The sequence below is a fragment of the Sphingorhabdus sp. genome, from assembly GCF_044374345.1.
GTDB lineage: Bacteria > Pseudomonadota > Alphaproteobacteria > Sphingomonadales > Sphingomonadaceae > Sphingorhabdus_B.
Genome location: NZ_JBILOS010000004.1, coordinates 1 through 48,210, shown reverse-complemented (window position 1 = coordinate 48,210; position 48,210 = coordinate 1). Strand labels below are relative to the sequence as shown.

The 48,210-nt window shown below is 55.3% G+C and carries 43 protein-coding genes, 1 tRNA gene and 1 pseudogene; 21 read left to right on the top strand and 24 right to left on the bottom strand.

Annotated features, from left to right (window positions below; all coding sequences use genetic code 11):
- Nucleotides 1-409: 409 nt before the first annotated feature.
- Nucleotides 410-2,149: a hypothetical protein gene (locus ACIQ5B_RS01015; protein WP_397597383.1), complete on the top strand. Its 1,740-nt coding sequence runs from the start codon at nucleotides 410-412 to the stop codon at nucleotides 2,147-2,149.
- The gene (locus ACIQ5B_RS01010; protein WP_397597382.1) at nucleotides 2,146-2,460 is read left to right on the top strand and encodes a hypothetical protein; all 315 of its coding nucleotides are present in this window, start codon (nucleotides 2,146-2,148) and stop codon (nucleotides 2,458-2,460) included. Before ACIQ5B_RS01015 ends, ACIQ5B_RS01010 begins: the two co-directional genes overlap by 4 nt.
- Here the strand turns inward: ACIQ5B_RS01010 and ACIQ5B_RS01005 are convergent.
- From ACIQ5B_RS01005 to ACIQ5B_RS00970, 8 genes are all read right to left on the bottom strand, one after another.
- On the bottom strand, nucleotides 2,440-3,270 hold the full coding sequence (locus ACIQ5B_RS01005; protein ID WP_397597381.1) for a surface-adhesin E family protein: 831 nt from the start codon (nucleotides 3,268-3,270) through the stop codon (nucleotides 2,440-2,442). The genes ACIQ5B_RS01010 and ACIQ5B_RS01005 overlap by 21 nt on opposite strands.
- A gap of 24 nt (nucleotides 3,271-3,294) precedes the next feature.
- Nucleotides 3,295-3,669 (bottom strand): hypothetical protein, encoded by a 375-nt coding sequence (locus ACIQ5B_RS01000; RefSeq protein WP_397597380.1) that lies wholly within the window; start codon nucleotides 3,667-3,669, stop codon nucleotides 3,295-3,297.
- A 474-nt stretch (nucleotides 3,670-4,143) separates the two neighbouring features.
- The gene (locus tag ACIQ5B_RS00995; RefSeq protein ID WP_397597379.1) at nucleotides 4,144-4,482 is read right to left on the bottom strand and encodes a hypothetical protein; all 339 of its coding nucleotides are present in this window, start codon (nucleotides 4,480-4,482) and stop codon (nucleotides 4,144-4,146) included.
- Nucleotides 4,483-4,648: 166 nt separating this feature from the next.
- Nucleotides 4,649-5,110, bottom strand: coding sequence for a hypothetical protein (locus tag ACIQ5B_RS00990; RefSeq protein ID WP_397597378.1), 462 nt, complete (start codon nucleotides 5,108-5,110; stop codon nucleotides 4,649-4,651).
- A gap of 553 nt (nucleotides 5,111-5,663) precedes the next feature.
- Nucleotides 5,664-8,012, bottom strand: a complete 2,349-nt coding sequence (locus ACIQ5B_RS00985) for an AAA family ATPase (protein WP_397597377.1) — start codon at nucleotides 8,010-8,012, stop codon at nucleotides 5,664-5,666.
- Nucleotides 8,013-8,108: 96 nt separating this feature from the next.
- Nucleotides 8,109-8,306, bottom strand: a complete 198-nt coding sequence (locus ACIQ5B_RS00980; RefSeq protein WP_397597376.1) for a helix-turn-helix transcriptional regulator — start codon at nucleotides 8,304-8,306, stop codon at nucleotides 8,109-8,111.
- 39 nt (nucleotides 8,307-8,345) lie between these two features.
- Entirely contained in the window at nucleotides 8,346-8,843 is a 498-nt protein-coding gene (locus ACIQ5B_RS00975; protein ID WP_397597375.1) for a hypothetical protein, read from the bottom strand.
- The gene (locus ACIQ5B_RS00970; protein WP_397597374.1) at nucleotides 8,840-10,198 is read right to left on the bottom strand and encodes a tyrosine-type recombinase/integrase; all 1,359 of its coding nucleotides are present in this window, start codon (nucleotides 10,196-10,198) and stop codon (nucleotides 8,840-8,842) included. Before ACIQ5B_RS00970 ends, ACIQ5B_RS00975 begins: the two co-directional genes overlap by 4 nt.
- Before the next feature lie 827 nt (nucleotides 10,199-11,025).
- Here ACIQ5B_RS00970 and ACIQ5B_RS00965 point away from each other — a divergent pair.
- Nucleotides 11,026-16,341 carry a beta strand repeat-containing protein gene (locus tag ACIQ5B_RS00965; protein WP_397597373.1) on the top strand — a complete coding sequence of 1,772 codons (5,316 nt, stop codon included), beginning with the start codon at nucleotides 11,026-11,028 and terminating at the stop codon, nucleotides 16,339-16,341.
- Nucleotides 16,338-17,423, top strand: a complete 1,086-nt coding sequence (locus tag ACIQ5B_RS00960) for a TIGR03032 family protein (RefSeq protein WP_397597372.1) — start codon at nucleotides 16,338-16,340, stop codon at nucleotides 17,421-17,423. The genes ACIQ5B_RS00965 and ACIQ5B_RS00960 overlap by 4 nt, the downstream gene beginning before the upstream one ends.
- Nucleotides 17,424-18,623: 1,200 nt before the next feature.
- Here ACIQ5B_RS00960 and ACIQ5B_RS00955 read toward each other — a convergent pair.
- The 5 genes and pseudogenes from ACIQ5B_RS00955 to ACIQ5B_RS00935 all read right to left on the bottom strand — a co-directional run.
- Nucleotides 18,624-19,169 (bottom strand): annotated as a pseudogene (locus tag ACIQ5B_RS00955) (alpha/beta hydrolase family protein); the annotation flags it as partial.
- 237 nt (nucleotides 19,170-19,406) lie between these two features.
- Nucleotides 19,407-19,664 carry a hypothetical protein gene (locus ACIQ5B_RS00950; RefSeq protein ID WP_397597371.1) on the bottom strand — a complete coding sequence of 86 codons (258 nt, stop codon included), beginning with the start codon at nucleotides 19,662-19,664 and terminating at the stop codon, nucleotides 19,407-19,409.
- Nucleotides 19,665-19,735: 71 nt separating this feature from the next.
- Entirely contained in the window at nucleotides 19,736-20,149 is a 414-nt protein-coding gene (locus tag ACIQ5B_RS00945) for a holin family protein (RefSeq protein WP_397597370.1), read from the bottom strand.
- 18 nt (nucleotides 20,150-20,167) lie between these two features.
- Nucleotides 20,168-20,710 carry a glycoside hydrolase family 108 protein gene (locus ACIQ5B_RS00940; RefSeq protein ID WP_397597369.1) on the bottom strand — a complete coding sequence of 181 codons (543 nt, stop codon included), beginning with the start codon at nucleotides 20,708-20,710 and terminating at the stop codon, nucleotides 20,168-20,170.
- A gap of 124 nt (nucleotides 20,711-20,834) precedes the next feature.
- Nucleotides 20,835-20,911, bottom strand: a tRNA-Pro gene (locus tag ACIQ5B_RS00935).
- Nucleotides 20,912-21,087: 176 nt separating this feature from the next.
- Here ACIQ5B_RS00935 and yajC point away from each other — a divergent pair.
- From yajC to secF, 3 genes are all read left to right on the top strand, one after another.
- Nucleotides 21,088-21,414, top strand: a complete 327-nt coding sequence (gene yajC / locus ACIQ5B_RS00930; protein WP_397597368.1) for a preprotein translocase subunit YajC — start codon at nucleotides 21,088-21,090, stop codon at nucleotides 21,412-21,414.
- A gap of 68 nt (nucleotides 21,415-21,482) precedes the next feature.
- Nucleotides 21,483-23,081, top strand: a complete 1,599-nt coding sequence (gene secD, locus ACIQ5B_RS00925; RefSeq protein WP_397597367.1) for a protein translocase subunit SecD — start codon at nucleotides 21,483-21,485, stop codon at nucleotides 23,079-23,081.
- A 10-nt stretch (nucleotides 23,082-23,091) separates the two neighbouring features.
- Entirely contained in the window at nucleotides 23,092-24,072 is a 981-nt protein-coding gene (gene secF / locus ACIQ5B_RS00920) for a protein translocase subunit SecF (protein ID WP_397597366.1), read from the top strand.
- Nucleotides 24,073-24,161: 89 nt separating this feature from the next.
- On the opposite strand, the gene ACIQ5B_RS00915 is transcribed toward secF, so the two are convergent.
- On the bottom strand, nucleotides 24,162-24,725 hold the full coding sequence (locus ACIQ5B_RS00915) for a helix-turn-helix domain-containing protein (protein WP_395628480.1): 564 nt from the start codon (nucleotides 24,723-24,725) through the stop codon (nucleotides 24,162-24,164).
- A gap of 87 nt (nucleotides 24,726-24,812) precedes the next feature.
- On the opposite strand from ACIQ5B_RS00915, the gene ACIQ5B_RS00910 reads away from it, so the two are divergent.
- Nucleotides 24,813-25,328 carry a DUF6456 domain-containing protein gene (locus tag ACIQ5B_RS00910; RefSeq protein ID WP_397597365.1) on the top strand — a complete coding sequence of 172 codons (516 nt, stop codon included), beginning with the start codon at nucleotides 24,813-24,815 and terminating at the stop codon, nucleotides 25,326-25,328.
- Here the strand turns inward: ACIQ5B_RS00910 and ACIQ5B_RS00905 are convergent.
- Nucleotides 25,325-27,127: an ABC-F family ATP-binding cassette domain-containing protein gene (locus ACIQ5B_RS00905; RefSeq protein ID WP_397597384.1), complete on the bottom strand. Its 1,803-nt coding sequence runs from the start codon at nucleotides 27,125-27,127 to the stop codon at nucleotides 25,325-25,327. The two genes, ACIQ5B_RS00910 and ACIQ5B_RS00905, sit on opposite strands and share 4 nt — an antisense overlap.
- Nucleotides 27,128-27,208: 81 nt before the next feature.
- On the opposite strand from ACIQ5B_RS00905, the gene ACIQ5B_RS00900 reads away from it, so the two are divergent.
- The 5 genes from ACIQ5B_RS00900 (at nucleotide 27,209) to ACIQ5B_RS00880 (ending at nucleotide 31,298) form a co-directional block, all read left to right on the top strand.
- Nucleotides 27,209-28,057, top strand: a complete 849-nt coding sequence (locus tag ACIQ5B_RS00900; RefSeq protein WP_397597364.1) for a D-amino-acid transaminase — start codon at nucleotides 27,209-27,211, stop codon at nucleotides 28,055-28,057.
- 27 nt (nucleotides 28,058-28,084) lie between these two features.
- On the top strand, nucleotides 28,085-28,798 hold the full coding sequence (locus ACIQ5B_RS00895) for an SIMPL domain-containing protein (protein ID WP_397597363.1): 714 nt from the start codon (nucleotides 28,085-28,087) through the stop codon (nucleotides 28,796-28,798).
- Between the two features lie 71 nt (nucleotides 28,799-28,869).
- Complete coding sequence (locus ACIQ5B_RS00890; protein ID WP_397597362.1) at nucleotides 28,870-29,169, top strand: hypothetical protein; 300 nt, start codon at nucleotides 28,870-28,872, stop codon at nucleotides 29,167-29,169.
- Nucleotides 29,170-29,238: 69 nt separating this feature from the next.
- The gene (locus ACIQ5B_RS00885) at nucleotides 29,239-29,904 is read left to right on the top strand and encodes a response regulator transcription factor (RefSeq protein ID WP_183941419.1); all 666 of its coding nucleotides are present in this window, start codon (nucleotides 29,239-29,241) and stop codon (nucleotides 29,902-29,904) included.
- Between the two features lie 14 nt (nucleotides 29,905-29,918).
- Nucleotides 29,919-31,298: an ATP-binding protein gene (locus tag ACIQ5B_RS00880; protein ID WP_397597361.1), complete on the top strand. Its 1,380-nt coding sequence runs from the start codon at nucleotides 29,919-29,921 to the stop codon at nucleotides 31,296-31,298.
- Here ACIQ5B_RS00880 and ACIQ5B_RS00875 read toward each other — a convergent pair whose 3' ends face one another.
- A complete protein-coding gene (locus tag ACIQ5B_RS00875) occupies nucleotides 31,299-31,586 on the bottom strand; it encodes a chorismate mutase (RefSeq protein WP_183941418.1) in 288 nt (95 codons plus the stop codon).
- 96 nt (nucleotides 31,587-31,682) lie between these two features.
- Here ACIQ5B_RS00875 and ACIQ5B_RS00870 point away from each other — a divergent pair, with 96 nt between their 5' ends.
- The 3 genes from ACIQ5B_RS00870 to ACIQ5B_RS00860 all read left to right on the top strand — a co-directional run bounded on the left by ACIQ5B_RS00870 (nucleotide 31,683) and on the right by ACIQ5B_RS00860 (nucleotide 35,568).
- On the top strand, nucleotides 31,683-32,696 hold the full coding sequence (locus tag ACIQ5B_RS00870) for a polyprenyl synthetase family protein (RefSeq protein ID WP_397597360.1): 1,014 nt from the start codon (nucleotides 31,683-31,685) through the stop codon (nucleotides 32,694-32,696).
- Between the two features lie 65 nt (nucleotides 32,697-32,761).
- Nucleotides 32,762-35,233, top strand: coding sequence for an ATP-dependent helicase HrpB (gene hrpB / locus ACIQ5B_RS00865; protein WP_397597359.1), 2,472 nt, complete (start codon nucleotides 32,762-32,764; stop codon nucleotides 35,231-35,233).
- A gap of 56 nt (nucleotides 35,234-35,289) precedes the next feature.
- Nucleotides 35,290-35,568 carry an ETC complex I subunit gene (locus ACIQ5B_RS00860; RefSeq protein WP_324479731.1) on the top strand — a complete coding sequence of 93 codons (279 nt, stop codon included), beginning with the start codon at nucleotides 35,290-35,292 and terminating at the stop codon, nucleotides 35,566-35,568.
- On the opposite strand, the gene ACIQ5B_RS00855 is transcribed toward ACIQ5B_RS00860, so the two are convergent.
- From ACIQ5B_RS00855 to ACIQ5B_RS00840, 4 genes are read right to left on the bottom strand one after another with little or no spacing between them, the layout of a single operon-like run.
- Nucleotides 35,565-36,083: an NUDIX hydrolase gene (locus ACIQ5B_RS00855; protein ID WP_397597358.1), complete on the bottom strand. Its 519-nt coding sequence runs from the start codon at nucleotides 36,081-36,083 to the stop codon at nucleotides 35,565-35,567. The genes ACIQ5B_RS00860 and ACIQ5B_RS00855 overlap by 4 nt on opposite strands.
- Nucleotides 36,080-36,745 carry a TPM domain-containing protein gene (locus ACIQ5B_RS00850; RefSeq protein ID WP_397597357.1) on the bottom strand — a complete coding sequence of 222 codons (666 nt, stop codon included), beginning with the start codon at nucleotides 36,743-36,745 and terminating at the stop codon, nucleotides 36,080-36,082. Before ACIQ5B_RS00850 ends, ACIQ5B_RS00855 begins: the two co-directional genes overlap by 4 nt.
- Before the next feature lie 35 nt (nucleotides 36,746-36,780).
- Nucleotides 36,781-37,569: a TPM domain-containing protein gene (locus ACIQ5B_RS00845; RefSeq protein ID WP_397597356.1), complete on the bottom strand. Its 789-nt coding sequence runs from the start codon at nucleotides 37,567-37,569 to the stop codon at nucleotides 36,781-36,783.
- 20 nt (nucleotides 37,570-37,589) lie between these two features.
- A complete protein-coding gene (locus tag ACIQ5B_RS00840) occupies nucleotides 37,590-38,198 on the bottom strand; it encodes a LemA family protein (RefSeq protein WP_306062883.1) in 609 nt (202 codons plus the stop codon).
- A gap of 268 nt (nucleotides 38,199-38,466) precedes the next feature.
- On the opposite strand from ACIQ5B_RS00840, the gene ACIQ5B_RS00835 reads away from it, so the two are divergent.
- The 5 genes from ACIQ5B_RS00835 (at nucleotide 38,467) to ACIQ5B_RS00815 (ending at nucleotide 43,813) form a co-directional block, all read left to right on the top strand.
- Complete coding sequence (locus tag ACIQ5B_RS00835; RefSeq protein ID WP_397597355.1) at nucleotides 38,467-39,663, top strand: serine hydrolase domain-containing protein; 1,197 nt, start codon at nucleotides 38,467-38,469, stop codon at nucleotides 39,661-39,663.
- Between the two features lie 144 nt (nucleotides 39,664-39,807).
- Entirely contained in the window at nucleotides 39,808-40,917 is a 1,110-nt protein-coding gene (locus tag ACIQ5B_RS00830) for a PotD/PotF family extracellular solute-binding protein (RefSeq protein WP_395628466.1), read from the top strand.
- 3 nt (nucleotides 40,918-40,920) lie between these two features.
- A complete protein-coding gene (locus ACIQ5B_RS00825; RefSeq protein ID WP_397597354.1) occupies nucleotides 40,921-41,832 on the top strand; it encodes an ABC transporter permease in 912 nt (303 codons plus the stop codon).
- A gap of 2 nt (nucleotides 41,833-41,834) precedes the next feature.
- On the top strand, nucleotides 41,835-42,671 hold the full coding sequence (locus tag ACIQ5B_RS00820; RefSeq protein ID WP_397597353.1) for an ABC transporter permease: 837 nt from the start codon (nucleotides 41,835-41,837) through the stop codon (nucleotides 42,669-42,671).
- An 11-nt stretch (nucleotides 42,672-42,682) separates the two neighbouring features.
- The gene (locus ACIQ5B_RS00815; protein WP_397597352.1) at nucleotides 42,683-43,813 is read left to right on the top strand and encodes an ABC transporter ATP-binding protein; all 1,131 of its coding nucleotides are present in this window, start codon (nucleotides 42,683-42,685) and stop codon (nucleotides 43,811-43,813) included.
- Between the two features lie 27 nt (nucleotides 43,814-43,840).
- On the opposite strand, the gene ACIQ5B_RS00810 is transcribed toward ACIQ5B_RS00815, so the two are convergent.
- The 4 genes from ACIQ5B_RS00810 to ACIQ5B_RS00795 all read right to left on the bottom strand — a co-directional run.
- Nucleotides 43,841-44,641 carry an FKBP-type peptidyl-prolyl cis-trans isomerase gene (locus tag ACIQ5B_RS00810; protein WP_397597351.1) on the bottom strand — a complete coding sequence of 267 codons (801 nt, stop codon included), beginning with the start codon at nucleotides 44,639-44,641 and terminating at the stop codon, nucleotides 43,841-43,843.
- Nucleotides 44,642-44,809: 168 nt separating this feature from the next.
- Nucleotides 44,810-46,201 carry an aspartate aminotransferase family protein gene (locus tag ACIQ5B_RS00805; protein WP_397597350.1) on the bottom strand — a complete coding sequence of 464 codons (1,392 nt, stop codon included), beginning with the start codon at nucleotides 46,199-46,201 and terminating at the stop codon, nucleotides 44,810-44,812.
- A 103-nt stretch (nucleotides 46,202-46,304) separates the two neighbouring features.
- A complete protein-coding gene (locus ACIQ5B_RS00800; protein WP_397597349.1) occupies nucleotides 46,305-47,039 on the bottom strand; it encodes a gamma-glutamyl-gamma-aminobutyrate hydrolase family protein in 735 nt (244 codons plus the stop codon).
- 27 nt (nucleotides 47,040-47,066) lie between these two features.
- The coding region (locus ACIQ5B_RS00795) for an isovaleryl-CoA dehydrogenase (RefSeq protein ID WP_397597348.1) at nucleotides 47,067-48,210 on the bottom strand (1,144 nt) is incomplete at its 5' end.

Sequence of the window (48,210 nt, the reverse complement as noted above, 5' to 3'; positions counted from 1 at the left end):
CAGATTCCTAATCTGGGGGCCACTGGTTCGAATCCAGTTGGGTGCACCATATATTTCAATGACTTACGGAAAATGTGGCTCTGGGATTATGGAGTTCTTGATGTCTCAGGCATCAGATAGGCATCAGCCAATATGGTTTCGCTGGGCATTGGCATCGGGATGGAGTTGCTAGGACTGGGGGCTGGCTAGCCCTGCGGTAGGTTTGATGCGACTCAAAGCAGGCTTTTTGCCGTAATTGCGGGAACCCAAGGGGAGGGGGGCAGGGCCGAGCGCTGCGTGATGGTCACAGGCTACCTTCGCGCGAAATTTTTTTGAATTGCGAGACACTGCTTGGTTGATCGAATTGAAACAATCACAATTGTTCCTTCAAAGAAACATGATAGACATTTAGTCAGTTATAAGGGGCTTTATGAAAAATCCATTGCTTTTAGGCATGCTGGCACTGTTTCTGTTTCCAACATCCCTTGCGTCTGCACAGAGCGATAATCCTTATACTGCATATGATCGGAAAGACGTCTCTGCTCTTACAAGGATGGCCAAGGCTGGCGACCCAGTAGCTCAGTACAATCTAGGGGTGATGTACGGCAGGGGCGAAGGCGTTGAGCAAAACTACACAGAAGCAGTGAAGTGGTACGGCAAGGCTGCAGATCAGGGACTAGCCGAAGCTCAGTATAACCTCGGGTTCTCGTACAACAAAGGCGAAGGCGTAGAGCAGGACTATGTGCAGGCACTCAAGTGGTACGGAAAAGCTGTAAATCAGGGGCTAGCTGCAGCGCAGAACAACCTCGGTGTCATGTACAAAAAAGGCGAAGGCTTAAAGCAGGACTATGTGCAGGCACTCAAGTGGTATAATCTAAGTGCAGCGCAAGGGTATGAAACTGCTAAAACAAACCGAGATGGGCTTAAAGCTTTAATGACCAATGCCCAGATCGCAGAAGCAGATCGACTGTCTCTTAATTTGCAACCCGCCGTTCAGCCAACTCTAGCGGGTACTGTGCCACCGCCCCCAACTATCCGGACGGTTAGTGCTCCAGCCTCTGCATCGACTAAAATAACTTTGAGCTCCAACGGCAAAACGATCATCATATCAGGCAATATTGAAAGCGGTTCAGCAGACCGCTTTAGAATTTTGTTAGACGCGGTGCCTTCTGTTGAAAATGTAGCATTGGTATCGAGCGGCGGACTCCTAGATGAGGCAACCGAAATGTCTCAAGCAATCAAAGCTCGAGGGTTAGATACTTATGTTGACGAATACTGTATGTCCGCCTGCACAATGGTTTTCCTTGGCGGACGAGACCGGTCGGCGACCCCGCAGGCAAAAATAGGATTTCACAAGCCTTATTTGATGGCAGATAAACCGCTGGCGGATGCCGTTGCAGAAGCCGAAATGCGTCGCTTTTACGATGAGGCAAATGTACGCCCTTCATTTACAGATAAATCGATGAGTACGCCATCCAGCGAAATGTGGTACCCATCCTTTGATGAACTGTTAGCGTCAAATGTAGTAACAAAGCGCACTTTAGGCGGCCAAGTGTCTGCCTTTGCAAATTTTTATAAGAAGCGAGCAGACTATGAAAACGAGTTGTTAAAGAGTAATTTCGGTAGTCTGCTAAAAATAAAACATCCGGATATTTTTGCAAAAATCATCGATGCTGCTTGGGCTGCACAGCAGGATGGAAAAACAGATGGTGAAGTCGGAAATGCCATGAGAGCAAAGATAGCAGAAAATTTTTCAATCATTATTGGTGCGTCTGATGATAACATATTGGATCAATATGCTAAGCTGATATCAGCCCAATTAAATGCCGCTCGCGATATAAGTTTCGATACCTGCTCTCTTTACTTGCAGGGGCGATTAGACATAGCCAAAAACCTGCCTCAAGAATTGGTAACAAGAGAATTGGCGTTGCTAGAGGCTGCACTAAAATCAAATAAGAAAAAATCATTAATAAATGAAAAGCAAGTAGAAGACATTTTGCCAAAAATTTTTTCGGACATGACAGAATTGGAAATGCAGGCAATTTATGGATCAGCTAATTCCAGCAAAATAGATAAATGTAATTCTTTTTTAAAAATGTATTCTGCGATTGAAAAAATGCCAATGCCGGATAGGGTTCGCATGGCTCGATATCTTCTGCTGTCTGAATGAAGCAGATATCATATTGGCTAAATGTGCGTACGTTTAAGCAGCCAAACTACCTTGTTGCTTTCGGCTACATTGGGGATCATTGGCAAGGAAGATTACAACTAAGATTATCATTCTGGGTGAGTGGCTTGTTTGCCGCACTATTTGTTGCCGAGCTTTCTATCTTTGCAATCGATGAAATTTACCAAAGTGATCTGTCTGAGAAAGCGTGGTTAGTTTCCATGTTAATAGTGCTTGGATTGTCGATAGCTATTTCCGCTTGGGCTATCATCGGTATTTTGCTGCGCCGGTTATTATTTTATCAGGCAAACTAACTCCCGCCATGTGTCGGCGACAGTGTCTGGAATAATTGGTTCAAATTTTTCTGGCGAGCTGTCGCTGTAGTTTGGTGAGCCATCACTCCCATACTTTGTGTAACTCAAGCCACGTATCTCATTCGAAGAGCAATTGATTTCGTATTTGGCTATTGAGCTGCGTGTTTCACTTACCCACCACGTATCCACCCCTGAAACATATGGTTCCAGATTGGCCTGACCGGCCTCATCAAAGTCTGAGATTGTAATGGCACCACTACGGAACTTCATTTTGTCGTTTCTAGCTGGGTAACCGTTTAACCAAAAAGAACGAATTTGCCCCTTAACTTGGAAATCTCTTGGCAGCAGGTAATAAAAATCGGCCATACTAGCTTGCGAGGAATAACCTGCGTTAATTTGCTCCGGCTGCGCCGGATCTGGTGTAGCGGCGCATGCGCCTACTGCGGAGGACATGAAACGTTTTCCAGCCAGAGAGCTGTCCGAAAACACCTCTAGCCCCAATGTGAAGAATTTTTGACCCAGAAACTCTTTGTCAGGAGTGCGACCGACCAACTCGTAAAGGTCACCAAGCTGCTCTTTTTTTGGTAAGCCCAAGATTAGGCGAGCTCCACAAACATACCAATACTCGGCAGGGATATCTCTGTAAGAGCTGTCTATCTTCCTAAGGTTTCGCCACCCAGATTTAGATACCGTATATGTGATATTAAACGGGTCACCAGATGACTTTTGAGCCGCGACGGCTGAGCTATGAGCAAACGACGGTATCGTCACACTGGGCAGAAGCAAAGCAGCAATCAAGAGGTGTTTCATTTTCGTTTTGTCCGATATTTTTATCTATTCGCACATTATGTTTGGCTTTTCATAGCCCTCCATAATCCAAAGATTTCTTGCCGGGTCAAACCGTCCATACATGGTGTAAGCGCAGCTTCCGGTAATTGGCTGGCCACCTGTAATTTGGGTGTTTTGCGAATAGTTGATTGCATTGCCATAGCTATATGCATTGCCGGTCGTCGTCACATTCGTTGGCATCACATAGGACTGGCTTATGACCCATTGAAATGCTCTACGTCCATCTCCCATGTCGAAGGCATTTGCAGGTGCGCCACGTTTCACCATAACCTGTTGCAACGATTGGCCGACGTAACCCTTCATTTCAGCGGAGGCGCAACCAGCAAGAGCCAGTGTAACAATGATTATCAATTTTTTCATAAAACCTCCGTCAGCAATGACCCTCATACATTAGCCTCCTAAAAAAACACCCTTCTTGCAAGTTCTATATTCTGCGACCGGCCGCACCGTTTCCCCATAACGCGCCCTTGGGCCGTTATGCGTTGAAGTTTGAGCGTCGCCCTTGCATTTGGGCAAGTGCCTTTCATCACAATCCAATGTACGCGCCGTGCCACCAATGCGGGGCATAACGCTCGACATTGAGCAACCTGGCCATTCTTCCCGCCCAGAATGCGCTCAGCTTCTGCTGTCAAAGCTAATTGACAGTTCTGAAAAAAAGCTATCATCCAAACCAAAATTTGCTTCAATCTGGTCGGCATCTCCGCTTACAGCGGCCGCCTTGAGATTAATGACCGCGAGGTCGGGCGACCCAGCTTAGGCGCCTCTTCCAATTAGGAACACTCCAACGGCAACAAGAACCAGCTTTTCCATTTTTTAGAGCCGCATTTGCAAAAATCACCAACTGTTGAAAGTGCGGATATCGGAAGGGAACTCGCTTTCGAAGCGGCTTGGCATAGGACCTTTGGAATTCACACCCTGCTCGCACCAAAATCCCCGTTGCGGGTCTCTTTGAGTGCCGCCAGCCTTGCTAAGGGCATCCATGTTGGCGTTCAGAACCCGCGCTGTCATGGCACAGTTTCTCATGTTGCCGTTGACGACCATATTCCCATTAAACGTGGCTACAAGCACGCGCATCGGCAAAACTGAGGAGTTACGATACAGCGAAGCCGAACTATCAGGATTAGGTTGACAGGCAGTCAACAAGAGAGCGGCGGCTGGCAGGACTTTTTTCATAATTAGGACCTAACAAATATATCGCTACACGCAAGAGGCCTAAGCTCTGTTAGACCTCCAAGCCGTCAATGCCGATTGCTCTCACGGGGGGGCTGCGAAGTAATGCTCAGAATAGCAGATTTGGCACTGATGGCTTCTAAATCAATTGATGTGTCCTCAGCCCAATTCAAGCCAAGCCGATTACACGCTGTTCCGCTAACGCAAGCGCCGCCAACACACTGATCTGCGTGTGTTGGACCGAGACGTCGATCTGCTGGCCATATACCTTTGGGCGTAGCTTTGATGCGGTCCATTCGCGGGCATGAACGCGCAGTTTCAGTTGCTGGACCCATGCGGATAGGGCAGCGCCTTCAAGGTGTGCGGGCGGCTCGCTGTCGGCCAAGGCAATGATGTCATCAGCGAGACTATCGGCGCGGTCTTCAATTGCAGCGCGATAGGCTGATTGCAGTTCAGGGTTCTCTCGCAATTGAACCTTTGCCCAAGTGTATGAGGGCGCTGGGTCCAGCCGTTTTAAGGCTGTGGACAGTGCATCACCGCTGGCGATGTACCCAAGCACTTCAGGCCAAATCTTATCGGGATTGATAGTCTGTGGGCGGCCTGCGCTACGTTTTGCAATGGCTGTAATCATTCTGAACCTCGTGATAAAACTTTTATGATACATTATAACATAAATGCCCAGCTATCGCGCGCGCGAATTGAGCCTTCTTAATGTGCGGATTTACGATGGTGAGGGTGAGCCGAGGGCGGGATAAGATATTGCGATACTGGCTTGCCGGCGAGAAAAGCACTTAGGATACTCTCGCCAAGGGCAATTTCGTCATGAACAGCCCTTCCAAATGACTTTCTTCCAATGGGATGATTGCCGCGTCTAAAGAAGTATCCGTGGCATTGGTATTCCACCCAGCGAGACTGGGAAGTCTCAAGCAGGTTCACGGGCTGTGCGGGCCAACCATCTCCTTGCCTTACCCATGTTGGGGTATAGTTTCGACAATGCAGCACTTGGCTGCCGTCAGGGCAAACATATAAGCCATAGGGGATGTGACTGTTTCGTCCTTGGGCGGGCAGATATGCGGCAGGCCTATCGGTGATATACGGGGTCATAAATGCTGTTCTGCCTATTCTGAGTCTGTAGGTTTGAAGAAGTCCGGCGCGAAAAGTTTTGCGCCAGTGCCGAGATGTTTTCATCGTCCCGCCGCTCCGCTCCAGTTACAGTCTCCCCTAAAGGGGAGAGACTGGACTGGAGCAGTATCGGTATGTGGTTTTGCTTCAATTTGCGCCGGTGTGCTCCAGTAAGCTGCCCTGACCGGAGCAATAGCTGACACAGCCTGATTAGCTTGCGAGGACGAAGACACCGGCGTGTTACCAATTACGATGAATTTGCGAACCTTTCGTTTGTCATCTTGGCGGTCCTCTGTTTTAAAGTGACCATCCTTGATCCACTCACTCAATATCCATTCGATGCGCTTGCGGGATGGGCCACCTTTTGAATCCAACCCAAGCACGTTGCCAACAACGTGCCCGATCCAATCTGGGGATCGCCAGTCGTATCGAAAAACACCTGCCTTAGCGGCCTCCTGAGCCCGAATGATGTCATCAGTCGTGAACATATCGGCTGGTTCTGGGGGCATCCACGGCTCGGCTACGCCAACGCTATCACCGTTGCCCAGATCCACTGAAATCAGTTGGAACCAATTGGCCGCCTCGGGCGCAGCGCGGTTATGCTTGTCATCTTGAACGGAAATATACTGCCGCCTTTCATCCTTGTTGATGCCCAGTTGCGTTGCTTCATCGGCACTCATCCGGTTTAACACTAACGCAGATCTTGCAGCGCTGATGAGGGCTGAAGCGCCTCTTGCTGAGTTGGCGTTCACTTCCATCGATCCTGCCTTGTTGGTATGGTGTACCAGCACCACGACACAACCGGCGGTCTTCGCTACTCGCGCCCATGCCTTTGCTATCTTATCGATTTTGCTGTTCGAGTTTTCTTCAACCGCGTGAGAAGACACGAACGGATCGACAACCAGCACCTTAATCCCGCGCAAGGTTAACTCTGCTGTCAGCGCCTGATAAACCGGCTCAAGCAACTTCATGCCGTCGCGGTCTTCGATAGCCGTGCACAGGCCGGAACCATCCATAGCGCTATCAACAAATAGGTTACTTTTGATTTCCGCAGGGGTAATTCCATGATGCTTGGCCGCTGCTTGAAGTGACCTGGATAACTCGTCCAAATCGTCTTCCAAGTTCCACAGCCAGACTGCCTGAGGCCCGCCCCAGATAGTTTTCCCCATCAAGTTACGCCCGGTGGCTATCGATAACACAATGCCTGCCACTAACGTGGATTTGCCGACACCTCCGGGTGCAACGATACAGGCAATTGTATTAAACAAAAGCCAGCGCCCAAAGGCCCAAGGTCGGGCTGGCAAGTTTTCAGGATTTCGCCAAACATACGGCGTGGCCGAGATAGCCTCCGCCTGTTTTTGCGTTTCGGCAATTGTGGCCACTTCGGAAATGGACGCCAAAGCTGCTGCGCGGTCGCCATTATGCTCGAAATGGACAAACAAATCGAACGCATCACCAAACCTGTCGCCTGAATCCCCGGGTGCCCCGAGACCGGCTTCGGCGTCGGACCCCGAAAGGCTACTCCAAGAGCCACCGTCAGGCTCAAGATAGACCCTTGTGGCGAAGCTACCGGATGTTTGAAATGGCGAACGCCAGTCGCAGCTCCCAGCATATTTCTGTTCGTAACCGTGCTTGGCCAACACATCCTCAAGTGGGTTTTCGGCGTTGAAGCGCTCAATCGGGCTAAGCACACCCATAGCAGGACGCAGGGCCTTTTTGAGTAATCTTGCTGCGCGGTCTGCAGTTCTTTTTGCCTCGGCGGCCTCTGCCGCTTCAGCGAACCGCCGTATAGTCCCTGCAAGAGGCTGGCTCGACAGATCGACAGGTGAACCTTCGGCAAACGAGAATTTGTAGTGGATCGGTTCACCATCTTCACGACGGTTTTTTGGCATAACATTAGGAAGGTAAATCAGCTGCCCAGCTCGTTCCAGCGTTGTATCCGGCGCGATGTCATGAGAACGAAGCATGTCGAAGAGGGCTTGCTGTGCTTGCGTCCAGATGTCGAAGGGCACGGGATCGGCAAGGGGGGCAAGTATGCGCCATTTGTTGTTTTCATTGGTAGCGCTAGATGTGCTGTATATCACGGACGTCGTCTCGACACCAAAGATAGCGTCTACAGCAGCTTCGATATGCTCAAGGGCTACGTCTCCCTTATCGATATCTGCCGCTAGCATGGGGAATAAACCTTTTTCGCGCTGCACAGCATGAGTTCGTGCATCAGTCGATGAGTACGACGATGGGATTATGGCCGTGGCAGAGGATTTTTCTAACGCGGTAGGCTTATCTACTGCCGCGAAGATTTGGCCCAGCGTAATGGTATTGTACCCGCGCTGTGTGCCTTTTCGGGTCTCTTTGCTGTTTTTCAAAAGTACGACACGCCGTTCGCGCCAGTTGGATTTTGGGTTTTTCATTGTACGGACTTTCATTGAAAGCCAGCTCAGTTTGGTGTAGACGGGGCTTGCAAAACATTTCTATGCCCTCGGTTCCAAAAGAGCCGGGGGTGTTTTTTAAAGGCGGCTGGCGCTAGTCGAGTTGATCAAGCGGCTTTCGAGCCAAGTGTCGATGTCGCAGCGGCGATAGCGAACTGCGCCGCCTAGTTTGGCATATCTGGGACCATCCCCAGTGATCCGAAAACGCTCCAGCGTCGGCTTTCCGAGCCTTGTGTAGGCTGCGGCTTCAATTGTTGTGAAAACTTCAGGTTTCATCTTTGGCCATCTCCTTGTTGCAGTGGCCGTCACCAGTAATCACCGTTTGCGCGCGGGTCCTACCCATTTGGCGAGCAGGTTTTTCAACGCGCGCCTTGCTCGATCGTTTCCTACTTTCCTATTGATGTCTTGGTAACTACCCTGCGCGCGCAAAATGTCCCCAGCTTCCGCTGGTGTTGGAGGAACGAAGGTCTTGCCAGTCAGTGCTGAAACAAGTCGTTGAACAGCTAAAGCGCCGCTTAGTGCAACCTGCTCAGAGTAACCCGCTTCTGCCTTGCCTGTTAGCTTTAATGCTTTCAGGGCTCGCTCGGAGCGATCCGATGAAGTGTCTTCAATTACGTGTTTAACAACATTTTTGGCTATTTGCTGGGCCCATCGCGCAGTGTCCTCATCTGAGAGCAACCCCGTTGCGATCGCCCGCCATATCACATCTACTTTCCCCCTAGATGGCTTCCTTGAATTCCAATCAAAGTTACGCAATGCTTCCAAAGCATCTAAGGCTAGCCGTTCATCGTCAGGACAGTGTTGTGTGGTCATGCTCGTGCTCCCAACTCAATGACATTATTCGATATGGCACCGGAAATGAGGCGCTGCACATGAGTGGCCCACGCCGAAAGCGCAATTCGCTTTTCATCTTTCCAATCATGGCGCTGGTAGATTCCTGCAACACCAGAGCGTGCACCAGACACATGGTTGAGCACGGCTTCGGTAACTTCAAAGCGTACTCCTAAGCGTTGCAAGCCAGTGGCCAATGTTCGGCGAAGATCGTGGACGCGCCAAGCTTGAAGTGAGCCTGCTTCGGTAAAGGTCTTGGCTATCGCGTTGTCTAGTTCCGCCTTGGCCTTTGAGTAGGATTTGATCACGGTTTTGCCGTATGTTGTCAAAACCGGGCCAAACTTAGGCCATTGCTTGGGGTCCATTTCATCCAACTCTGTCTTCACCTTTAGCGCAAGCGCTAACCGGTCCAGTTCTTCAACCACAGTCCTGGCAAGGGGCACGATTTGCGCCATGCCATTTTTGGTTCGGTTGCCGGGGATGGTCCAAGTGGATGTGCCGCGATCTAGTTCGGCCCAAACCATGCCTGCCACTTCCTCTCGCCGTTGCCCGGTTAAAATCAACAGCTTGAAATAGGCCCGATAAGGATCACGCAATCTTTCCACGCCCTCCCATACTTTTACGAGTTCATCGTCGTGAAGTACCCGTTTGCGGGGTTCTGGGGCGCTTGGCTTAGCCATCAAGCGTACGGGATTGTCGGCGATCTCACCACGCTCCATCGCCCAGCGAAACAGAACGGATGAGTAGGCATAGACTGCTAGACGGCTGGCGCGATGTTTCATTGGAATTGCATCAATGATACCTTGCAGATCTCCCCGCGTGATGTGGGGCAGAGGCTTGCCCTTTAAAGCAGGCTCTAGCCGCATTTTTACGATATGGCGGGCTTGTTCTAAAGTGCGAGGGCGGCGACCCTTTTCTGCTTCGTAATGCTCGAGCCAGCGCTCTGCCACCTTTTCGAACACAAGCTCGCTTTCTAGCTTGGCCTTACTCTCTGCCTGGCGCTTGACCTCGTCCTTTGCGCCTATCGCGTCTAACTCGGCTTGTCGGGGGTCAATTCCCATTTCCACCATCGCAGCCAATTCCTTGGCGCGGTTTCGCGCCTGATCCGGGGTAAGGTTGCCGTGCTTGCCGATTGTGTATTTGCGCGGGGCTGTCTTGTCAGCCATGCCAGGACGAGCGAGGCGATACTGGTAAATATACACTTTGCCACCCGCCGGTGTCACTTTCAGGCCAAAGCCTTTGATGGTGTCCTTCCCGCCATCATCCCAAATGACATATTCCCGCAGCGCCACCTTGGCCGCGTCAACTGTGCGCTTCGTAATTGGAGCTTTGGCCATTGTGTTTGCCTGATACCTAGAGGAGATGTAGGCATCAGATAGGCATCAGATGGAATCATATCAAGGATGATTTGTGAATATTGGTGATTACAAAAATAACGTATTATAGAGGTTTAAAGAAAAAATGTGCAGCAGGTATGCGAGTTTTTCTCAAATTCCTAATCTGGGGGCCACTGGTTCGAATCCAGTTGGGTGCACCATATGCGTACCAATGCATGAACGGGGATTTGCCCCGTCAATATCGTACCGACAGCATTCTCTAGGCTGGCCGTCCCTTCGATAATCCGAATATTTTCATAACCCACTTTGATTCGGGATAAATAGACGCGCAGATAAACTTTGCGGGCGTGGAATGGCCGCGAGAAGAATGTGCCTCTTACGCGCCGTCGGTAATTGGGCCGACAATAATAATGTCATTTGCGCGCAATTGATAGCCTCGGCGTGATCGCCGTCGCGGCAATTGATGAGATCCTGGCAGGCCGGAAATTGGCCCAAATCAGCGACCTATCGGCATAAGCAGCGGACAGATGCAACCATATTGGATTTAACGTGAAATGTTAAAAATCCTAAAAAAAAGTTAATAATTCAAGTGCGAAATGTAAATTTATGCAAATTTCGGTGTGGACATTGCGGTCTGAATTATGCACTTGGATATGTTATAACCATAATGAAATAATAAAGGGTAGAGAATGCGCACCAAATCCGTCGGAGTAAAACTGTACGCGTCACCTGCGAATCGCAAAAATGATCAGATCGGCGGCAAGTTAGCCGGCGGGTCGTCATTGGCTGCTTTGGCAGCGGGGTTGGCGTTGGGGGGCGGGGTACTAATGGCAACGACCCCGGCTGCGTTCGGCTTAACCGGTGGTATTGTTGCGGTCGGCAACGGCCCCGGTGCATTAACGGTCACAGCGCCCACCGTTGTAACGGCAACCGCCGGGGATGGTATTAGTGCCGAAAACAATGCACCTGGCACTGACCTGACCATTACCGCCACCGATGTGTCGGGTAGCGATAACGGCATCGAGGCGGTTAACTACGGCACTGGCACATTGTCGGTGACCACGACCGGAACGGTGACTGGCACCGGCTATAATGGGATAAGGGTCCGAAACAGGGGGTTGGGTCTGGACATCAATGCTGTTGATGTCACGGGTGCCAGAGACGGTATCTCCGCCGACAACATTGGCACCGGCGCACTGTCGGTGACCGTGACCGGAACGGTTACCGGCCAAGGCGGCCATGGCATTTACGCCCGTAATGGGGGCTCCGGCCTTACGGTCTCCGCTCAATCGGTTTCAGGCAATAGCACGGGTATCGAGGCAATCAACAATGGCAGCGGTTCGATCTCGGTCACCGCAACCGGGCCAGTTACCGGCACTACCGATATGGGTATATATGCCTTTAACATTAACACCGGGGTGAATCTTGACGTCAGTGCTGCGGATGTGACCGGTGCCACAGATGGTATCGTCGTCACCCATCGTGGCACCGGCGCACTGTCGGTGACCGCGACCGGAACGGTTGCCGGCACAGGCGGTTATGGCGTTTACGCCCACAGTTATTCGGGCACCAACGTGACCATCGCCGCGGCTTCGGTTTCAGGCCGCGTTGGTATCAGTGCCCGCCACAACGGCACTGGTTCGCTCTCGGTGGCCTCCACCGGGCCAGTTGTCGGCACCGCCGGTCGAGGCATATACGCCTTCAACGGGAGTTACGCGACGAATCTGGATGTCAATGTTGCGGCTGTCACGGGTGCCACAGATGGTATCTTCGCCCGCAACTATGGCCGTGGCGTACTGTCGGTAACGTCCTCTGGAACGGTTACCGGAACAAGCGGCAATGGCATCGACACCCGCAACTCTTCTTCTGGCACCGGTCTTACGGTCTCGACTGCATCGGTGTCGGGCGCCGCAGACGGTATCTACGCAAACAACCTTGGCACCGGCGCATTGTCGGTGACCGCCACCGACGCGGTTACCGGCACAGGCGGTTATGGTGTCGCTGCCCTTAACTCGGGCACCGGCCTTTCAGTCTTTACTGCATCGGTGTCGGGCAATAGTGCGGGTATTTATGCACTCAACAATGGCAGCGGTTCGCTCTCGGTGACCGCCACCGGAACGGTTACCGGCAGAGGCGGAGATGGTATCTATGCCCGCAACTCGGGCACGAGCCTTACGATCACGGCTGCATCGGTCTCGGGTGGTGCCAATGGCATTAATGCGCAAAACAGTGGGTCAGGTGCGCTTTTGATAACATCGACGGGCAACGTGACCGGAACCACCAACGGCATAAGGGCCCGCAATTATTCTGCGGGTACCAGCCTGACCATCGCCGCGGCTGCGGTTTCAGGCGGCACGGGTATCGATGCCGGCAACTATGGCAGGGGTTCGCTTTCGGTAACCGCAACGGGGCCAGTTGCCGGCACCACTATGGGCGGCATATTCACCATGAATGATAGCACCGGAGAGAATCTGGACATCACTGTCGGTGACGTCACGGGTGCCACATACGGTATCGACGCAAACAACCGTGGTACCGGCGCATTGTCGGTGACCGCGACCGGAACGGTTACTGGTACAAGCGGTGATGGTGTTTTTGCCGCTAACATTGGTACCGATCTTACGATCTCCACTGCATCGGTGTCGGGCGATAGCAGAGGCATTTATGCCAGAAACGTTGGCACGGGCACCTTATCGGTCACAACGTCAGGTGCGATTAGCGGTGGGACCGGCGCAGCTATCCAGACGAGCTCAAATACTGGTAGTGCAGTCGCGATTACCCTGCTTTCGACGTCCAGTGTCCGTTCCACATCTGGTGCGGCTATCGTCGACGGCAGGGGTAACGCGGTTGTCACGATCAACAGTGGCGCTGTCGTTAATGGAAGCATTTCATTGGGCGCGGGCAATGACACCCTCAACATCGCGGCTGGCGCGTCACTGGCGGGCGTGACTGCGCTTGACGGTGGTTCCGGTTCCTTCGTGGATACACTCAATCTCAATGCTGGTGTGGCTGGCGCGATAAGTGATTGGGAAATCATGAATGTGAACGCCAGCGGTGGCAATTTTGCCATCAGCGGCGCGATCTCCGGCGCAGGCACGCTGACCAAGACCGGCGCAGGTGCCGTGACTCTGGCTGGCATCAATAGCTTTACAGGCGGCACGACCATTTCGTCGGGTAGCCTGATTGGTAACACGCAAAGCTTTGGCACTGGCAATATCGTCAACAACGCGTCGCTTGTGTTTGATCAGGCAACCGACGCAAGCTTTACCGGTGTGATATCGGGTACAGGTTCGCTGACCAAGACCGGCGCAGGCGCGGTGACGCTGGCTGGCGTTAACAGCTTGACGGGCGGCACGACCATTTCGCAGGGCACCCTGATTGGTAATACGCAAAGCTTTGGTACTGGCAATATCGTCAACAACGCATCTTTGGTGCTTAATCAGACAAGCGACTCAAGCTTTGGGCTGGTGATCTCGGGTACAGGTTCGCTGACCAAGACTGGCGCGGGTTCGTTGACCTTGACTGGCAACAACAGCTTCAGTGGCGGTACGACCATTTCGCAGGGCAGGCTGATTGGTAATACGCAAACCCTTGGCACTGGCAATATCGTCAACAACGCATCGCTTGTGTTTGATCAAGGCACTGCGGGCAGTTTTGGCGGCGGGATATCGGGTACAGGTTCGCTGACCAAGACCGGTAGCGGTACGCTCACCCTGACGGGCGTTAGCAGCTTCAGTGGCGGGACGACCATCTCGTCAGGCACCCTGATCGGTAGCAGCCAGAGCCTTGGTCGCGGCCCTATCGTCAACAACACATCGCTTGTGCTGAACCAGACCATTGCGGGCACGCTTTCCGGCGCAATCTCGGGCACAGGTTCGCTGACCAAGACCGGCGCAGGCGCGGTAACGCTGGCTGGCATCAACAGCTTCAGTGGCGGGACAACGATCTCGTCGGGTAGTCTGATTGGCAGCAGCCGAAGCTTCGGCACTGGCGCTATCGTCAACAACGCATCTTTGGTGATTGATGAGGCAACCGATACAAGCTTTGGGTCGCTGATCTCGGGTACAGGTTCGCTGACCAAGATTGGTGCAGGTGCGGTAAGGCTGACTGGGGCGAACAGCTTCAGTGGTGGCACGACCATTTCGGCAGGTAGCCTGATCGGTAACACGCAAAGCTTTGGCACAGGTAATATCGTCAACAACGCATCGCTTGTGTTTGATCAAGGCACTGCGGGCAGCTTTGGGACGCAGATATCAGGCACAGGTACGCTGACCAAGACCGGCGCAGGTGCGGTAACGCTTGCTGGCATCAACAGCTTCAGTGGCGGCACCACCATCACGTCGGGCACCCTGATTGGTAGCACGCAAAGCTTTGGTACTGGCAATATCGTCAACAACGCATCTTTGGTTTTTGATCAGACAAGCGACGCAAGCTTTGCCGGTGCAATCTCGGGCACAGGTTCACTGACCAAGACCGGCGCTGGCACGTTGACCCTGACGGGCGTTAACAGCTTCACGGGTACAACAACCGTAACGGGGGGCCGTCTCAATCTAGCGGGGTCGTTGGCAATATCTACGCTGACGCTGCAAAACGGATCGTCATTAGGCGCAAGCGGCACTGTTGGGTCGCTGGCAAGATCTACAACGACGCTGCATAGCGGATCGTCATTGGGTGGAAATGGTACTGTTGGGTCTTTGATCACACATTCGGGTTCGACGGTATCACCGGGTAACTCGATTGGTACGCTTGCCGTGAATGGGAACCTGACATTGGCGGCAGGTTCGCTGCTGGTGATCGAAGTATCGCCGTCGGGTGCAGATATGGTGACGGTCACGGGAACCGCAAATCTTGCAGGCAACCTGACCGTTACGCCATCTGCTGGTCAATATAGCTTCTTCCAGCGCTTTACTTTGGTGTCTGCGAACACGCTCACCGGGACGTTTGCAAACAGTAGCTTGGGTGATTTTGGTCCGAAGTTCCGGCCAAAGCTGATGTACGATGCGACTTCGGTTGTACTGCGGCTTGATCCCAACTCTCTTGTGGATGTCAGTGGCGGAACGTTGCGCGGCAACGCGCTGGCCTTTGCCACCGCTTTTGATACCGCCGTTTTGGCCGGTTATAATCCGGAGCGGTTTGTGAACCTGTATACGCAAGGTGCGGACCTGGCGGGGGCACTTGGCCAGTTCACAGGCGAGCGGTACAGCGCCGAACGTCAAGCGGCGATGCAGGGCACGCATGTGGTGCGCGATGCAGCATTTGCGGCACTGAACGATGATATCGTTCATGCAGCGGACACGGCGTCTGAATCCAAATATGACGGCGATACGTTGACCAGGGTCTGGATGCGTGCCGCAGGGACCTGGAACACCGTTAAAGGCGACGACACAGGCAGCCGGTACAAAACCGATCAAACGGGTCTTTTGGCCGGCATTGATGTCAGCACTGGCGGCTTCAAACTTGGCGGCATGGTCAGCCAGAGCAATACCGATGTAAATCTCTATTCTTTCGGGCAATCGGACATCGAAAGCTTGGGCGCTACGGTCTATGCAGGGTATAGGCGCGATACATCGGGCTTTGCTGTCGGCTTTGGTGCTGGCTTTGCAAGCAACAATGCTTTGGGCAACCGTGCGATTACGGTACCAACCTTTGCGCAGGCACTGGTCGGCAAAACAAAAAGCACATCGCTGCAATATTTTGCCGAAGCATCTTATGATTTTGCAGGCTCTGCCAATACGCGCATTGAACCCTTTGCGCGGATTGCACGGGTGGAGTTGGACAGCAAAGCCTTTGCTGAAACAGGTGGCAGCGCCGCGTTGCATGGCGACAAGCAAAGCAACAGCCTGACGATGACCGGGGCTGGTGTCCGCGGTGCGCATGCAAGTGCCAATATGACGTTGAACGCGTCTATTGGCTGGCAACGGACCAGCGGCGATCTGTCAGCGCCGACCAATTTGAGGCTCTCGTTGATCGACACGCCATATGAAGTGCACAGCGCAGCGTTTGATCGCAACGCCGTGACTTTGGACACGCAAGCAAGCTTCCGCTTGTCGTCACATATGATGTTCGGTATTGGATACAACGCAATAGCGGGCAAAAACAGCCGCAGTCATGGTGCGCGTGCAACAATAAGGTATGCATTTTGACAGATAGCAACCCGAAGGTTGAACCCCCTGCTGCGGCGCAGGAAGACGTAACCACGTTCAGCCAGTCGGATGGTCTTGTCCGGCATCTGGCTGCGCAACGCGCCGCTTTGATGTTCTCGTCCTATCAATCAGGGCTGTTGTATATGCTCGGGCACACCACCACGGGCGGCGGGCATTTGCACCAGTCTGCGATGGACAAGCCGATGGGGATTTGGGTGGAGGATGAAAATGCCTTCACCTTGTCCGCTGGCTATCAAATCATGCGGTTCAAAAACGGGTTGGAGCCTGAGCAACGGGTCAATGTTCAGTTTGATGCCTGCTATGTCGCCCGTGAAACGCATTTTACCGGTGAGCTGGATGCGCATGACATTGGCATTGGCCGCGATGGGCAGCCCATCTTTGTCAATACGCGCTATAACTGCTTGGCAACGACCGATCCGCGGCACAGCTTTCGGGAACTGTGGCGGCCATCTTTTATCTCGGCCTTGGTCGACGAAGATCGCTGCCACTTGAACGGACTGGCGATGGATGATGGCGAGCCTGCCTATGTGACTGCTGTGAGCCGTTCGGACACCATCGATGGCTGGCGCGACCGGCGGCATGATGGCGGTGTGATCATCGATGTGCGCAAGAACAAGGTCATTTGTGAAGGGCTTTCCATGCCGCACTCCCCGCGGCTGCACAATGGGGAGCTATGGGTGCTCAACTCTGGCACGGGCGAGCTTGGCGTTGTGGAAGGCGCAGCGAAGGGCAAGGGCACGTTCGTGCCACGGGTGTTCTGCCCCGGCTTTGCCCGCGGTCTCACCATCCGCAACGGCTTTGCCTATATCGGCCTGTCCAAACCGCGCTACAAACGCTTTGAAGGGCTGGCCCTCGATCAGAAGTTGAAAGACGCCGACAGCGAACCATGGTGCGGCATCCAGATCATTGATCTGGCCAAAGGGACCTGCGCCGAATGGTTCCGCATCGATGGCGCGGTCAAAGAGATCTTTGACGTCGCGGTCATCACCGGCCATGCATGCCCCATGTCCATCGGACCCAACGCACCCGAAATCATCAAGTTCGTCACCCACGCGGGTTAGACGTCAGTCGTTGCCTACCGCCAGCCGGTGGAGACCAAATCAGATTTGCGTCGCTGTTCCCGCAACGGCGTAAAGCGTCACCAAAATTCCGGCTATCAGCCCGCCCGAACGATAGCTGCCCGTGCGTTGCCACGTGAATGTCGCGATGATGGCGATGGCAATCAGCACGGGCACGAACTGGATCGCGATGACGGTGCTGAGCGGATCAAATGCGGTAATCAACGAACCGGTCATGAACAGCAGGCCGTAAATGACGCTCAACAACAGTATGAAGCCCGTCGTGAGTGTGCATATTGCCGCCAGATAACGACGCCCGGCGCTGTCGCTGCGAACGGTGGCATTGGCCAGTGATTTCGTTGTTATCAGAAAGGCGAGGGTAATCGGCACAACGTAGATCGCGGCAATGCCCCATTGGCTGGCGCTTGGCAACTTGACCGCTACTACCCAAAGCCGGAAATCGGTCATGAACAGTATATCGACGAGCAAGAGCGCGGCATAGCCAGCCGCGACGGTCGCCAGAGCCAACAAAATGGATTTAAACCAGTTGGATGGATGCGTGGCAATGCGGCGTCCCATCATGCGACCGATCAAAAGGCTCACGCCGGCGCTGGTCACAGCCCAAAGTGTAATCTGCGTCGTCACCGCTTGTGGAAGCCATTGCGATGCCGGAAGAAGAAGATAGGCGGCGATGAACGTCGGAAAGAATAACAGAGCAGGAAGCACGGTGCTGAACGCGAAGCCTTTCCACCACGCGCCATCGCGTTCTGCCGCGGCAGGGACCGCTGTGCCTTTCACCGACGCGAATAGGGGCAATCGGACAAGCGCATCAAACGCGCCGAGCATGATCATCACAAAACCGACAAGGCCGATGCCCGTGCCAAATTCTTTCCAATACCAAATTTGATCGCTTGCCGGCCTGGGCGTGCCACCGGTTAGCGTGGTGCCAAACCAATCAATCGCGTGCCCAATGGCCGCCGTGGATGCATGGTCGCCCGGATGGGTTGTTGCCGGCTGATAAAGCTTGCGCGCGGTCCCGTCCGCAACGCTGCCATATAAACGGTTTTCGACAACAGGCGCTTGCGTGCCAAACAATGTTTGCAGCTTGCTGCTTGTCGCCACATCCTGCGCACGGGAAACGCCCCACATCAAGTTCGAAAACTCGTCATAGCGGCTGAAAACCACCGCGGCATTGCGTGGCCAATTGGGCGATCCTTCCAGAGCGAAAGGCGCGCCCGTTGATGACCCCTCCAGAACCATTGACGTATAAGCGTTGGGCATGGCCGCGGCCGCAGCAAGCACTGTCCAGCCGCCCATGCTGTGTCCTTCCAGCCCTATTTGATCAACATCGACCATCGGCAAGGAACGCAAATATTTCAAACCATCCGGGCCGCCAAAGCCATTTGAGAATGCAGGCCCCTGACTGTAGCCATGCCCGGTCTGATCAAGGGACAAAACCACATAGCCCCGGCGGGCAAATTCAATCGCAAAACCGTCCTGCGTCTCGCGGGAGTTAATGTAACCGTGGACGGCAAGAATGCCCGGCGCTGGTGTCGCTGGCGTGGCATTTTTGGGGACGTAGAGCAAAGCGCTCATGACTGTCCCATTGGTACCTTTAAACCGTACATCGCGCACGATTGTGCCATCTGTCGTTCGGACGCTTTGGGCGAGAACCGCCCCTGCCAGAACGATAGCCAATCCAATCAGGATCAACCACCAACGCGGTTTTGTGCTTATGGCACCAGCCATATTTTCATCTGTGACTGACACTCGCAATACCCCCCGCCCGAACGTGCTTTTTCAGACTGTATGTCGACGCTGTTTGCGATGCAAATGTTCGCGATGCGCTGGCGCGGCAACATGGTTTAGACCCCGCAAGAACCCGGGCGTCCTTATTTCCCGACTTCGCAAAAGGTAAAATGATACAAAAAAGCCCGCCGCTGCACAGGGCAGGGCGGGCTTAATGTGTATTCAGGAAAAAGACTCTTACTTGTCTTCTTCTTCCTTCATTGCATTATCAGCGGCATCCGCGGTTGCATCGGCGGCTTCGCCTGCTGCGTCTGCAGTGGCGTCGGCTGCGCCTTCAGCGGCGGTCATGGCATTTTCTGCGCCAGCTTCAACAGCTTCGCCCGTTGCTTCGGCTGCTTCTGCGGTTTCTTCAGCTGCCTTTTCGCCAGCTTCGCCGCATGCAGCGAGCGAAATTGTGAACGCGAGAGCGGCAACAGTTGCGACAACTTTCTTCATATTGGTTCTCCTCAGTCCCATGCATTACGAGTGGGTAGTAAGGCGTAACGGATGAAGGCCGTCATACGCAACTATTTTTCCGTGCCCCGCGAAATGCCCCATTGGCGCGCGACGGTGTAACCAAGATAGCCTGTACCAAATAGCGCATATAATGGCTCTGGCAGGCCGTTGAGATAGGCATTCATGCCCGCCGCGATGTTGGCGGCGGTTTCGGGCTGGATGGCGGAAATCACCCCCATCGGAATAGCCCACAGCAGCATGGCATACATGACGTATAAAAAGCTTGGCCGCGCTCTGCTTGTCCATGGGTCCGCCGATTGCGCTTCGGCCAAGATACCCGACAGCTGTGTCCTTATATTCTCAAGCTCCTGACTGCCCTGCAGTTTCAACAGTTCAAGCTTGGCGGTATCGCGCGCCTTCGGATCGGGAATGATTTTGTCGATGATGCTGGCAATTGGCCCAATTAATCCGTCAACAAATGCCATAATGAAATCCTTTTTGATTTATCCAATACGGTTCGATAGCCAGCCATACAGAAAAGCTTCCTGCGATGGCCGCGCCTCCGCCAGCCGGACATAATGGGCACCCTGCAGCGCATCCATTGCCTTCAGCAGAACATTTTCTGCAGCCCGTCCACGTGTGTCGAAAAAGGCAGACAGCGCCGACAAAGTTGCCGCACCCATTTTGCGATCCACCGCAATATCCGCATAGTCGCGCCCATTCCGGTTCAATGCGTTCAACGCGCGTTGCAGAAAGCCGGTGGCCGTTCCGGTGCCCATATTGACGCCGGTATCAAACAATTCTGCCGCCAAATTTGGCGCAATTGCTGCGACATCGGCAAAGCCGGGGGCATGCCAATATATGCGTTTGTACATGGCTGCTGCTTCGGTCCGGGGAAGCTGGCTCATCTTGTCATGATAGCCGTGCTGACGCGCCACCGCCTCGGTAATGCCCCAGCGGGTCGGGCCGCCTCTGTCCGCCGGATGATTTACATAGTCGCCTTCACGGGCAATCAGGTCATCAATCAGCTCGTCAATATGTTTCATTGTCGTCGAGTCCTCACTTTCGCAACAATGATAACCAATATGGTTATTTGTAGGAAAGTGAAAAACACAAAGCCGCAGCGCTGGCGCGTTGCGGCTTATTTGATGCAAATTTTCTTGGGAAAATTGGTCGGGACGACAGGATTCGAACCTGCGACCCCCACACCCCCAGTGTGATGCGCTACCAGGCTGCGCTACGTCCCGACCGCCAAAGACCTCACCGAGGCCAGTGGAAGCGCGCCTATATGGCGCTGGTTTCCTAAAAGCAAGCGCGGTTTGGACGCTTTGACGTTGCGTCAGCTGGGTGCAGGTGATAATCGCGCCCGATTGTTCAGGACCGCGCCTGCATTGGGCGCCTTTTTTAAAATGTGAGGTTTCCGATGGAGTTTGTTATCTTGAGCGCTGCAGCTGGTGGCGCGGGTGGTTCGGCATTTTTTGTGCAGCTGTTCCCACTGCTTTTGATCTTCGTCGTTTTCTACATGTTTCTCATTCGCCCGCAGCAAAAGCGCGCCAAGGAGCATGAGGCGAAAATCAACGCGGTGCAGAAGAATGATGACGTCATCACTGGAGGTGGCTTGATGGGCAAGGTGACGAAAGTTGCTGATGACTATGTCGAAGTCGAAATCGCGTCAAATGTGCGGGTAAAGGTGGTTAAGTCCACCATCGCCAATGTCCAGCCGCGCGGCGCCAAAGCGGCTAACGATTAATCGCCGGGGTTGAACAGAAGTTCTGTCGACCCCAAATTCCGTTTTTCCAGTTCGTTCGGACCCAGCTTATGCTTGATTTCCCCCGTTGGCGCGTATGGATGCTCAACACCCTGATTATTTTGGGTGTGCTTTTTGCTATTCCAAGCTTGCTGCCTACCCACATCAGGGCGCAGCTCGCGCAATTTGTGCCGACGCCGACCATCAACCTTGGTCTCGACCTTGCGGGCGGTAGCCACATTCTGCTTGAGGCGGACACCGCGCAACTTGCCGAAACACGGTTGGAAGCTTTGGAAGATAGCGTCAGAACGGCAATGCGCCGCGCCGATCCGCGGATTGCGATTTCGGATGTGTCGCGCGCCAACGGGCAATTGAGTTTTACGGTCGACAGCCCCGCACAAATCGACGCAGCCCGTGAAGCTTTGCTGCCGCTGACCAGCAATGCGACCGGCGGCCGCGACTGGAACATTGGCGTGAATGACGGCAACCGCATGATCCTGACACCAGCGGGCGCAGGCGACGAAACGGCACTCGATCAAGCGATGGATACAGCGAAGGATGTTATCGATCGCCGCATTAACGCGTTAGGTACGCTTGAGCCTACGATCATCCGTCAGGGTGAAAATCGAATCGTCGTTCAGGTCCCCGGATTGGATGATCCCGAGGCGCTGAAGGCCTTGATTGGTAAGACGGCGAAGCTTGAATTCAAACTTGTCGACGAACAAGCCGACCCTGACCAGACCGCACAAGGCAAGGCCCGCGTTGGCAGCCAGGTTCTGCCCTATCCCGATAACCCCTCCGGTCTGCCGTACATTGCCGTGCGCCGGTTGGGCGGCATTTCCGGCGACAAGCTGGTGAAGGCTGATCCGACATTTGACCCGCAGACAAATGAGCCTGCGGTCACCATTCAGTTCGATAGCGAAGGCGGGCAGAAATTTGCTCGTATGACGCAGCAGAATGTTAACAAGCTGTTCGCCATCATATTGGACGGACAGGTGATTTCGGCACCACAAATTCGCGAACCCATTTTTGGCGGTGTCTCCCAAATTTCTGGAAGCTTCACGACCGAAAGTGCGAACGCGCTTTCCATCTCGCTGCGGTCCGGCGCATTGCCTGTTGACCTGAAGATTGTCGAGGAACGCTCGGTTGGCCCGGATTTGGGTGCAGACTCCATTCGCCGCGGCATTTTGGCTGCGGTTATCGGCACCACTGCAATTCTGGTGCTGATGTTCCTCGTATATGGCCGGTTCGGCATGTATGCCAATGTCGCGTTGCTCATCAACGTCGCGATGATCCTTGGCGTCATGGCATTTGCCAATGCAACGCTGACCCTGCCGGGCATCGCCGGCTTCGTTCTGACCATTGGTGCGGCGGTTGACGCAAACGTGCTGATTAACGAACGTATTCGCGAAGAATTGAAACGTGGCCGCCGTGTCGTGCAGGCGATTGAATTTGGCTATAAAGAAGCCAGTCGCGCCATTTTTGACGCGAACAGCACCAACGTCATTGCGGCGGTATTGCTGTTCATCTTTGGCTCCGGACCCATTCGCGGTTTCGCAGTGGTATTGATGATCGGGATCGTCACATCGGTTTTCACCGCGGTTACCATCACGCGCATGTGGGTCTCACGCTGGGTGAAGCGCACGCGTCCCCATGACCTGACGATTTGAGGATATAGACATGAAACTGCTCAAACTCGTTCCTGACGATACCAATATCGATTTTCTGAAATGGCGCAGCTGGGCCTTTGGCATCAGCCTGTTGCTCATGGTCGCGTCGGTTGGTTTGGTGGCCACAAAGGGCCTGAACTTTGGTGTCGATTTTATCGGCGGCCAAATGATCCGCGCGACATTTACGCAAAGCGCCGCCGCACCGGTCACTGAATTGCGTGAGACCGTAGCACAGCTCGGCTATGGCGATCCGACCATTCAGCGTTTTGGTGCGGAAAATCAGGTTTCGATCCGCATGAAATTGCCGGAAGGCGCAGACAAGAATCCTGAGCTTGCCAATGCCATGGCGACCAAGATCACCGAAACCTTGAAAGCGGGCCACCCCGACGTCCGTATTGACGGCGTGGATTCGGTGTCCGGTAAGGTGTCGGAGGAATTGTTCAGCAAAGGTATCCTCGCGCTGCTTGCAGCTATGGCTGGCGTATCGATTTATATCTGGTTCCGGTTTGAATGGCAGTTCGGCGTGGGCGCCATCTGGTCGCTTGTCCACGACGTAACGCTCACCTTCGGCCTGTTCGCGCTGACGGGTTGGGAATTCGACCTGAACATCATCGCGGCACTGCTGACGATCATCGGTTATTCGTTGAACGATACCGTGGTTGTCTATGACCGTATTCGCGAAAATCTGATGAAGTTCCGCAAGATGGAAATGGCGTCCCTGTTGAACCTTTCGGTGAACGAAACATTGTCGCGCACGGTCATGACCAGCGTGTCGATCTCGCTGCCGTTGATCATTCTGGTGCTGTTCGGTCCAGATGTTATCTTCGGGTTCAGCGCCGCGATGGCGTTTGGTATTGTCGTTGGAACATATTCGTCGATTTATCAGGCTGCGCCAATCCTCATCTGGCTGAAGGTTGGTTCGCACAGCTTTGTGCCGACCGAAGAAGCCGGTTCAAAGGCCGAGCGCATCATCGAAGGTTTTGAATCTTAAACCTGACGTCCGTGAAATTCGGCTAACGCGCAGGCATTCTTTTTTAGGAGAATGCCTGCGCGTTCGCGGTGATATCCGCACCAAACGCGCTACAGCTTGCGCACGAGCCGTACGGCTTTCGCAATCCACGCCGGGTCTGCGACGACTTGCTGCCGTGCTCCCGCCTCAAGCGGCAGCAGGTGCAGCTTGCCTGCCTCGCGGCCCAGCAGTCGGCCAAAGAGGAAACGGCCACCGGGGCGTGGAACCAAAACGTCCAGATTGAGCGCCGATCCAAAAGCGTCAGGCTGAATTTGCTCAAGCCATAATTCGTCACCACGGCGATATTCGCCCGTTGCCGCGGCAATACGCAGGCCGACCATCGTCCCGCCCACATTTGGCACCATGATGCGCTCTTCCTTGGTCGGCGCATGTGTGCCGTCCTCGCTTAAGATGGCTGCTACAGGCAAATATTGCTGGTCGGGCAGGGCCACCAAATCGCTCGATTCAACGCCCAAGGCGTCTGCAATGCGGTTAATCCATATCAGCGACAGCACCCGCGTACCCGTCTCCAACCGTCCAATGGTCTGCGCCGTCGTTGCGGGTTTGCAGCGTTCCGCCACATCGGCGAGCGTCATCCCCTTGGCCCTGCGCACATCACGAATTCGGCTTTGCATAAAATACTCCATCACCAGATAGGTTTTTCTTTCCTACAATATTTACCACATGGCAAGGGTGATTCGCTGATTAAGCGGAGAATAGATATGCCCTCAAAGTCCCATGCAAAACGTAACCTGCCTGATCCACGGCTATTGGCCGAGCGGGGCTTGCGCGAAAGCGGGCCGGTGCCGCGAAATACGAAAGCCCGCCGCACGGTGACCGTGAATCTCGCGGAATCACCGCTTTCGTGGTTGCATGCGCGTGGCCACTTGTCGGACCGGCAGATGTTGGCCGGGGAAACCTTGCGCCGCGATTATGAATCGGCTGCGCTTGGTCCGCATGTCACCATGTCGTGGGAAAATATTCCGATCGGCCGCCAAAAACGCGCCGCGCCATCTGGCTTAAACCGGAACGAGCGGATGATGAGCGCAAAGGCGCGTTTCGACAACGCCTTGTTCGCGCTTGGCCCTGACTTGTCGGACATTGCGTGGCGGGTTATCTGCGTGGGCGAAAGCATGCCTTCGGCAGAACGTGAGATGTCATGGCCGGTGCGGTCCGGAAAGCTCGTGTTGAAAATTGCGCTCGACCGGCTTGTGACCTTCTACCGGATAGCGGGTTAGGTCGCGGCTTCCTCAACCATCATGGCCAACTCTAACCAACGCTCCTCCGCCGCGTCCTTTTCGGCGCGCAGCTTTTCGGTCTTGGCCGTCAGTTCGGCAAATCGCGCCGGGTTTTTTGTGTAGAGGGTGGGTTCACCCATTTCCTTTTCGGCGGCTGCAACCTCGGCATCGATCTCGGCAATGCGGCTGGGCAGCAGATCATAATCGCGCTGGTCTTTGTAGGTCAGCTTAACCCGTTTGGCCGGCGCGGTGTCGCTGCTTACGTCTGGCCGCGGGGCGGGTTTGTCTGCCTTTTTCGCTGCGGGTTTGTCGCGCTTGTCCCGCTTGGCTTCCCAATCGGCATAACCGCCGGCAATGATGTCGACATGCCCTGATCCATCAAGGCCAAGGGTGAGCGTCACCGTTCGGTCAAGGAAATCACGGTCGTGGCTGACGATCAGCACTGTGCCGTCATAATCGGCAATGACTTCCTGCAGCAGATCCAACGTTTCAAGGTCGAGGTCATTTGTGGGTTCGTCCAGCACCAGCAAATTGGCCTCACGCGCGAATTCGCGCGCCAGCAAAATGCGCGATTGTTCGCCACCCGATAGCGAGCCGATCCGCGCCTCAATCAATGCCGGGTCAAACAGAAACTCTTTCAGATAACCCTGAACATGTTTGCGCACGCCGCGCACATCAATCCAGTCGCTGCCATCGGCGAGTACATCGCGCACGCGCTTTTCGGGGGTCAGCAATTTGCGCTGCTGATCGATGACGATACCGGTCAACGTTGGCGATAGCGTGATACTGCCGCTGTCGGGTTGTGTTTCACCGGTCAGGATACGGATTAAGGTTGTTTTGCCGGTGCCGTTTGCGCCGACGATGCCGATGCGGTCGCCGCGCTGGATACGTAGCGTGAAATCCTTGATAATCGTCCGGTCGCCAAAGCTTTTGCCGATGCCTTCTGCGCTGATAACGGTCTTGGTTTTGCTATCGTCGCTTGAGGCGGCAAGTTTGGCGGTGCCTTGCGGGCCGATCATTGCGGCGCGTGCGGCCCGCATTTCCCACAGCTTCGCGAGCCGTCCCTGATTGCGCTTACGCCGCGCAGTGACGCCGCGCTCAAGCCAATGTGCTTCGATCTTCAGCTTGGCATCAAGCCGGTCCGCATTGCGCGCATCTTCGGCATAGACCCGCTCGGTCCACGCATCATAACCGCCAAAGCCAATCTCATTGCGGCGCAACAGGCCACGGTCCAACCAGAATGTCTGCCGCGTCAGACGCGTTAAAAACGTCCGGTCATGGCTGATAACCATGAAGGCGCCGCGATAGCGCGTCAGCCAATCCTCCAGCCATTCAATCGCGGCGAGGTCCAAATGGTTGGTCGGCTCGTCAAGCAACAGCAAATCGGGTTCGCTGGCCAATGCGCGGCAAATCGCAGCGCGCCGTTTCTCACCGCCGCTTGCGGTTTTGGCTTCGCGGTCCAGGTTAATGCCCAACTGGTCCGCAATGGCGCGCACCGCATATTCGGGCGGGCCTTTTTCGCCATGAATGGCAAAATCGACGAGCCGATCGAACGATGTCACGTCTGGGTCTTGTTCCAGCATGACGATATTTGTGCCGGGAACGACAACGCGATTGCCTTTGTCCGCCTCGACCGAGCCCGCGACCAATTTCATCAACGTTGTTTTGCCCGCGCCATTGCGGCCAATCAGCGCGAGCCTGTCGCGTGCGCCAATAAACAGGTCGATATCCTGAAACAGCCAGCCGCCACCTTGCTGTAGCGCGAGATTTTCGAATGCGAAGATTGGGGGTTGAGACATATGCGCTGGCGGATAGGGGGTCGCAACGGGAATGACAATGTCGATGTTGACGATTAGCGGCGCTTCCAGCACAGACGTCATATGCGCAATATTTATCTCAACGGGGCATATGTTCCCGAAACCGATGGCAAAGTCTCCGTGTTTGACCGGGGCTTTTTGTTCTCTGACTCTGTCTACGAAGTTGTCTCGGTACTGGGCGGCAAGCTCGTGGATTTTGACGGCCATGTGCAGCGACTGGCCCGCTCGCTTGGCGAACTGGGCATTAAAGGCGCGCCTGATGCGGCGTCATGGCTCACGATTTGCCGCGAACTTGTCGCGCGCAATGCTGTCGAGGAAGGCATGATCTATTGGCAAGTCACGCGCGGTGCGCCGACTGATCGCGATTTTGTCTTCCCGCCGGAAGGGACAGCGCCGACCGTTCTGGCCTTTAGCCAAAGCCGGTCATTGGCGGACACGCCATTGGCCAAGCGCGGCATTCGTGTCGTGACCTTGCCCGATCTGCGCTGGGGCAGGGCCGATATCAAAACCACGCAATTGCTCTACGCGTCGCTGATGAAAAACGAGGCGATTGCCCGCGGGGTTGATGACGCGTGGATGGAACGTGGCGGCGTCGTGACTGAGGGGACCGCGCAAAACGCACATATCATTACGCATGATGGCATGCTGGTGACGCACCCGCTGAACCGCGACATCCTGCATGGCATTACCCGTGCCGCGGTTTTGCCATTGGTTGCGCAAACAATCGAAGAGCGGGCGTTTTCGGTCGCAGAGGCGGAACAGGCGGCGGAAGCATTTGTTTCGTCGGCATCAGGCTTTGTGATGCCGGTGGTGGAAATCAACGGCAAAACCATCGGTGATGGAACGCCCGGTTCGGCAACCGTTCAGCTTCGCCAAGCCTATATCGATTGGGCACGCCAAACCGCCATATAAGTGGGTGGCATCATATAGGAGCATCTTATGCGTATAATGATTTTTGCCGCGTTGCTCGCAACCACAGGGTTGGCGTCGGGCGAAGCGATGGCCACACAGGTCAATATAACTGCCGCCAACCCCGTCATTGATCTGACAATCACCGAATCTGTAGACACAAAGCCAGATATCGCCACCTTTTCAACCGGCGTCCAAACTATGGCACCAACGGCGACCGAGGCGGTTCGGGCGAATAATGTGCAAATGGCTTCTGTTGTCGCGCGGTTGAAGAAATTGGGCATTGCCGAACGCGATATTCAAACCACGCAGATTAGCCTCAATCAGCAATTTGACTATCGCGATGGGCAGCAAATTTTCAAAGGCTATCAGGCTTCGAACATGGTGACGTCGAAACTGCGCGACTTGAAGAAACTGGGCGCGTTTCTGGATGCGCTTGCGGTCGATGGGGCGACAAGCTTCAATGGTCCGACATTCAGCATTGATGATGACAGTGCGTTTCGTGCCGCTGCCCGTGACAAGGTTTGGACAACGGCGATGAACCGCGCAAAAGACCTTGCAAGAAAGGCTGGCTACAATGATGTCCGCGTCTTGCGCGTTGAAGAAACCGACAGCCAAGGCGGTGGCTATCCACGGCCCATGGTCTTGCGCGCGATGGATGCATCTGAAAAGTCGACACCGATTGCGCCGGGCGAGCTAAGCGTCGCGGCAAGCATGTCATTCACCTTTGAAATGGTGAAATAATCTTATCGGGCCGGTTGTGATGATCGGCCCCATTCATTTTACGTTCAATGCCATGGGGGTAGTGCGCAGGAATGTTGAACCGAACTTCAATTTTCGCAGGGCTTTCGGCCATTGCGTTGCTGACGGCCTTTCCCGCCGATGCGCGGCGCGGTGAACAGGATGATGCACGTCAGGATATGGCGGCTGGAAAGGTGAAATCGCTGCGCGAGATCGAGGCAAGCGTCGTGCCACGTATGCGCGGGATGCAATATCTGGGTCCTGAATATGATCCCAGCGCGCAAGTCTACCGGCTGAAGTTCATCAACCGCGACAGGGTGATATTTGTCGACGTAGATGCCCGAACAGGTAACGTTTTACGCCAACGCGGATAGGATTTTGTGGCTGCACTTGAATCTGCTAGCCCGATACCGACATAAATTTTGACACTATAAGGGGACAGCATGCGCATCTTGATCGTCGAAGACGAACCCACATTGGGCAAGCAATTAAAGTCCACCCTTGAAGGTGCTGGCTACGCAGTTGATTTGTCCACCGACGGCGAAGATGGCCATTATATGGGCTCGACCGAAAATTACGATGCGGTCATTCTTGACCTTGGTCTGCCTGAAATTGACGGCCTCACGGTTCTCGATCGCTGGCGCAAGGAAGGCCGGAAATTCCCCGTTCTGGTTCTGACGGCGCGTGACAGCTGGTCCGACAAGGTGGCTGGTCTGGACGCGGGTGCCGATGATTATCTGGCCAAGCCATTCCAGACCGAAGAGCTGATTGCGCGCCTTCGGGCGCTTATCCGCCGCGCATCGGGCAATGCTTCATCCGAGCTTACCGTTGGCGAGGTTCGCCTTGATACACGCTCGGGCCGGGTCACGCTGGGCGGCGAGCCCGTGAAATTGACCGCGCAGGAATATAAATTGCTGTCGTACCTGATGCACCACAAAGGCAAGGTTGTGTCGCGGACCGAGTTGATCGAGCATATCTATGATCAGGATTTTGACCGCGATTCCAACACCATTGAAGTGTTCGTAACGCGCATCCGCAAAAAGCTTGGCCAAGATGTGATTTCGACGATCCGTGGCCTTGGCTATAGCCTTGAGGAACCGGTCAGCTGAACCCGCCGGTCGCCATGAAAACGGCCAATCAAGCACCGACGTGGCGAAGCCAGTTTCAGAGTACGGGTTCGCTGACCCGCCGAATGATTCTGACCGCTGCGGCGTGGATTACGATATTGCTGATCGGCGGCGGCGCGGCGCTTGACCGAGTGTTGGTCAATTCGGTCGAGCAGAATTTCGACAATCAGCTGGAATATGTTCTGACCGCGATGATTGCTTCGGCGGAAATCGGTCCCGATGGTGAAATCCGGATGAACCGCCCGTTGGGCGATCAGCGCTTTCTGGAACCCAATAGCGGTCTGTATTGGCAAATCACCGGGAAGGGCGCGATGCCGTTTCCATCTCGGTCATTGTGGGACCGCGCATTGAGCGCGCCGGCCAATCATAACGACCAAGCCGTTCATTTCCGGAACAGCAACGAATTTGCCGACGAACCGCTGCGCATTGCTGAACGCGCGATCAAGCTGCCCGATTCCGACATCGCGTGGACCTTCATGGTTGCGCAAAGCCGTGACAGCCTTGATCGGCAAATTATCGAGCTACGGTCCGTTCTGGTAACGAGTTTTCTTTTGCTCGGTCTTGGCCTCATTATCTTGGCTGCGCTCCAGACATTTTATGGCCTTTGGCCGCTGCGTGCGGTGCGCAAAGCGATTGCGCAGATGCGCAGTGGCCGCGAAAGCCGGGTTACCGACGCTTTGCCGGACGAAGTCATGCCTATGGTCAATGAACTGAACGCCTTGCTGGACCATAATGAGCAGCAAGCCGAAGAATCGCGGCGTCATGCCGGGAATTTGGCGCATGCGCTCAAAACGCCGCTCACGGTCATCATGAACAGCGCCACCGCGCAATCCCCCGACCTCGCCGACACCATCATTCGCGAAGCCACGACGATGCGGCGTCAGGTCGACCACCATCTCGCGCGTGCGCGTGCTGTGGGACGGCGCGGGCATAGCCATAGCCGCGCGCAAATATGGGACAGCCTTGAGTCCGTCGAACGCGCCGTAAGCCGCCTATATGCGCACGTCCGGCTCGACATGGCGGGTGACAAGGAAATTTCCGCGCGTGTTGAACGGCAGGATCTCGATGAAATGCTCGGCAACTTGATCGAAAATGCAGCGAAATATGGTGGCGGCAGCGTGTTTGTTACGGTCGAAGACGCAGGCGATTTTGTCGAAATGCTTATTGAGGACGATGGTAAAGGCATACCCGAAGCCGAGCGTGAGCGTCTGTTCGACCGCGGCGCGCGTCTAGACACCGGTAAGCCGGGCACGGGACTTGGCTTGGCGATTGTTCGCGATGTTGTCGAAATTTACGGCGGAACGGTCCGGCTCGAAGAAAGTGAAGATTTGGGCGGGTTGCTCGTGCGCCTTAGGCTGCCCAAAGCGACCAGCTAATCAGCTGGCGTCGCGGATCTGCTGATGGTGGCGGATGACTTCATCGATGATGAAGCGCAGGAATTTTTCGGTAAAATCGGGGTCAAGTTTCGCGTCGCGGGCCAGTTGCCGAAGCCGTTCAATCTGCCGTTCTTCGCGGGCGGGATCGGCGGGTGGCAGCGCAGACTTTGCCTTAAACTCGCCCACCGCCTGCGTTATTTTAAACCGCTCGGCCAGCATGAATACAAGCGCGGCATCGATATTGTCGATGCTTTCACGAAAACGGGTGAGGGTTTCTTGATCGTCCATGACTGCATCCTGTGCCGATAATGACTGCAACGGACAAGAGGAAATACGCCATTTGCACTTGCCTTGCGGCGCGGCTGTCGTCAGAGCGAAACGATTATGACTGCAACCATACATAAAATCGGCGGAAATCGTGCGCCATCTTTGGAACCCATGTTCAAGCTGGTCGCACCCGGAATGAACAAGGTAAACGCGGTCATTTTGGACCGTATGCAGTCAGAAATCCCGCTGATTCCTGAACTGGCCGGGCATCTTATTGCTGGCGGTGGAAAGCGGATGCGGCCGATGCTGACATTGGCCTGCGCGCAGCTTCTCGATTATCCCGGTGATCGTCATCACAAGCTGGCAGCGGCCGTCGAGTTTATTCACACCGCAACCTTGCTGCACGATGACGTCGTCGACGGCAGCGACATGCGCCGTGGCAAAACCGCCGCCAACCTTATTTTCGGCAACCCTGCCGCCGTGTTGGTTGGTGACTTCCTGTTCAGTCGCTCATTTGAGCTGATGGTCGAAGACGGATCGCTTAAGGTTCTCAAAATCTTGTCGAACGCGTCTGCCGTCATTGCAGAGGGAGAGGTCAATCAATTGACCGCCCAGCGGCAAATTTCGACGACCGAAGAGAAATATCTCGAAATCATTGGATCGAAGACTGCGGCCTTGTTCGCAGCGGCCTGCCGGATTGCGGCGGTCGTGGCCGAAAGCGGCGACGCGCAAGAAATGTCGCTGGACGCATATGGCCGCAATCTGGGGATCGCATTTCAATTGGTTGACGATGCCATTGATTATGTGTCCGATGGCGCAACCATGGGCAAGGACAGCGGTGACGATTTCCGCGACGGCAAAGTAACGTTGCCCGTCATTCTGGCCCATATCCGTGGCAGTGCCGATGAACAGAAATTCTGGCGCGACGCGATGCTTGGCAACCGGATTTCGGATGCGGATTTGCAGCATGCGCGCACGTTGCTGCAGGCGCATAATGCGATTGACGATACGCTGGATCGCGCGCGGCATTATGGCCAACGCGCGATTGATGCGATTGCGCATTTCCCCAATGGTGAAGCCAAATCTGCGCTGACTGAGGCGGTCGAATTCGCCATAGCACGCGCATATTGATCGCACGGTCAGTGCCGATGCAGCACGGGCACAGGCGCAATTCATGATCACAGCCGGAAACCACCATGGCTGAAAAGACATCGGACCATATGCTGCCCGTCATGGCCGTGATGTCAGACCTGCTGGCATCGTTGCGTGCATCACCCAATGCCGTCCTGATTGCGCCGCCAGGGGCGGGTAAGACCACGATGGTTGCCCCTGCATTGTTGGACGAACCTTATTGCGATGGCCAGATTTTGCTGCTGTCCCCACGCCGCCTTGCCGCGCGTATGGCGGCAGAGCGCATTGCGGAGGGGCTAGGCGAAGCCGTTGGGGGACGGGTTGGCTACACGACGCGGCTGGATAGCAAACAAGGCCCCAATAGCCGCATTTTGGTCATGACCGAGGGTATTTTTCGAAACCGCATCATCAGCGACCCAGAGCTTGTCGGCGTTTCTGCGGTCTTGTTTGACGAAGTCCATGAACGCAGCATCGACAGCGACTTTGGCCTTGCGCTGGCGCTTGAGGCACAAGCGGCATTCCGGCCCGATCTGCGTGTGCTTGCGATGTCGGCAACCTTGGATGGTTCCAGATTTTCGCAGTTGATGGGCGATGCGCCAGTGGTCGAGAGCGATGGCAAAAGATGGCCGCTGGATTTCCAATATGTCGGCCGTCGCGCCGAACAGGCAATCGAAACCGATATCGTGCGCGCGGTCCGGCAGGCGCTGTCCGAAGAAAACGGCGATATTCTGGTTTTCTTGCCCGGCGTGCGCGAAATTGACCGCGCCGTGGACAGTCTCGGGACGATCAGCGAAGACATCGTCGTGCATAAATTGCATGGCCAAATCGATCCGGCGGCGCAAAGGCTGGCCGTCCGCCGTGACGCGCAGCAACGCCGGAAAATCATTTTTGCGACCAATATCGCCGAGACCAGCCTTACCATTGATGGCGTTCGCATCGTCATCGACAGTGGCTTGGCGCGGCGCGCGCGGTTCGACCAAGCGGCTGGCGTTACGCGGCTGGTGACCGAGCGCGCGAGCCTGTCTGCGGTAACGCAGCGGGCAGGGCGTGCCGCGCGGCAGCAGGCGGGCGTTGCCTATCGGTTGTGGCAGGAAGCCGGCAATGGCGGACTTCCGCCATTTGACCCGCCCGAAATATTGGAAAGCGACCTTGCGCCGTTGCTGCTCGACTGCGCGCGTTGGGGCGAGAATGATCCCGCCAAATTGCGCTGGCTTGATGGCCCGCCAGCACCCGCGCTTCAGCAAGCGCGCAAGCTTTTGCTGTCCATCAACGCGCTCGACGCGTCGGGGCATATTACGCCGCATGGCGTTCAGCTTGCAGACCTCCCGTTACCCCCGCCGCTCGCACATATGGTCGTTGAAGCGTCCAAGAGCGGACAAAGCGAAGATGCGGCCATGCTTGCCCTGCTGCTGCAGGAACGCGGGCTTGGCGGGCAAGGCGAGAATATCGAAACGCGGTTTGAACGTTTTGTCGGCGAACGCAGCCCTAAGGCGGATGCCGCGCGCAAGCTGGCGCAGCGCATATCGCGGATGTGCCGCAGCGGCGCTGGCGGACAAGAACCGCTCAGCATCGGCGGCCTCATCGCCACCGCCTATCCCGATCGCATTGCCAAGCGCCGCGATAACAAAGGCGAAAAATGGATTAGCGCGATGGGACGCGGATTACAGTTGGACACAGCGTCGCTTCTGGCGCGCGAAGAATGGCTCGCGGTGGCCGATGTTCAAGGCGCTGCATCGGGCGCGCGCATATTGTCCGCCGCGCCATTGACGGAAGCCGAGATACTCAGCCATTTCGCCCACCGGATAACACAGGAAGAGGCCCTGTCTTACGATAAAAACGCCGACCGTGTGGATGCGCGCGTGCAGCGGCGGATCGGTGCGATCGTCTTAAGCGAAGGTCGCGTGGAAAAACCCGACCAAGCGGCCGTGGCGCGTGCGTTACTGGCCGCAGTGCGAGAAATGGGTGTGGGCGCGCTGCCATGGTCAAAAGCGGCGGTTGCGCTGCGTGAGCGCGCACAATTTGCAGGCATAGCAGCTGTCAGTGACGAGGCATTATTGGAAGCGGCGGAGCAATGGCTTTTGCCGCTGCTGATGGGCGTGAACCGGCTGCGCGATGTCTCACCCGCGGCATTGTCGACAGCGCTCGACAATATGCTGGGCTGGGATCAGCGCACGCGCATTGACCAAATCGCGCCAGCATCCTTTGTCAGTCCCGCAGGAACGACACATGCCATCGATTATGCAGCAGAAGCCGGGCCAACGGTTGAGCTTCGCGTACAGGGCTTGTTTGGCCTTGATAGCCACCCCACGGTCGGCGCGGAACGCATTGCGCTGGTGTTAAGCCTGACGTCGCCTGCTGGTCGTCCAATCCAGACCACCCGCAACCTGCCAGAGTTTTGGCGCGGTAGCTGGCGTGACGTGGCCAAGGAAATGCGGGGGAGATATCCGCGGCATAACTGGCCTGATGCGCCGTGGGAGAGTGTGGCCAGCCTGAAGACGAAAAAGGCCCAGGCGCGCGATGTGCCCCGCAACGCTTGACGAATCCATTGCCGTTCGGGCAAGGCAACCGCGAACATAATTTTCAGGAAATATCCATGTCTGCCCGTATTTTTCAGCGTCCCAAAAATGCCATGCAATCGGGCCGTGGCCGCACGAACGAATGGGTGCTTGAGTTTCAGTCGAACGAACCGCGCAAGGCCGACCCGTTGATGGGTTGGGCGGGTTCAGGCGATACGCAATCGCAGGTCCAGTTGACCTTTCCAACGCTTGATGCCGCGCGCGCTTATGCCGACAAAAAAGGCATCGCCGCGACCTACATTCCCACACCGCCCAAAACCCTGAAGCTTCAGGCTTATGCGGATAATTTCCGTTAAAACAGCATCCCGGGCAGCATCAGCAGCTTGACGTCGACAACGCAGCCCTCGTCGCGCTTCGATTGAACGAAGCGTGGCAAATCGTGCAGGGCGACGCGATGCACGATGATATTCTCGCCATCAACACCGCCGCCTTCGCTTATTTTTGTCAGGCCATGTGCGCGCACCAGTGAAAAGCTTTCGCTGACCATGCCGGGGGATGAGAAAAACTCACCGACGATTTCAAGCCTGTCCGCCCGATAGCCGGTTTCTTCCTCAAGCTCGCGTGCGGCAGAGGTGAGCGTGTCCTCGCCTTCTTCATGGTCGCCAATCAGACCGGCGGGAAGCTCGATACAATTTGCGCCAAGTGGCACGCGATATTGTTCGACAAGCAAGACATGGTCATCTTCGACCGCCAAGATAACGCCTGCCTTGATACCGCGCGCGCGACTGACATATTCCCATGTTCCGCGTGTCTTCGCCGTGATGAAGCGGCCTTGCCACATCACGTTTTCGACGTCTTCGTCTGCATTCATAGCTGGATAAGCCTGTCGGGTATTTCGTTGGGGTTTTCGCTGCCTTTGGGGAAATGCTCCGCCAAAACAACACCCATTTGCGCAACAGCGGCGGCAACGCCCTGTCCGGGGTTGCCCGCCTTCACATGCTCAAGCAGCGCAACCATCGCATCGCCCCAAACTTCTGGCGCGACCTTTGATGCAATGGCTTCGTCCGCAACGATTTCGGCCCGATGCTCCAGCATCGACAAATATAACAAAACGCCGGTGCGCCCGACAGTCTTGGATTCGGTTCCGACCTTAAACAGGCTGATCGCATGGTTACGCACGCGTGCCAATTTTGTCGCTTTGGGTGTTAGCCAAAGACGCAACGGCATCCATTTCAGGATCAGCCACGTCCCAACCCATTTCAGGGCAACCGCTGTCAACAACAATGCGACATATTCGTTGGTGGTATATTCATGGCCCCAACCACCGGTCAGGCGGTTGATGAGGGCGATGTAGATGTCAGGGAAGGTGGTATAGGTCGCGAGCGCCACAAAGGCGACGCCGCTTGCCCATGCAATGCCGATGTCTTCATAATGGTCGGACAGATCGGTGACGATGGTCACGATTTCGCCGCTTGTGTGATGCTCGGCATCCGCGACTGCCGCCGTTACCAACGCGTGGTCGGCTTCGGTCATCCGGCTAATTTTAGTTAAGGCCATAACGATACTTTCTACCAACCACCCGAAGCACCGCCGCCGCCGAAGCTGCCGCCGCCTCCGCCAAAACCACCGCCGCCGAAGCCGCCACCACCACCGCCCCAGGATGATCCGCCACCGCCCCAGATGATGACCGGAGCCATGCCGCCACGCCGGTGCTTGCGCCCGCCACCGTTTGTCGAGCGGATCATGGGCAGAAATACGAAGAAGATCATGAACAGGATGAAGATAATCGCACCGAACGGTATGCCTTCGTCCTGGCCCTGACGCTGCTCCGCTGCTTGTGCAATTTTGGCGGCTTCGTCGGCCGGTAACTCAAGCTGCGTGACGATGCGGTCGACGCCTGCGTTAACACCACCGGCAAAATCGCCCGCCTTGAAAAGTGGCGTGATGTCGTTGCGAATGATGGTTGATGACAGGCCGTCGGTCAGGACGGGTTCAAGACCATAGCCAACCTCGATCCGCATTTTGCGTTCATTGGGCGCGACGATCAGGATCGCGCCATTGTCTTTTTCGGTCTCGCCTTTGCCATCCTGCCCAAGCGCCCAATGGCGGCCAAGCCGATATCCATAATCGGATATTTCATAGCCTTCGAGGCTGTTTAATGTGGCCACCACCAATTGTCGCTTGGTGCGCGTTTCAAGCCCCTGCAACTTGGCGGTCAACACTGCTTCTTGCTGCGGATCGAGCAGATTTGCCTGATCGACAACACGCCCCGAAAGCGTGGGGAAGTTTTGCGCAAGCGCTGACTGACCGGTTACGGCCAAAAGCAGCGCTGTCAGCAGGCCAAGGGCCTTTTTCATGTGTGTAATCCCAAAAGGGGTTAGTTTGCGGGCGCCATATCAAGCGTCGGTGCGGTTTCGGCGCCTTGCGTGGTGGCTTGATATGGGACCATCGGTTGCGCGCCGTGAATGATTTTTGCGCCGATAATATCGGGGAAAGTGCGGATGGTGGTATTATACCCGCGCACAGCCTCGTTATAATCGCGCAAGGTGATGCGCACCCGGTTCTCCTGACCTTCAAGCTGATCCTGCAGCTTCAGATAGCCCTCTTGGCTCTTCAACTGCGGATATTGCTCAACCGATACGAGCAGGCGCGAGAGGCTGCCCGACAATTGGTTTTGTGCGGACTGGAAAGCGGCCATCTTGGCCGGGTTGGCCAGATCATCAGGATTGACCTGAATATTGGGCGATGTCGCGCGCGCGCGCGCCTCGATGACTTCGGTCAACGTTTTGTTTTCCTGCGCAGCTGCGCCTTTGACGATATTTGCCAGATTTGGAATAAGGTTGGCGCGCTCTTGAAACGCGGCCTGGACGTCGGCCCATTTTGCCTTGGCATTTTCTTCAGCGGTCGGAACACTGTTGATGCCGCAGCTTGCAAGAGAGAGGGCCGCAGCGGTTAATAGCAAAGATTTTACAACTTGGTTACGCATCGAAAGAGCTCCTCCAACGGGCTGTCGCCCAGATTTCAGCCGTTTAAACGGCGTGTGTTACATACATAAGGCGCAGCTATGGCTTTCGCAATGTCTGCTATCGGCAATATGTCATGTTTTGCTGTCGGGCATTGTCAAGATATGCGCTGTCCATTGGATGTGACGATAAATTCATTTCGCTTTCGCGCGATTATCTGATGTATTGCGAAGGTAGATTCAGGGGCGACGGAAATAACGTTGCTCAAAAAATGACCACTGGGGGAGCAAGATGAAAAAATGGATATACGGTATAATGTTTGTGATCGCGGCTGCGGCTGGCGGTTTCTGGGCGAGCGCGGACAAGGATATGAAAGCGCTCATCGCCAACCTGCCGACGGACGCTAACGTGCTGTTCTGGAGCGTTGAGCAGCGCGATGCCGGTTTCCGCGCATTGGACCGCATTCCGATATTGGCGAAATCGAACATCATAAAAGCGGGTGATAAGGTTTATCCCATGCCCAAGGGCGAACCGCTGACCATTGATATGGATGTCGATGCTTATATGAAGGCGCAGCGTACCGCTGGCCTCGTCATTGTCCAAGATGGCAAGATCCGTGTTGAAAAATACGGTCTCGATTTTGACGCACAGGGCAAGTGGACAAGCTTCTCTGTCGCCAAGTCCTTCACCTCGACATTGGTCGGTGCCGCCATCAAGGACGGCTATATCAAAAGCGTCGACGACATGGTCTCGGCCTATATTCCCGACCTAAAGGGTTCTGCCTATGACGACGTGACCATTGCGCAGCTGCTGACGATGACGTCGGGCGTGCGATGGAACGAGGATTATGCCGACCCCAAATCCGACGTCGCATTGTTCAACCTGCACAAGCCCGAAAAGGGCATGGATGTAACCGTCAGCTATATGCGCAATTTGCCGCGTGAAGCGCCCGCCGGAACGAAGTGGGTGTATAAGACCGGCGAAACCAACCTGATCGGCGTGTTGGTCAGCTCTGCCACCAAGAAAAAGCTGTCCGATTATCTGTCGGAAAAAGTCTGGGCACCTTATGGCATGGAACAAGACGCAAGCTGGCTTTTGGGTTCAACCGGGCATGAAATCAGCGGCTGCTGCATTCAGGCATCGACCCGTGACTATGCCCGTTTTGGCTTATTCGTTATGGGTGGCGCCAAGATAAACGGGCAAAGCATATGGCCGGATAACTGGTTGGCATCTGCAACAGTCAAACATGCCGACATCGGTATGGCTGGCAGGGGCTATGGCTATCAATGGTGGACCTATGATGACGGCAGCTATGCCGCCCAAGGTATTTTCGGGCAGGGCATCTTCATTGATCCCAAACGGAAGCTGATCATCGCGTCCAACAGCAATTGGCCAAAGGCGACCGATCCCGAAACCGTGGGCGAAGGGCGTGAAGCGTTCTACAAGGCGGTCCAAGCCGCGGTCGACGCCGACGCGAAAAAGCCCTGAATTCCGAACCATGTTGCGGTGCACAATAATTGCGTTAAATCGTAATAAAATTGCGCCGCAACATGCGGAAAAAAGTGTCTTTTCTAAGTCCCATTAATAGTCCAGCATGTGCATGTTACGATATGCTTCTGCTGGAGAATGATCATGGACTTTAAGACGTTTTTACACGCGGGCAGCAACCGCCGGGCCATGTTAAAAGGGATGGGCGTTGCCGCTGTTGGTTTCTCGCTGACCGGCGCACTTGCTGGCTGCGGTGAGAAGGAAGCCAAGAAGCTGGCCAATGGCGAAGAGGCAAAGCTGAACTTCTACAATTGGGACACCTATATCGGTGAAACCACGTTGGAGGATTATAAGGACAGCGCTGGCGTAGACGTCAACATGACACTGTTCGCCAGCAATGACGAACTGTTCGCTAAGCTGCGCGCCGGAAACCCGGGCTATGACGTTATCGTCCCATCCAACGATTTTGTGGAGCGTATGGCCGCGGCCGATATGCTGATGCCGCTTGATCAGGCGCAAATTCCGAACTTCAAAAATGTCGCCAAAGATTATCAGGATGTCCCCTATGATCCGGCACGCAAATATTCGATGCCATACACATGGCTGGCGCTTGGCATTGGCTACCGCAAGTCCAAGGTGAAGGCTGTGCCGGACAGCTGGAAAGTGCTGTTCGACAGCGATGAATATAAAGGCCGCATCGCGGTGCTGTCCGAGGCCGGCGATATGTTCCGGCTTTACGGGAAATATATGGGCAAGTCGGTGAATGCCCTCACCGATGCCGATTTGAAGGCCATCGAAGCCATGATGATCAAGCAAAAGCCGAACATCAAAGCCTTCCACGAAGACAATGGTCAGGACTTGTTGCTTAAGGGCGAAGTCGATGTGGTGCTCGAATATAATGGCGACATTGCGCAGGCGATGGTCGAAGATTCCGACATTGGTTTTGTCATCCCCAAAGAGGGCAGTCAGCTGAACTCCGACAATCTTTGCATTCCCAAGGGCGCGCCGCATCCGAAAAATGCCCACGCATTCATTAATTATTTGCTGGATGCCGAAGCCGGCAAAAAGATTACCGAAACGATTTTGTACCCAACGCCAAATGACGCCGCAAAGGCGCTGATGCCCGATGCGTACAAGAACAATCCGGTTATCTTCCCGCCAGCAGATGTTTTGGCGAAATGCGAATATGCAAAGTTCAATCCAGAGCTTCAGCCAAAATATGAGGAGGCGTTCACCCGCGTGCGGGCCGCCTAAAATATGTCGGGGGCGCTGCAAGACTGGAAAAGCCAGAAGAAACCTTTTGCCGCCGTTGTGACGGCGCCGGTATTCTGGCTTGCTCTGTTCTTTGTGGCGCCCATGGCCATTGTTTGGTTGTACAGCTTTGGGCAGAATGCCGGCCCTGCCGACATTGAAATCTCGGGTACGCTCGACAATTACAAGCGCGCCACCGAGTGGCTGTATGTATCGATTTTCCTGAAAAGCTTTGCGGTCGCGGCGCTGACCACGCTCTTGTGCCTCATCATCGGCTTTCCGGTGGCCATGGCGATTACCTTCGCCGCGCCAAAATGGCGGCCATGGTTGCTGCTGGGCATCATGCTGCCCTTTTGGACCAACCTGTTGATCCGTACTTATGCGTTGATGGCGCTGATGGGCACCAACGGATATATGAACAAGGGCTTGGCCGGATTGTGGGAAGGCGCAAGTTGGCTGCGCACGCTTGTCGGGATGCAGCCGCTTGAGGCATGGACACCCGTGCAGCTGCTTTACAATAATTTCGCGGTCGTGCTTGGGCTGGTCTATGTCCATCTGCCTTTCATGGTCTTGCCGCTCTATTCCGCGCTCGACCGGCTGGACAAAAGCCTGATTGAGGCCAGTCTCGATTTGGGCGCAGGGCATTTCAAAACCTTCATGCAGATCGTGGTTCCGCTGGCCGCACCGGGCATTGTCGCGGGCGTCATGATTACCTTGATCCCTGCACTTGGCGCGTATCTGACACCCGACCTTATGGGCGGGACGGACAGCCAGATGATCGCCAATGTTATCGAACGGCAATTCAAGCGCGCGAATGACTGGCCATTTGGCGCTGCGCTGTCGTTCCTGCTCATCTACGCGATGTTCATTCTGATTGCGTTTCAATCGATGCGTTCGAACAAAGTGAAAGCGGCGTGATAATGTTTAATCGCACCCCCATCGCGCCGTTGGAATATAGCAGAAAGCTGTGGATGCGCAGTTGGGTCGGATTGACCATGTTGTTTCTATACGCGCCGCTCATCCTATTGATGATCTTCAGTTTTAACGACAGTAAGCGCAATGTCGTGTGGAAGGGTTTTACCCTCAAATATTATGAGAAAGCGCTCAACAACGACAGTCTGGTCGAGGCGTTGGTCAACTCGCTCACCATCGCGGCGCTTGCGACGATCGTCAGCCTTGTGATTGGGGCACTCGCGGCGGTTGCGCTCTGGCGGTTCCGGTTTCCGTTCAAGGGGCTGGTTGAAGGGACCATGTCCCTGCCGATTATCGTTCCTGAGATTTGTCTGGGCGTCGCGTTTCTGATCTTTTTTGCGAAAGTGGACTGGCCAACCGATTTGCCATGGCCGCTCAATCTTTCCGCGATCACGATTGCGCATATCACATTCTGTTTCCCGTTCGTCGCCATGGTTGTGCGTGCGCGCTTGGCGAGCTTTAACAAGGAAGAGGAAGAGGCCGCAAAGGACCTTGGCGCGACCGAATGGCAGGCGTTTCGCGATGTCTTGCTGCCGCACATACGGCCGGCGTTGGTGGCGGGCGCGCTTTTGGCTTTCACGCTTAGTCTTGATGATTTCGTCATCACCTTTTTCACCAGCGGTCCGGACACGATTACCTTCCCGGTAAAGGTATATTCGATGGTCCGTTTCTCGGTCACGCCAGAGGTGAACGCCGCGTCGACAATCCTCATCCTCCTGACTGTCATCCTGACCTTCATCGCGCTGAAATTGCAGGGCGTGAAGGGCATTGCGGAAACCCATTAGAGATCATGCTTATGACCCAAGCCAAACAGCCCATCATTCAAATCCGCAACGTGTCCAAACGCTTTGGTAAGGTGACCGCTGTCGACAATATCAGTCTGGATATTGTCGCAGGCGAATTCTTCGTTCTGTTGGGACCGTCCGGCTGCGGCAAAACCACATTGCTGCGGATGATCGCCGGCTTTGAAATGCCGACCGAGGGGCAGATCATTATCGACGGGCAGGATATGAGCCTTGTGCCGCCGAACAAGCGGCCGGTGAACATGGTTTTCCAAAGCTACGCCGTTTTTCCGCACATGAACGTCACAGACAATGTCGGCTATGGCCTGCGCATATCGGGCGTATCAAAGGGCGAAATTCGTGACCGCGTTGCCGAGGCGCTTGAGCTTGTGAAACTGGGCGGATTTGAAGACCGGATGCCGGACCAGATGTCGGGCGGACAGCGCCAGCGGGTTGCACTCGCGCGCAGCCTAGTGATGCGGCCAAAGGTGCTGTTGCTCGATGAACCCTTGTCGGCGCTGGACGCCAAATTGCGCGCGCAAATGCAGTTTGAATTGGCTGATCTGCAAGACAAGGTCGGGATTACCTTTGTCACGGTCACGCATGATCAGGATGAGGCATTGTCGATGGCAAGCCGGGTTGCCGTCATCAACAAAGGCGAAGTTGCGCAACTCGCGCCGCCAGCTGATCTGTATGAATATCCCGCCAACCGCTTCGTGGCCGATTTTGTGGGTTCCGTGAACATTTTTGAGGGTAAGTTAACGCTGGACGAGCCGGATAAGGCCGCCGTCGATTGCCCCGGCCTTGGCAAAATTTACCTCAATCATGGTGTCACCGGACCGCATGGCGCCGATGTCTGGGTCGCGCTGCGTCCCGAGAAGATTTACCTGCATGTGCCCGGCGAAGGCAAAGCCGTTCGCGCAGCCGCCCAAGACGCGCCCGATGGCCACAACCTCGCGCGCGGCACGATTAAGGGCATGAGCTATCTTGGCGATATCACGCTGTATGAAATCCAGCTTGAGGGCGGGCAGATGATCCGCGTCAGCCGTCCGAACCTGTCACGCCATGATCAAGAGGATTTCACATGGGATGACAAGGTCAGCATGCACTGGCGTGCCGATAGCCCCGTGGTCCTGTTAAGCTAGACGCAAAGCGCGTCCTTCGCCGCCGCCTTAATTGTCAGCGGATGGCGCAGGCCGGACATCCAACAATGTCACGATGATGTTGCTTTCGGGACCGGAATCCGCGCCCTTGGGCATGCAGAAACGATAGGTTGATCCTGCCTGCATCATTTTCAGACCCTCCCCGAACACGGGCGATGCTTGGCTCAACGGAATTTTTTCCCATTCGCGCTGCTGCTGCACGACGCCCGTGCTGGCGTCAAAAACGGTGAAGTCGACAAGCGCCATGTCGCTATCCGTCGCGCTCTTGCCCGCGCCGGCTTTGATAAGGTCGAAGCCTAGACCGCTTGCCGTGGTTTTGGAACAACTGCGTTCTGCCACTGGAATGATTGGCTTTGGCGCTGGGTTTTTGAAGGACAGCAAATCGACTTCGAACACCAGATCTGCATTGGCGGGGATGGGGCCCGTGCCGGCTTCGCCATAGCCAAGCTTTGACGGGATGCAGAGACGGTAGCTGCCGCCAGCCTGCATCAATTGCAGACCTTGCGCAAAGCCGGGAATAACGCCGCCAACTGGAAACTGTGCATTCTGCCCGGAGTCAAACTCGGTGCCGTCAGCGGTCAGCATGCCCTTATAATTGACCATGACGCGCGATTCAGCGTTCGGGCGTTCGCCTTTGCCGGCCTTAATGACAGTATAGGACAGGCCTTCTGGTGTCGTGGTCGTGCACGTAAGAACCGGTGGCTTGGGCTTTGCCGCAACAGGGGCCGCGGCGTGTGCAGGCGTAAATGGAAGAAGCAGGGCAGGGGTGAGGGCCGCCGTGAGGGCGCGCTGAAGCATTTTGGATGTCATGGGGCCAAGGTAATCATTGGATGTGGTTTGTCTAGCGTGAACACCTTACCGTAGTGCTGATCATCCCGACCCGTCACCCTGAACTTTTTTCAGGGTCTTACTTATTGGCCGCCGCAAGTAAGATGCTGAAACGAGTTCAGCATGACGGAAATAGACGGACTAAATAACCTACCCGATCGCGCGCAACTTCGGTTCGGCTTCATCCAGCGACGTGCGAATGATGCCAATCAGATCATCGATCTGCGATGGCGTGATAATCAGTGGCGGGCACATTACGATGCTGTCGCGGATGCCGCGCACCATCAGGCCGTTGCGGATGCAGATATCGCGCACCATTGGCCCTGCCGTGCCTTCAGCCCCGCCGAAGCGCGCGCCAGTGGTCTTGTCGGCAACAACCTCGACCGCGCCCAGCAAGCCAACCGAGCGGGCTTCACCGACCAGAGGGTGGTCGCTCAGTGTCGCCAGCTTTTCGGCAAGGTACGGGCCAGTTTCGTTCCGGACTTTCTCAAACAGTCCCTCGCGCTCCATGATCTCGATATTGCGCAAGGCGACGGCGGATGCGACGGGGTGACCCGAATAGGTATAGCCATGGACGAAATCGCCACCGGTTTTAATGACCTGGACGATCTCCGCGCTCACGGCGACAGCGGAAATCGGCAGGTAACCCGACGACAGCCCCTTGGCCATGGCGATGATGTCGGGCTTTACGCCAACGGTTTCGTAGCCCCATATATTGCCCGTCCGGCCAAAGCCGCAAATGACCTCATCACAGACCAACAATATGCCATATTTGCGGCAGATTGCTTCCACCTTTGGCCAGTAATTGGCTGGCGGAATGATAACGCCGCCTGCGCCCTGTACCGGCTCACCAATGAAGGCCGCGACATTTTCCGGGCCTACTTCTAATATCTTGTCCTCAATGGCTTGCGCGCATGTGGTGCCGAAATCTTCGGGCGTCATATCGCGGCCTTCATTGTACCAATAAGGCTGGCGGACATGCTCAATACCCGCCATCGGCAAGATGCCGGGGGCAGGGAAGCCTTGGCCGTGCATGACCTTCATTCCGCCCATGCTGACGCCCGCGACGGTGGAGCCATGATAGGCATTGTGGCGGCTGATGACGATGGTGCGGCTATGTTCGCCCTTCACCTGCCAATAATGGCGTACCATCCGCAAGATGGTGTCATTGGCTTCGGAGCCGGAGCTGTTGAAAAATACATGTGGCAGGCGGCCGCCAGTCAGGCTCGCAATCTTTTCGGCCAGCAAGATGGCAGGTGCGTTCGCGGTTTTGAAGAAGCTGTTATAATATGGCAGCTCAAGCATTTGTTCGCGCGCAACCTCAGCAAGCTCATCGCGGCCATAGCCCGCGTTGACACACCACAGGCCAGCCATCCCGTCCAAAATGCGATTGCCGTCGCCATCATGGATATAGCAGCCTTCAGCATGGGTGATAATGCGGCTGCCACCCAGGTCTTCGATTTCCTGCCAGTCTGCTTGCGCGGGCAAATGGTGGGCGATGTCTAAACGGCGAAGTTCGGCGATGTCGTAATTGCGGGGCATGAGTTTTCTCCCTGATATTTGATTGCATGTGCGGAGTGCGCAAAGCGTCAGGGCGAAAAGCCTATCCGTGCTTGATAGCGGTTATAACGGGTCACGGTTATGTTCACAGATTACCCCTTAACGCCTTTCCCAAAAGGTGGAAATAGGTTTGCGAATCCACGTCATTTTCCGTTCCCCATTCGGGGTGCCACTGGACCGCCAGCAAGGGTGCGCCATTGGGTCGGGCGCTATAGGCCTCGATCAGTCCATCGGGTGCGCGTGCCTCCACCGTCAGCCCATCCGCCAGCGTGCCGATACCTTGAAAATGCACCGAGTTTACGTCCAAAGCGCCTTTGGCATAGGCAGTGGACAGCATACCACCGTCTGCGAGTTCAACCGGATGGCGGTGGTCGAACATGGCGTCGAAATCAACATCATCGGGTGCATGGTGGCGGATGAGCGTATCGCTCGCGCTCGTATCGCGGCGCAATGTTCCGCCCAAGGCGACATTGATTTCCTGAAAGCCACGGCAAATGCCAAAGACGGGCTTGCGCGCGTCAATCATGCGGTCGACCATGGACATCGCGATCTCGTCGCGGCCGTCGTCGAAGGGACCATCGCCGCCTTCGTCGCCATAAAGCCGCGTTGCGACATTTGACGGGCTGCCGGTCAACAATATGCCGTCTATGCGCGGTGCGACTTCAGCGGCGGTCATCAGGTCGGGCAACGAGGGGATGATTAACGCCGCCACATCGGCATAGGTCATGGCCGCGCGGATATAGCGGTTCATCACCGCTTGGGCGACTTCGCTGCCGACCATGCGGTTACATGCGATGACACCCAATACCGGACGGCTCATTCTGCTGACTCCTGCGTTATCTTTTGCTCACGCCGCTCCGATCAGCTCCCGGCCAATCAACATCCGGCGAATTTCATTTGTTCCTGCACCAATGTCGAGCAACTTGGCATCCCGCCAATAACGCTCGACCGGCCAATCCTTGGTATAGCCAGCGCCGCCCAATGCCTGAATGGCCTCGCCCGCAACCTTCACGGCACTTTCGCTGGCCAACAAGATCGCGCCTGCGGCGTCAAAGCGGGTGGTCTGCCCCGCGTCACATGCGCGCGCGACATTGTAGACATAGCTGCGGGCAGAATTGAGCGCGACATACATGTCGGCAATCTTCGCCTGCATCAGTTGGAAACTGCCGATGGGCTTGCCGAACTGCTTGCGTTCGCGGACATAAGGCAAAACGACGTCAAGGCAGGCTTGCATCACGCCAAGCTGAAGCCCGGCAAGCACGACACGTTCATAATCCAGCCCCGACATCAACACGCCAACGCCTCCATGCAGTGGGCCCATCATCTGTTCTTCGGATACGAAACAGTCGTTGAACACCAGTTCCGCCGTCGGCGATCCGCGCATCCCGACCTTGTCGATTTTCTGGCCGATGGAAAAACCCTCCATACCTTTCTCGATCAGAAAGGCGGTGATGCCGCGCGACGCAGCCTCAGGCGCGGTCTTGGCATAGACAACCAACGTATCTGCATAAGGCGCGTTGGTGATCCAGAATTTGGTTCCGTTCAATATGTAACCGCCCTGAACCGCTTCGGCCTTCAGCTTCATTGAAACAACGTCCGAACCTGCGCCGGTTTCGGACATCGCCAAACTGCCGACATGTTCGCCCGAAATCAGCTTGGGCAGATATTTCGCCTTTTGCTCGGGTGAGGCCCAACGCGCGATCTGGTTGACGCACAGATTGGAGTGCGCGCCATAAGACAGTCCAATGGATGCAGACGCCCGGCTGACTTCCTCAACGGCGACAACATGTTCCAAATAGCCAAGGCCAAGGCCGCCATCTTCTTGCGCAACCGTCAGGCCGTGAAGCCCAAGCGCACCCATGGCTGGCCATAATTCTTCCCGTGGAAACCAGTCATCAGCATCGATTTTGGTGGCCAAGGGCGCGATTTTATCCGTCGCAAAGCGCTGGGTGGTATCGCGGATCATGTCGGCATTTTCGCCGAGGGCAAAG

Coding starts and splice junctions, on each gene's coding strand:
- ACIQ5B_RS00860 (WP_324479731.1), top strand. CDS start 35,290: ATGTCTGCCCGTATTTTTCAGCGTCCCAAAAATGCCATGCAATCGGGC.
- ACIQ5B_RS00800 (WP_397597349.1), bottom strand. CDS start 47,039: ATGAGCCGTCCGGTATTGGGTGTCATCGCATGTAACCGCATGGTCGGC.
- ACIQ5B_RS00915 (WP_395628480.1), bottom strand. CDS start 24,725: ATGCAAAGCCGAATTCGTGATGTGCGCAGGGCCAAGGGGATGACGCTC.
- ACIQ5B_RS00840 (WP_306062883.1), bottom strand. CDS start 38,198: ATGCGTAACCAAGTTGTAAAATCTTTGCTATTAACCGCTGCGGCCCTC.
- ACIQ5B_RS00940 (WP_397597369.1), bottom strand. CDS start 20,710: ATGAAACATATTGACGAGCTGATTGATGACCTGATTGCCCGTGAAGGC.
- secF (WP_397597366.1), top strand. CDS start 23,092: ATGAAACTGCTCAAACTCGTTCCTGACGATACCAATATCGATTTTCTG.
- ACIQ5B_RS00835 (WP_397597355.1), top strand. CDS start 38,467: ATGAAAAAATGGATATACGGTATAATGTTTGTGATCGCGGCTGCGGCT.
- ACIQ5B_RS00890 (WP_397597362.1), top strand. CDS start 28,870: ATGTTGAACCGAACTTCAATTTTCGCAGGGCTTTCGGCCATTGCGTTG.
- ACIQ5B_RS00830 (WP_395628466.1), top strand. CDS start 39,808: ATGGACTTTAAGACGTTTTTACACGCGGGCAGCAACCGCCGGGCCATG.
- ACIQ5B_RS00905 (WP_397597384.1), bottom strand. CDS start 27,127: ATGTCTCAACCCCCAATCTTCGCATTCGAAAATCTCGCGCTACAGCAA.
- ACIQ5B_RS00855 (WP_397597358.1), bottom strand. CDS start 36,083: ATGAATGCAGACGAAGACGTCGAAAACGTGATGTGGCAAGGCCGCTTC.
- ACIQ5B_RS00850 (WP_397597357.1), bottom strand. CDS start 36,745: ATGACCGAAGCCGACCACGCGTTGGTAACGGCGGCAGTCGCGGATGCC.
- ACIQ5B_RS00885 (WP_183941419.1), top strand. CDS start 29,239: ATGCGCATCTTGATCGTCGAAGACGAACCCACATTGGGCAAGCAATTA.
- ACIQ5B_RS01005 (WP_397597381.1), bottom strand. CDS start 3,270: ATGAAACACCTCTTGATTGCTGCTTTGCTTCTGCCCAGTGTGACGATA.
- ACIQ5B_RS00895 (WP_397597363.1), top strand. CDS start 28,085: ATGCGTATAATGATTTTTGCCGCGTTGCTCGCAACCACAGGGTTGGCG.
- ACIQ5B_RS00900 (WP_397597364.1), top strand. CDS start 27,209: ATGCGCAATATTTATCTCAACGGGGCATATGTTCCCGAAACCGATGGC.
- ACIQ5B_RS00870 (WP_397597360.1), top strand. CDS start 31,683: ATGACTGCAACCATACATAAAATCGGCGGAAATCGTGCGCCATCTTTG.
- ACIQ5B_RS00945 (WP_397597370.1), bottom strand. CDS start 20,149: ATGGCATTTGTTGACGGATTAATTGGGCCAATTGCCAGCATCATCGAC.
- ACIQ5B_RS00975 (WP_397597375.1), bottom strand. CDS start 8,843: ATGACCACACAACACTGTCCTGACGATGAACGGCTAGCCTTAGATGCT.
- ACIQ5B_RS00980 (WP_397597376.1), bottom strand. CDS start 8,306: ATGAAACCTGAAGTTTTCACAACAATTGAAGCCGCAGCCTACACAAGG.
- ACIQ5B_RS01010 (WP_397597382.1), top strand. CDS start 2,146: ATGAAGCAGATATCATATTGGCTAAATGTGCGTACGTTTAAGCAGCCA.
- ACIQ5B_RS01000 (WP_397597380.1), bottom strand. CDS start 3,669: ATGAAAAAATTGATAATCATTGTTACACTGGCTCTTGCTGGTTGCGCC.
- ACIQ5B_RS00825 (WP_397597354.1), top strand. CDS start 40,921: ATGTCGGGGGCGCTGCAAGACTGGAAAAGCCAGAAGAAACCTTTTGCC.
- ACIQ5B_RS00985 (WP_397597377.1), bottom strand. CDS start 8,012: ATGAAAAACCCAAAATCCAACTGGCGCGAACGGCGTGTCGTACTTTTG.
- ACIQ5B_RS00990 (WP_397597378.1), bottom strand. CDS start 5,110: ATGATTACAGCCATTGCAAAACGTAGCGCAGGCCGCCCACAGACTATC.
- ACIQ5B_RS00820 (WP_397597353.1), top strand. CDS start 41,835: ATGTTTAATCGCACCCCCATCGCGCCGTTGGAATATAGCAGAAAGCTG.
- yajC (WP_397597368.1), top strand. CDS start 21,088: ATGGAGTTTGTTATCTTGAGCGCTGCAGCTGGTGGCGCGGGTGGTTCG.
- ACIQ5B_RS00910 (WP_397597365.1), top strand. CDS start 24,813: ATGCCCTCAAAGTCCCATGCAAAACGTAACCTGCCTGATCCACGGCTA.
- ACIQ5B_RS00995 (WP_397597379.1), bottom strand. CDS start 4,482: ATGAAAAAAGTCCTGCCAGCCGCCGCTCTCTTGTTGACTGCCTGTCAA.
- ACIQ5B_RS00970 (WP_397597374.1), bottom strand. CDS start 10,198: ATGGCCAAAGCTCCAATTACGAAGCGCACAGTTGACGCGGCCAAGGTG.
- ACIQ5B_RS00880 (WP_397597361.1), top strand. CDS start 29,919: ATGAAAACGGCCAATCAAGCACCGACGTGGCGAAGCCAGTTTCAGAGT.
- ACIQ5B_RS00810 (WP_397597351.1), bottom strand. CDS start 44,641: ATGACATCCAAAATGCTTCAGCGCGCCCTCACGGCGGCCCTCACCCCT.
- ACIQ5B_RS01015 (WP_397597383.1), top strand. CDS start 410: ATGAAAAATCCATTGCTTTTAGGCATGCTGGCACTGTTTCTGTTTCCA.
- secD (WP_397597367.1), top strand. CDS start 21,483: ATGCTTGATTTCCCCCGTTGGCGCGTATGGATGCTCAACACCCTGATT.
- ACIQ5B_RS00950 (WP_397597371.1), bottom strand. CDS start 19,664: ATGAAGAAAGTTGTCGCAACTGTTGCCGCTCTCGCGTTCACAATTTCG.
- ACIQ5B_RS00815 (WP_397597352.1), top strand. CDS start 42,683: ATGACCCAAGCCAAACAGCCCATCATTCAAATCCGCAACGTGTCCAAA.
- ACIQ5B_RS00965 (WP_397597373.1), top strand. CDS start 11,026: ATGGCAACGACCCCGGCTGCGTTCGGCTTAACCGGTGGTATTGTTGCG.
- ACIQ5B_RS00805 (WP_397597350.1), bottom strand. CDS start 46,201: ATGCCCCGCAATTACGACATCGCCGAACTTCGCCGTTTAGACATCGCC.
- ACIQ5B_RS00845 (WP_397597356.1), bottom strand. CDS start 37,569: ATGAAAAAGGCCCTTGGCCTGCTGACAGCGCTGCTTTTGGCCGTAACC.
- hrpB (WP_397597359.1), top strand. CDS start 32,762: ATGGCTGAAAAGACATCGGACCATATGCTGCCCGTCATGGCCGTGATG.
- ACIQ5B_RS00875 (WP_183941418.1), bottom strand. CDS start 31,586: ATGGACGATCAAGAAACCCTCACCCGTTTTCGTGAAAGCATCGACAAT.